Annotated in this window: 47 protein-coding genes (2 of these 47 running past the window's edge); 16 read left to right on the top strand and 31 right to left on the bottom strand. The window is 58.5% G+C overall.

Annotated elements, in window-relative coordinates; translation table 11 throughout:
• Positions 1-862, top strand: partial view of a DUF3549 family protein gene (locus L881_RS0102030; protein WP_025732057.1) — the 3' portion only. The gene continues 146 nt to the left of window position 1, outside the view; only the last 862 of its 1,008 coding nucleotides appear in the window; the start codon falls outside the window, past its left edge; the stop codon is at positions 860-862.
• An 85-nt stretch (positions 863-947) separates the two neighbouring features.
• On the opposite strand, the gene L881_RS0102035 is transcribed toward L881_RS0102030, so the two are convergent.
• The 9 genes from L881_RS0102035 to L881_RS0102075 form a co-directional block, all read right to left on the bottom strand.
• On the bottom strand, positions 948-1,634 hold the full coding sequence (locus L881_RS0102035) for a SanA/YdcF family protein (protein ID WP_025732058.1): 687 nt from the start codon (positions 1,632-1,634) through the stop codon (positions 948-950).
• 282 nt (positions 1,635-1,916) lie between these two features.
• Positions 1,917-2,483: a putative Fe-S cluster assembly protein SufT gene (gene sufT / locus L881_RS0102040; protein ID WP_025732059.1), complete on the bottom strand. Its 567-nt coding sequence runs from the start codon at positions 2,481-2,483 to the stop codon at positions 1,917-1,919.
• 1 nt (position 2,484) lies between these two features.
• Positions 2,485-3,750: an aminotransferase class V-fold PLP-dependent enzyme gene (locus tag L881_RS0102045; RefSeq protein WP_025732060.1), complete on the bottom strand. Its 1,266-nt coding sequence runs from the start codon at positions 3,748-3,750 to the stop codon at positions 2,485-2,487.
• Positions 3,751-3,866: 116 nt separating this feature from the next.
• Entirely contained in the window at positions 3,867-5,207 is a 1,341-nt protein-coding gene (gene sufD, locus L881_RS0102050; protein ID WP_025732061.1) for a Fe-S cluster assembly protein SufD, read from the bottom strand.
• On the bottom strand, positions 5,204-5,962 hold the full coding sequence (sufC, locus tag L881_RS0102055) for a Fe-S cluster assembly ATPase SufC (RefSeq protein ID WP_025732062.1): 759 nt from the start codon (positions 5,960-5,962) through the stop codon (positions 5,204-5,206). The genes sufD and sufC overlap by 4 nt, the downstream gene beginning before the upstream one ends.
• A 197-nt stretch (positions 5,963-6,159) precedes the next feature.
• Positions 6,160-7,605 carry a Fe-S cluster assembly protein SufB gene (gene sufB / locus L881_RS0102060; RefSeq protein ID WP_025732063.1) on the bottom strand — a complete coding sequence of 482 codons (1,446 nt, stop codon included), beginning with the start codon at positions 7,603-7,605 and terminating at the stop codon, positions 6,160-6,162.
• 102 nt (positions 7,606-7,707) lie between these two features.
• Positions 7,708-8,199: an SUF system Fe-S cluster assembly regulator gene (locus L881_RS0102065; RefSeq protein WP_025732064.1), complete on the bottom strand. Its 492-nt coding sequence runs from the start codon at positions 8,197-8,199 to the stop codon at positions 7,708-7,710.
• 445 nt (positions 8,200-8,644) lie between these two features.
• Positions 8,645-9,724 carry a YncE family protein gene (locus L881_RS0102070; RefSeq protein ID WP_025732065.1) on the bottom strand — a complete coding sequence of 360 codons (1,080 nt, stop codon included), beginning with the start codon at positions 9,722-9,724 and terminating at the stop codon, positions 8,645-8,647.
• A 159-nt stretch (positions 9,725-9,883) separates the two neighbouring features.
• Positions 9,884-12,124: a TonB-dependent receptor gene (locus tag L881_RS0102075; protein ID WP_156926473.1), complete on the bottom strand. Its 2,241-nt coding sequence runs from the start codon at positions 12,122-12,124 to the stop codon at positions 9,884-9,886.
• Between the two features lie 364 nt (positions 12,125-12,488).
• Between L881_RS0102075 and L881_RS0102080 the strand changes: the two genes are divergently transcribed.
• From L881_RS0102080 to L881_RS0102105, 6 genes are all read left to right on the top strand, one after another.
• The gene (locus L881_RS0102080; RefSeq protein ID WP_025732067.1) at positions 12,489-16,436 is read left to right on the top strand and encodes a non-ribosomal peptide synthetase; all 3,948 of its coding nucleotides are present in this window, start codon (positions 12,489-12,491) and stop codon (positions 16,434-16,436) included.
• Positions 16,420-17,193, top strand: a complete 774-nt coding sequence (locus L881_RS13325) for a TraB/GumN family protein (RefSeq protein ID WP_025732068.1) — start codon at positions 16,420-16,422, stop codon at positions 17,191-17,193. Before L881_RS0102080 ends, L881_RS13325 begins: the two co-directional genes overlap by 17 nt.
• A gap of 163 nt (positions 17,194-17,356) precedes the next feature.
• The gene (locus L881_RS0102090) at positions 17,357-18,589 is read left to right on the top strand and encodes an isochorismate synthase (protein ID WP_025732070.1); all 1,233 of its coding nucleotides are present in this window, start codon (positions 17,357-17,359) and stop codon (positions 18,587-18,589) included.
• Entirely contained in the window at positions 18,586-20,259 is a 1,674-nt protein-coding gene (locus L881_RS0102095; protein ID WP_034578183.1) for a (2,3-dihydroxybenzoyl)adenylate synthase, read from the top strand. The genes L881_RS0102090 and L881_RS0102095 overlap by 4 nt, the downstream gene beginning before the upstream one ends.
• An 89-nt stretch (positions 20,260-20,348) precedes the next feature.
• Complete coding sequence (locus tag L881_RS0102100; protein WP_025732072.1) at positions 20,349-21,236, top strand: isochorismatase family protein; 888 nt, start codon at positions 20,349-20,351, stop codon at positions 21,234-21,236.
• Positions 21,233-22,015 carry a 2,3-dihydro-2,3-dihydroxybenzoate dehydrogenase gene (locus L881_RS0102105; protein ID WP_025732073.1) on the top strand — a complete coding sequence of 261 codons (783 nt, stop codon included), beginning with the start codon at positions 21,233-21,235 and terminating at the stop codon, positions 22,013-22,015. The genes L881_RS0102100 and L881_RS0102105 overlap by 4 nt, the downstream gene beginning before the upstream one ends.
• Positions 22,016-22,712: 697 nt before the next feature.
• Here L881_RS0102105 and L881_RS0102110 read toward each other — a convergent pair.
• The 12 genes from L881_RS0102110 to L881_RS0102175 form a co-directional block, all read right to left on the bottom strand.
• The gene (locus L881_RS0102110; RefSeq protein ID WP_025732074.1) at positions 22,713-23,072 is read right to left on the bottom strand and encodes a hypothetical protein; all 360 of its coding nucleotides are present in this window, start codon (positions 23,070-23,072) and stop codon (positions 22,713-22,715) included.
• Positions 23,073-23,452: 380 nt separating this feature from the next.
• A complete protein-coding gene (locus L881_RS0102120) occupies positions 23,453-24,748 on the bottom strand; it encodes an adenylosuccinate synthase (protein WP_025732077.1) in 1,296 nt (431 codons plus the stop codon).
• 176 nt (positions 24,749-24,924) lie between these two features.
• Complete coding sequence (locus L881_RS0102125; protein ID WP_025732078.1) at positions 24,925-26,106, bottom strand: ATP phosphoribosyltransferase regulatory subunit; 1,182 nt, start codon at positions 26,104-26,106, stop codon at positions 24,925-24,927.
• A gap of 218 nt (positions 26,107-26,324) precedes the next feature.
• Entirely contained in the window at positions 26,325-27,209 is an 885-nt protein-coding gene (hflC, locus tag L881_RS0102130) for a protease modulator HflC (protein ID WP_025732079.1), read from the bottom strand.
• The gene (gene hflK / locus L881_RS0102135; protein WP_025732080.1) at positions 27,209-28,621 is read right to left on the bottom strand and encodes a protease modulator HflK; all 1,413 of its coding nucleotides are present in this window, start codon (positions 28,619-28,621) and stop codon (positions 27,209-27,211) included. Before hflK ends, hflC begins: the two co-directional genes overlap by 1 nt.
• A 263-nt stretch (positions 28,622-28,884) precedes the next feature.
• Complete coding sequence (gene hflX, locus L881_RS0102145; RefSeq protein WP_025732081.1) at positions 28,885-30,192, bottom strand: ribosome rescue GTPase HflX; 1,308 nt, start codon at positions 30,190-30,192, stop codon at positions 28,885-28,887.
• 15 nt (positions 30,193-30,207) lie between these two features.
• The gene (hfq, locus tag L881_RS0102150) at positions 30,208-30,453 is read right to left on the bottom strand and encodes an RNA chaperone Hfq (RefSeq protein ID WP_025732082.1); all 246 of its coding nucleotides are present in this window, start codon (positions 30,451-30,453) and stop codon (positions 30,208-30,210) included.
• 289 nt (positions 30,454-30,742) lie between these two features.
• Positions 30,743-31,696: a tRNA (adenosine(37)-N6)-dimethylallyltransferase MiaA gene (gene miaA / locus L881_RS0102155; protein ID WP_025732083.1), complete on the bottom strand. Its 954-nt coding sequence runs from the start codon at positions 31,694-31,696 to the stop codon at positions 30,743-30,745.
• Positions 31,697-31,780: 84 nt separating this feature from the next.
• On the bottom strand, positions 31,781-33,793 hold the full coding sequence (gene mutL / locus L881_RS0102160; RefSeq protein WP_025732084.1) for a DNA mismatch repair endonuclease MutL: 2,013 nt from the start codon (positions 33,791-33,793) through the stop codon (positions 31,781-31,783).
• Positions 33,793-35,295, bottom strand: coding sequence for an N-acetylmuramoyl-L-alanine amidase (locus L881_RS0102165; RefSeq protein ID WP_245587909.1), 1,503 nt, complete (start codon positions 35,293-35,295; stop codon positions 33,793-33,795). Before L881_RS0102165 ends, mutL begins: the two co-directional genes overlap by 1 nt.
• The gene (gene tsaE, locus L881_RS0102170) at positions 35,292-35,804 is read right to left on the bottom strand and encodes a tRNA (adenosine(37)-N6)-threonylcarbamoyltransferase complex ATPase subunit type 1 TsaE (protein ID WP_025732086.1); all 513 of its coding nucleotides are present in this window, start codon (positions 35,802-35,804) and stop codon (positions 35,292-35,294) included. Before tsaE ends, L881_RS0102165 begins: the two co-directional genes overlap by 4 nt.
• 8 nt (positions 35,805-35,812) lie before the next feature.
• A complete protein-coding gene (locus tag L881_RS0102175; RefSeq protein ID WP_025732087.1) occupies positions 35,813-37,351 on the bottom strand; it encodes a bifunctional ADP-dependent NAD(P)H-hydrate dehydratase/NAD(P)H-hydrate epimerase in 1,539 nt (512 codons plus the stop codon).
• A 306-nt stretch (positions 37,352-37,657) separates the two neighbouring features.
• On the opposite strand from L881_RS0102175, the gene queG reads away from it, so the two are divergent.
• Positions 37,658-38,785, top strand: a complete 1,128-nt coding sequence (gene queG, locus L881_RS0102180; RefSeq protein ID WP_025732088.1) for a tRNA epoxyqueuosine(34) reductase QueG — start codon at positions 37,658-37,660, stop codon at positions 38,783-38,785.
• Positions 38,786-38,830: 45 nt separating this feature from the next.
• Here queG and cobF read toward each other — a convergent pair whose 3' ends face one another.
• The 5 genes from cobF to L881_RS0102205 form a co-directional block, all read right to left on the bottom strand.
• The gene (gene cobF / locus L881_RS0102185; RefSeq protein ID WP_211238873.1) at positions 38,831-39,595 is read right to left on the bottom strand and encodes a precorrin-6A synthase (deacetylating); all 765 of its coding nucleotides are present in this window, start codon (positions 39,593-39,595) and stop codon (positions 38,831-38,833) included.
• A gap of 252 nt (positions 39,596-39,847) precedes the next feature.
• Positions 39,848-40,888 carry an ABC transporter substrate-binding protein gene (locus tag L881_RS0102190; protein ID WP_025732091.1) on the bottom strand — a complete coding sequence of 347 codons (1,041 nt, stop codon included), beginning with the start codon at positions 40,886-40,888 and terminating at the stop codon, positions 39,848-39,850.
• Between the two features lie 286 nt (positions 40,889-41,174).
• Positions 41,175-42,086, bottom strand: a complete 912-nt coding sequence (locus L881_RS0102195; protein ID WP_025732092.1) for a choline kinase family protein — start codon at positions 42,084-42,086, stop codon at positions 41,175-41,177.
• Positions 42,086-43,033, bottom strand: a complete 948-nt coding sequence (locus L881_RS13330) for a phosphotransferase (RefSeq protein ID WP_025732093.1) — start codon at positions 43,031-43,033, stop codon at positions 42,086-42,088. Before L881_RS13330 ends, L881_RS0102195 begins: the two co-directional genes overlap by 1 nt.
• The gene (locus L881_RS0102205) at positions 43,023-44,441 is read right to left on the bottom strand and encodes an amidase family protein (RefSeq protein ID WP_025732094.1); all 1,419 of its coding nucleotides are present in this window, start codon (positions 44,439-44,441) and stop codon (positions 43,023-43,025) included. The genes L881_RS13330 and L881_RS0102205 overlap by 11 nt, the downstream gene beginning before the upstream one ends.
• Before the next feature lie 309 nt (positions 44,442-44,750).
• Here L881_RS0102205 and L881_RS0102210 point away from each other — a divergent pair, with 309 nt between their 5' ends.
• Complete coding sequence (locus L881_RS0102210; protein ID WP_034578188.1) at positions 44,751-45,767, top strand: NAD(P)H-quinone oxidoreductase; 1,017 nt, start codon at positions 44,751-44,753, stop codon at positions 45,765-45,767.
• A gap of 84 nt (positions 45,768-45,851) precedes the next feature.
• Here L881_RS0102210 and L881_RS0102215 read toward each other — a convergent pair whose 3' ends face one another.
• Both L881_RS0102215 and ppk1 read right to left on the bottom strand, forming a co-directional pair.
• The gene (locus L881_RS0102215; protein ID WP_025732096.1) at positions 45,852-47,384 is read right to left on the bottom strand and encodes a Ppx/GppA phosphatase family protein; all 1,533 of its coding nucleotides are present in this window, start codon (positions 47,382-47,384) and stop codon (positions 45,852-45,854) included.
• Complete coding sequence (ppk1, locus tag L881_RS0102220) at positions 47,381-49,429, bottom strand: polyphosphate kinase 1 (protein ID WP_025732097.1); 2,049 nt, start codon at positions 49,427-49,429, stop codon at positions 47,381-47,383. The genes L881_RS0102215 and ppk1 overlap by 4 nt, the downstream gene beginning before the upstream one ends.
• A gap of 209 nt (positions 49,430-49,638) precedes the next feature.
• On the opposite strand from ppk1, the gene L881_RS0102225 reads away from it, so the two are divergent.
• Positions 49,639-50,466 carry an inositol monophosphatase family protein gene (locus L881_RS0102225; protein WP_025732098.1) on the top strand — a complete coding sequence of 276 codons (828 nt, stop codon included), beginning with the start codon at positions 49,639-49,641 and terminating at the stop codon, positions 50,464-50,466.
• Positions 50,463-50,816, top strand: coding sequence for a hypothetical protein (locus L881_RS0102230; RefSeq protein WP_025732099.1), 354 nt, complete (start codon positions 50,463-50,465; stop codon positions 50,814-50,816). Before L881_RS0102225 ends, L881_RS0102230 begins: the two co-directional genes overlap by 4 nt.
• 142 nt (positions 50,817-50,958) lie before the next feature.
• Here the strand turns inward: L881_RS0102230 and orn are convergent, their stop codons facing one another.
• Complete coding sequence (gene orn / locus L881_RS0102235) at positions 50,959-51,525, bottom strand: oligoribonuclease (RefSeq protein ID WP_025732100.1); 567 nt, start codon at positions 51,523-51,525, stop codon at positions 50,959-50,961.
• 90 nt (positions 51,526-51,615) lie between these two features.
• Here orn and rsgA point away from each other — a divergent pair, with 90 nt between their 5' ends.
• Positions 51,616-52,623 carry a small ribosomal subunit biogenesis GTPase RsgA gene (rsgA, locus tag L881_RS0102240; protein WP_025732101.1) on the top strand — a complete coding sequence of 336 codons (1,008 nt, stop codon included), beginning with the start codon at positions 51,616-51,618 and terminating at the stop codon, positions 52,621-52,623.
• Between the two features lie 34 nt (positions 52,624-52,657).
• Here the strand turns inward: rsgA and L881_RS0102245 are convergent, their stop codons facing one another.
• Complete coding sequence (locus L881_RS0102245) at positions 52,658-53,215, bottom strand: histidine phosphatase family protein (RefSeq protein WP_025732102.1); 558 nt, start codon at positions 53,213-53,215, stop codon at positions 52,658-52,660.
• 275 nt (positions 53,216-53,490) lie between these two features.
• Between L881_RS0102245 and L881_RS13515 the strand changes: the two genes are divergently transcribed.
• The 4 genes from L881_RS13515 (at position 53,491) to L881_RS0102265 (ending at position 56,145) form a co-directional block, all read left to right on the top strand.
• Entirely contained in the window at positions 53,491-53,703 is a 213-nt protein-coding gene (locus L881_RS13515; protein WP_084055366.1) for a CbtB domain-containing protein, read from the top strand.
• A 9-nt stretch (positions 53,704-53,712) separates the two neighbouring features.
• Positions 53,713-54,447 carry a CbtA family protein gene (locus L881_RS0102255; RefSeq protein WP_025732103.1) on the top strand — a complete coding sequence of 245 codons (735 nt, stop codon included), beginning with the start codon at positions 53,713-53,715 and terminating at the stop codon, positions 54,445-54,447.
• 115 nt (positions 54,448-54,562) lie between these two features.
• Positions 54,563-54,757 carry a tautomerase family protein gene (locus L881_RS0102260; RefSeq protein ID WP_025732104.1) on the top strand — a complete coding sequence of 65 codons (195 nt, stop codon included), beginning with the start codon at positions 54,563-54,565 and terminating at the stop codon, positions 54,755-54,757.
• Between the two features lie 335 nt (positions 54,758-55,092).
• The gene (locus L881_RS0102265; protein ID WP_025732105.1) at positions 55,093-56,145 is read left to right on the top strand and encodes a 2,3-butanediol dehydrogenase; all 1,053 of its coding nucleotides are present in this window, start codon (positions 55,093-55,095) and stop codon (positions 56,143-56,145) included.
• A 216-nt stretch (positions 56,146-56,361) separates the two neighbouring features.
• Here the strand turns inward: L881_RS0102265 and L881_RS0102270 are convergent, their stop codons facing one another.
• Positions 56,362-57,671, bottom strand: partial view of a glycoside hydrolase family 13 protein gene (locus L881_RS0102270; protein ID WP_025732106.1) — the 3' portion only. The gene runs 388 nt beyond the window's last position; 1,310 of the gene's 1,698 nt are visible here — the last part of the coding sequence; its start codon lies beyond the right edge, outside the window; it ends in the stop codon at positions 56,362-56,364.

Genomic DNA, 57,671 nt, shown 5'->3' on the forward strand with positions numbered 1-57,671 from the left:
TGGCGGCCATGCGCGCTTCGCGGTAGTGCTCAAGGCACCGGAACAGTCACCGCGTGACGCTGCCGTGTGGTGTCTGGCGCTGCCGCTGGATGAACTCGGCAAGCTCGATCCCCAGGCGCGTGATGGGCTGCTCAGGCGGCTGGCCGAACAAGTGGGCGAGCGCCCTTCTGGTGAGGCACTCCAGGACCCGCTCAAGGATAATCCTCTGGCCTTCAAGCCGGATGATTTCGCCCGCGCGGCACTGCACGCCTACGCTGCACGCGCCTTGCAGCTTGAAGAGAAGACAAAAGCCGATGCCGCCCGCCGCTACTACACCCAGCCCACAGCAGGGGACGACTGGCAGCAGCTCGACTACCAAAGCGTCGCGGATATGTGCGCTACCAAGGATGCGCTGCTTGAGCAGAGACTGGCAGCGCAGCTAGCGCTACTGCCCGCCGCACCAGCCACCGCACTGTGCCGGATGCTGGAGCACTTTCCGGTAACCCAGGAAGCGTTACTCAAGGCGCTTGAACAGCGTGCCACCGATGATCCTGAACGTGCCGGTGACTGCTGGCGTGCGATAGTCTCAAGCCACCACCCGGCGGCCGCTGCCATGGTGGAACAGCTATTGAGCAATTCTCCCACGGTAGAGCAGTTGGCCATCATCAGTGCGCGCGGCTGGCACTGGCTGGAGCACGAGCAACGTCTCAACCTTTACCTGATGGCGCTGGCTCAGCAGCCTGACATTGATGTTGCTGCATGCGTGCGCGACATCGCTCAGCTACCGCGCCTGCGGCTGTTGGTGGTTATGGCATTGCGAAATGCGAGGGAAGAGTCACTGCTCAAACGTCGTCTGCGGGCCGACATGAAGGGCGAGAACTAGCAGATATATTCATTATCAGGAAAAAGGAAGGAAGACGGCGACAAGCGCACCACGCTGCCGCTTCGCGTTTCGTTAGTGCGGAGCGCTATTCCTGCCCTGTTAATTTCAGCGGTTCGGGTTCACCAAGGATGCGCGGCTTACGCCCTAGCACATATACATCCAGCACCGTCAGCGCACGCGCCGCCAGCTCGCGGTTGTTGACGTAGGTATCACTCCCCGACTGCTGCCCCCAGGCGGCACAACCATAGGCATTCAACCCTTTGGCACGGGCGATGAAGAGCGCTCGCGGCAAGTGCCAGTCCTGGGTAATCAGCACCACTTTTTGCAGACCGAAAATCCTGTTCGCTCTCACCACGGTATCGAAGGTGCTTAGCCCCGCATAATCGAGCGTCAGCGCACTGCGCGGCACATGGCGGCGCTGCAAATCACGCCACATCGCAATCGGTTCGTTATAGTGAATCGAGCGGTTATCCCCCGACAGCAGAAGATGCGATACCCGTCCGGAGCGGTAAAGCTCGGCAGCAGTATCGAGCCGTGCAGCGTAATAGGGGTTGGGGGAACCGTCACGCATACGGAAGGAAGTGCCAAAGACCACGCCAACATCGGAGACCGGGCACATCGCGCTATCGGTATAGATACGGTCTCTTGTGTCGTACCACACCCACAGGTTGGCAGCAGCGAAGCCAACGCCCGCCAGCAGCGTCAGCGTTAGCCCCGCCACGAGCGTCCATCCGGCTATTTTGGCTGCCATGCGCAGTGGCGCTGATTTCATGAATAGATCACCCGTGCAGCATACCCAGGATGCGAAATGCGAGCGCTAGCATGCACCAAGGGATGGGCCGCGTGCAACGCAGAGCCCTATGCCACACCATGAAGGTACTCAAAAAGTGCGAAGTCATGGAAAGAAAACGCCGCAGCGTCGATGTTAACGACGTGCGGCGAGAGCATTGCGCCAGCCTGTGCCAGCGCCAATGGATAGCTTTCCCTACGATCTTTCTGTCACCCTACAATCTTTCTGTCACCCTACAATCTTTCTGTCACGGTGCCATGACGGTCAGAACATGCCAAGTTCAAGCTTGGCTTCATCACTCATCATGTCGCGCGACCAGGGCGGGTTGAAAACAATCTCGACGTGCACCTTCGATACCTGCTCAGCCCCCAATATCTTGTGCTTGGCGTCGGCGGCAATCACCTCCCCCATACCGCAGCCCGGAGCCGTCAGCGTCATGCGCACGGTGATCATCTTTTCACCGCTGATCAGCGACTCGACGCGCACGCTGTAGACCAGCCCCAGCTCGACGATATTGACCGGAATTTCAGGATCGAAACAGGTGCGCAGACACTCCCAGGCGAACTGCTCCAGTTCAGCGTCACTGGCGCCTTCAGGCAAGGTGGCCGCCGCTATCGGCTCCAGGCCAATGGCATCGAGCTGGGCACCTTCAATCAGATAAAGTCGCCCTTCATAGCCCACGCTTACCGAGTTGCCACGCGCCTGCATCACCTGCACCTCGGCATCTTCCGGCAGCTCAACCACCTTGCCGAACGGCACCGAAATGACATTCACCGCTCGCTGAAGCGGCAGGTTCTGGCCTTTATAAAGACGCTCTTCGACGCTGCTCATATCACCCTCTTACCATTCCAACCACGCGTCTTAACGCATCGCCAAAGGCGACCACTTCCTTCAGGGTATTGTAAGGCGCAACCGACGCACGACAGCTTGCCTCAAGCCCGTAGGAAGCCAGCAGTGGCTGCGCGCAGTGATGGCCCGTGCGAATGGCGACGCCAAACTGGTCGATCAAAAGGCCGATGTCCTGTGAATGCACACCCTCTACCACGAAGGAGACCACCCCGGTCTTGCCCGGCGCAGTGCCTATGATGCGGGCGCCTTCAACGCTTTTGACCTCGGCTTCGAGCGCTGCCGTCAACTGCTGTTCCCACGCTTCCAGCGCCTCGAAGGGCAGTGCCGCAAACCACTCAAGCGCAGCACCAAAGGCGACTGCTTCAGCAATAGCAGGCGTACCCGCCTCAAACTTGTGGGGCGGTGCGGCAAAGGTAGTGGAGCCATCCAGTTTGACCAACTGAATCATCTCGCCCCCGCCCTGCCAGGGAGGCATCGCATCGAGCAACTCGAAGCGCGCGTAAAGCGCACCGATGCCAGTGGGGCCATACACCTTGTGTGCCGACATGGCGTAGAAATCGACACCGAGCGCCTGCACATCAACCTGCGCGTGGGGCAAGCCTTGAGCACCATCCACCAGCACCTTGGCACCGCAGGCGTGGGCCAGCCGTGTAATTTGCTGGATCGGGTTGATAGTGCCCAACACATTCGATACATGATTGACGCACACCAGCCGAGTACGCTCGCTGAGGAGTGCCTGATACGCGTCAAGGTCAAGTTCACCGCACTCGGTGACGGGAATCACCTTGATCACCACACCGCGTTCAGCTGCCAGCAGCTGCCACGGCACAATATTGGAGTGGTGCTCCATCATCGAAATGATGATTTCGTCGCCCTGCTCCAGAAATGCGCGGCCATAACTTTGCGCCACCAGATTGATCGCCTCGGTGGTGCCGCGGGTAAAGACAATCTCACGCTTGTCGCTGGCATTGATATGACGCTGAACGCGCTCACGCGCCTGCTCGAAGGCAGCGGTCGCCTCATCGGCCAGAGAGTGCAGACCACGATGAATGTTGGCGTTGTAGCAGTGATAGTAGTCATCCAGCACATCAATCACCGCCTGCGGCGTTTGGCTGGTCGCAGCATTATCGAGATAGATCAGCGGCCGATTGTCGTTGACCGTGCGCGCCAGAATAGGAAACTGCGCGCGCAGCGCGTCGACATCGAAGGTCGCCTGAGCAGGTTTCTGCTCCGTGGCTTCGCGTTGCATAGGGGCTCCTCACCGCACTTGTTACCAGGTTGCTGCACTTGTGCTCATCTGTAGCGGCGCAGCAACCGCAAAACGAAAAGAGCGACACCCTCATGGAGTGCCGCCCTCGCCCGCTATCACGCGGAGATATCGACCAACCCTTCCAGATCAAAACGATCGGGCAGCATTCCTGCTACACGCCGCTCAACCCGCTGGGCGACCGCTGCAATCGCGGTGGATTCAAGCACCTCACCGGCAAAGGCCAGCGTCAGCAGCGCACGGGCATGTTCATCGGCAATGCCACGCGCACGCAGTGCAAATACGGCATCTTCATCAAGCTGGCCGGTGGAAGCGCCGTGAGAGCAGAGCACGTCATCGGCATAGATTTCCAGTTCAGGCTTGGTATCGACCTCGGCGCGATCCGACAGCAACAGGTTGGCATTGTTCTGATAGCCACGTACCTGCTGGGCATCCTGCTTGATATAGACCCGGCCATTGAACACCCCACGGCCACGGTCGTTAAGGATGCCCTTGTAGTTCTCGTTGGAGAAGGTGCGCGCCACGTTGTGATTAACCACGGTGTGGTTATCCACATGGCTGCGCCCATTGACGAAGAACAGACCATGGTACTCGGTGTGTCCGCCCTCGCCATTCAGCTCGGTGTCGATATCGTTACGTACCAGACGGCCACCCAGCGTCAGGTTATGCTGCTTGAACAGCGAATCACCCTGCTGCTCTACCTTCAGATTGGCAACATGCAGATCCTGCTCACTGGCTTCATTGAGCTTGTAGTGATCGAGCCGCGCACCGTGCGCCAGCGTGCCTTCCGTCACCAGATTGGTGAAGTTGGCGGCACCCTGCTCAGCCACGAAATGCTCGACCAGCGTAGCGGAGGCATTATCGGCCAGCGAGATCAGCACCCGCGGATGACTCATCCACGGCTGATCGCCAGCGCTGGAGACAAACAGCACATAGACAGGCTTTTCAAGCTCTACGTTGCGCGCCACCTCAAGATAAACGCCCTCACCGGCAAACGCCTGGTTAAGCGCGGTAAAGGGGCCAGCGCTGGCCGCGAGCTGGCTGCCAAACTGCTGCGGCAGTTCGCTGCGCTGTGAGAGCGTGCCCAGCGACACACCTTCAGGCAGATCGTCAAACGACGAGCGCTCGGCATCGAATACGCCATCGACAAACACGAGCCGATACGCATCAAGATCGAGCTGAAGTTCATCAAGGTTGGCCGAGTGCAGCGATGTTGCCAGCGCAAAGTTCGTTTTACCGATAGCGCGCACATCGGTGTACTTCCACGCCTCTTCACGAATAGAGGGAAGTCCGTGAGCTGCGAATGCGTCGAAGCCCTGTTGGCGCAGCTCAGTCAACGCAGCGCCGGTCTGTGCCTTGAATGCTTCATCAAAGTGACCGAGCGCCGCCTTGGTCGCGACACCTTGCGGGGCATCGCGACGAATAGCGGTATCACTCATGCTTCAGCCTCCTCGGTCACCCAGTCGTAACCACGTTTTTCAAGTTCAAGCGCCAGATTGGCATCGCCGGAGTGGGCAATCCGACCATCGACCAGTACGTGAACGTGATCGGGGGTAATGTAATCCAGCAGGCGCTGATAGTGCGTGACGATCATGATCGAGCGCTCTTCGCTGCGCAGCGAGTTGACGCCCTTGGCCACGATCTTCATGGCATCGATATCAAGCCCTGAGTCGATTTCGTCAAGCAGCGCCAGCTTCGGCTCAAGCACCAGCATTTGCAGGATTTCGTTGCGCTTTTTCTCGCCGCCGGAAAAGCCTTCGTTGACTGCGCGCTGCAGGAAGGCGCTATCCATCTTCATGAAGGCGCTCTTTTCCTTGATCAGCTTCATGAATTCAGGCGCGGGAATTTCGCCCTTGCCTTCGGCTTCGCGCTTGGCATTCAGCGCGGCGCGCAGCAGATAGATATTCTTCACGCCAGGAATTTCGACCGGATACTGAAAGCCCATCAGAATGCCCGCCTGAGCGCGCTCCTCGACTTCCATCTCAAGCAGATCCTTTCCTTCATAGGTGATCGAACCGGAGGTCACTTCGTAACCATCCTTGCCTGCGATCACCGCTGACAGGGTCGACTTGCCCGCACCATTCGGCCCCATGATGGCGTGCACTTCGTCCTTCGGGATGGTCAGGTTCAGCCCCTTAAGGATGGGCTTGTCTTCATCTTCAATCGAAACGTGCAGATCCTTGATCTCGAGCATGGTGTGCAACCTTTGACTGCGAACTTCAGCACCTCACGGCGCTGTATAAATCATGAGATTACCCGGCACTAACCGAGCGTGAATATAAAACGGGCCGTTGCAGGTTATGCAACAGGTCGGCGGGAAATCACCTCGGGCCAGCACTGCTGCGCCCTGAAACCTGGTATTTCCCGCGACACGACCACTGTGACTGTTTTCTAGCCGACCGAACCTTCCAGAGTCACGTTCAGCAGCGCCTCTGCTTCCACCGCAAACTCCATCGGCAGCTCCTGGAAGACATCCTTGCAGAAACCATTCACGATCATGCTGACCGCATCTTCCTCGCTCATGCCGCGTGAACGGCAGTAAAAAAGCTGATCGTCGGCGATTTTCGAGGTAGTGGCTTCGTGCTCCACGGTCGCTTTGGAGTTGCCGATTTCCTGATAAGGGAAGGTGTGGGCGCCACAGCGATCGCCAATCAGCAGCGAATCACACTGGGTATAGTTACGCGCCCCCAGCGCACGCGGCGTAATCTTGACCAGTCCGCGGTACGACTGGTCGGACTTTCCTGCGGCAATGGTTTTGGCAATGATGGTCGAGCGTGTGTTCTTGCCCAGATGCAGCATCTTGGTGCCGGTATCGGCCTGCTGATGCCCAGTAGTCACCGCCACCGAATAGAACTCACCCTGGGAGTCATCACCGGTCAGGATGCAGGAAGGGTACTTCCAGGTAATGGCAGAGCCGGTTTCCACCTGCGTCCAGCTGATGCGCGAACGGTCGCCACGGCAGTCGCCGCGTTTGGTGACGAAGTTATAGATGCCACCCTTGCCGTTTTCATCACCGGGATACCAGTTCTGCACCGTAGAGTATTTGATGTAGGCGTCGTCCAGCGCTACCAGTTCAACCACGGCAGCGTGGAGCTGGTTTTCGTCACGCTGTGGTGCGGTGCAGCCTTCCAGATAGGAGACGGTCGCGCCCGATTCACAGACGATCAGAGTACGTTCGAACTGCCCGGTGTTGGCCGCGTTGATGCGGAAGTAGGTGGACAGCTCCATCGGGCAGGCGACATTTTCCGGCACGAAAACAAAGGAGCCATCGGTGAATACCGCGGCATTCAAGGCAGCAAAGTAGTTATCCCCCTTGGGGACGACCGTGCCCAGATAGCGCTGGATCAGCTCGGGATAGTCGCGAATCGCTTCACTGATCGAGCAGAAGATCACCCCTGCTTCGGCGAGCTGAGCCTTGAAGGTGGTCGCAACCGAGACCGAATCAAACACCGCATCGACGGCTACACCAGCCAGTGCAGCGCGTTCATGCAGCGGAATACCGAGCTTTTCGTAGGTTTCAAGCAGCTTGGGATCGACTTCATCCAAGCTTTGCGGGCCGTCGGTTTTCTTCTTCGGCGCGCTGTAATAGGAGATCGCCTGATAATCAATTTTGGGGTAGTGAACGTGCGCCCACTCAGGCTCTTTCATGGTTAGCCACTGATGATAGGCATCCAGGCGCCATTCGAGCATCCACTCAGGCTCGCCCTTCTTTTCCGAGATGAACTTGATCTTCTCTTCATCCAGCCCGGGTGCCAGCGTCTCGCTCTCGATTTCGGTAAAGAAGCCCTGCTTGTACTCGCGCTGCTCGACGAGCTTCTCCATCTCTTCAGTTGCCATTTCCATCTCCCCTGCGAGCACTCAACTGCGGCTCGATAATGCAAAATACGGTGATCACGGTCGTTTTACGTTACTCGCTGACAGTACGGCGTGCCGTGTGGGTCAGGAGTCAGCGTCGCTGACCAGCAGCGACTCTCTTGAGAATGTTGTTGCCGAAGGCGCCAGCGCACGGGCCGGCATAATCTGTAGCGGCTCGCGCTGGGCCAGGTGCGCCAGGGTAATGCTGTCGAGCATCTGGCGCATGGCCAGCGAAACGCGCTGCCAGTTATCCGCCACCCCGCACAGCGCCGCCAGTTCGCAGTCGTTGTCAGAATGGCTACAGGCGGTCATCGCCACCGGCCCTTCAATGGCAGCGATGATGTCACTCACGCGAATCTGCTCGGCACTGCGCGCCAGCAGATAACCGCCCTGCACACCGCGTCGTGACTCCACCAGCCCCGCTTTGTGCAACATCTTGAGCGTTTTGCTCACGGTCGGGCGCGGCAGGTGCACCTCTTCGGCCAGCTCGGGAGCGGCCTGAGGCCGCTGGGGCTGGCGTGCAATCTGCGCCAGCACCACGGCTGCGTAATCGCTGAGTTTCGACAGTTTCAGCATCGAATCCCCTTCACACTCCCGACAAAAAATGTTGCTGACCTTAATTGCGGACTATTTTAGTCCTGATTAACCTCGCTGTGAAGCTATCAGGGACATCAATCACGCTTATGATCAAATAGCGGCACGTTTGACGACAATCGACTACAAATGAGATTTACTTTTATTTGAAAATAATCGAATCAATCTCGCAATGTGTCGTGCATATAGACACTCGTGTTAAGGAGGTGTTCAAGGAAGGAGGCCGCATAACGGCATGTGTAGGGAAGGAGAAACTAAAGAATGAGCTTTCGGGGCCGAAGAAGACCACAGATAGTGTGGAAGGCGAACGCAGCTCGCCCGGCAAATACCAAGACACCAACACAAGCCCGGGGCGATACCAAGGGTGCGAGCGCAAACTCAAAAGCCCGACCACAGGGCCGGGCTTTTCCTTACAGCTACGCGCCGTTTACAGCGTAATACGCGCTATTTCGTCGGGCTTGGCAGGGGGCCGTTCACCTTCTGGGGTGGCCGGATATTTCATCTTCTGCTTGATGGTCACAAAGAGCGCGCCACTTTTATCGTCGATGACAAGGCTATTGGGGTTCGCGCCCAGCGTGAAGGTGTTGAGCACATCGCCTGAAGCTGGATCGAGTTCCGTCACACTGCCCGCTTCGCGGTTGGTCACCAGCAAGACCTTGCCCTGCTTGGCAAAGCTCAGCGCCAGCGCGCCCTTGCCGCTGTGCAGACGCTTGAGCTGCTCGCCTGATTGAGCATTCAGCACCACGACATCACCGCTTTCCTGATCGGTGACATATAGCTTGCCGGCAGCGTCCAGCGCGAGATTGGTCGGTTTTTCGGCGTGGGCGCTGAAGCTGTTCAGCTTGCGGAAGCTGGAAGTATCAATCACGTCGATACGGCCATCGAAGTTGGAGGTGTAGGCGCGCTGGTGCTCGGGGTCAATCGCCAGCCCCGCCGTCCATTTACCCAGATCGTTGATCGTTTTCAGCAGCGTCATGTTGCGCGTATCGACCACGTAAAGCTTGCCGGGTGCCGCAACAGCAGTCACGTAGAGCCGCTGATGGACGCTATCAAAGCGCAAGGTACGCGGGTGAACAGGGTAATATTTCTCGCCCTCTTTTTTGCTCGCCAACTGGCGAACGCCCTCGACCTTCCCGGTTTCAAGCGAGAATTTGCTGACCCGCGCATCCATGGTATTGCCGATAAAAAGCTCCCCGCGCTCATCATCAAGCGCCAGAGAAAACGCCTTGAACGGCACCTGATAGGCCGCCTTTTCAGCCAGGGTTTCGGGGTCCAGAGCGAAGATAATCCCCCCCTTCCCATCATCAAAGCGCTGGGCCGCCGCCACGTATAGCGTATTACGCTTGGCGCTGTAGACCGTTTCGTACAGCCCTTCTGTCAGCGCTTTCTTGTTAATGCTGGTGCTACTCGCCTGCTGCTGGGACTGCGCCTGCGGGGAGGTAGCGGTCTGCGCCAACACCTGGGTGGAAGCCATGCCCAGCATCAGGGCTGCACCAAGGGCGGCCATGCGTGAGCTTCCTTTCGAGAATATCCCGTTCATTGATGAGTACTCTATAAGGTAATAAAAGTGTCGACAGTATTCAGAACCGTCGGGTGATCGCTCTTTTAAGGAAATCAGGCGCGTGCCGGGCAGCCTATCGATACGCGGCGCGCGCAAAACAGCGCGTCAAAGGTCAAAGGAGGCTGACAGCCGCAGGGTGCGAGGCGTCCCCATGGTGACGTAGCCACTTTGGTTGGCTGACTCCCAATAGCCGTTATTGGTCAGGTTATCGACGTTGGCACGCAGCGTCATCGGCATGCCTGATAGAGACGCCTGATAGCGCAGGCCGACATCCAGCCGTGTCCAGGGGCGCAAGCGATAGCGGTTGCCATCATCGGCAAACTGCGAGCCTGAACGAATCACGTCGCTGGTCAGCTCCATACCATTAGTGCCCGGCAACTGCCAGCTATTGCTCAGCGTGGCGTAGTATTTGGGCACACCAATGGGGTCATTGCCATCATGATTGGTGGTGCCTTTCAGGTCAGCGTCCATATAGGTGACACCGCCCATGACATGCCAGCCGTCGATAGGCTCGCCAAAACCGCTCAGCTCAAGCCCCTTGACGTTCTTCTTGCCATTCAATCCGTAGCTGTTGCCATCGCCCGAAGCGTTGGGCTGTTCGATACGGAAGGCACTCAGCGCGCCGCCAAACTTTTCATAATCCAGCTTGATGCCGGTTTCATACTGTTTGGAACGCACGATGCCAAGGGTTTGCCCAGCATTGGGGTAAGGAACACCGCTGCTATTGCTCAGCGGCACCTGCGGCCCCGCCTGGAGCGACTGAATATAGTTGGCGTACAGAGAGACATGCTCGGTGGGCTGATAGACCACCCCGTACATGGGGGTGTAGCCGTTGTCATTGAAATCGGAGGTAGGCGTGCCGCTGAGGTTCCAGTTGCGCACCGTGAGCTGCTGATAGCGCACACCCGCTGTCAGCTTCAATTGATCGTCAAACAGTGAGGCGGTATCCGACAGCGAGATACCGTTGGCGCGGGTACGCGATGCCAGGCTCGGTGAACCGGTCGACGCGGGAGCGTTAAGCGTCACATCAGTGGGCGCATGAATATTGAAGTTCCCGTCGGTCTCGGTACTGCCGAAGGTGTAGGCGTTATAGCTGCGCGATACGGCACCGGAGAAGCCGAGATTCACCGCATGATTAACCGCACCGGTCTCAAAATGACCGCGCATGCCGGTTTGATAGGTGAAGTGTTTTTCATCGTGATGGGTATCCATGGGCATGCCGAAGGTGGCATCGCCATTGGATCTGACAACCGTGGGCGATCCCGCACGACTGAATTCGTGTGCCTTGCTAAAGCCGAAGCCAGCGTAGCCAGTCCAGTCATCGGTGAAGTCGTACTCCCCGCGCCACATGCCGTAGGTCGATTCGAGACGCGAATAGTTCCAGTCAGGGGTGTAATTGGTGCGTGCGGAAGGTGCCACCGGCATGGCATCGAGCTGCGAATTCAGGTAAATGCCCCCGCGATTGCCCTTCAGCGTATCGCGTTCATAACCGATATCCACGGAGCTGCGCAGCCGCTCACCTCGGTAATCAAGCCCCAGGGTATAGGCTTTATTGCGATTATCATCATCGCCATTGATCGGCGAATCACCGGTGCCATGCAGGGCGTTGAGCCGCACCCCCCACTCGTTGTCATCACCAAAGCGCCTGCCAGTGTCAATCGCTGCGTAGCGGTGATTATCAGTGTTATAGCCCAGGGTCGTTCTGAAAAGCGGCGTATCGCCGGCGCGTTTCGGTTCGATATTCACTGAACCACCCACAGCACTGCCCGTTGGCGAGACACCATTAAGAAACGCACTGGCGCCCTTGAACACCTCAATCCGCTCGGCACCAATCGGATTCATCAACTGGCGCGGCAACAAACCGTACAGGCCACCATAGGAGACATCATCACCCACAAGCTCGAAGCCTCGAATATGGAAGGTTTGCGCGTTATTGCCGAAGCCGTTGCCAATCTGTACGCCGGGATCACCGCGTAATGCAGCACCGAGCGTCTGCGCCTGCTTGTCCTCTACCCGCTTGGCGGTATATGACACGACGTTGAACGGTACATCGAAGGCATCCTGCTCCCCCAGCACCCCCAACCTGCCCCCGGTGGCGATCTGTCCATTGGACCCCGGATGCACCGGTACCGGCTGATCACTGCCGGCCACAAATGCCTTGGCGGTCACCACCACCGTATCCATGGCCGTGGCCGACCCTTGATCGGCCTCGTTTGCAGAGACGCTGCCCTGCTGAGCCATCACCAGCGGCGATCCTACCATCAGCGCGCACCCCGCTGACCACCCCCCAATGCTTCGCCAGGCCGCCGTTGCTCGCCGTGATCGTCGCTGAATTTCGTCCCGCATGATAACTCCCAATCAAAATCAATCGTACTTCTTCACGCAAGTGTTGAGCAGCCTCATCCGTGCCCGTGCAGGGCAGCATAGTGTTATCGGAACACGGCTCTGAGACGCGGTATGAGGAGGGCGGTAAAAGGCGCCGCTACCACCGGGGCGCAACATTTCATTACGTAAAGTGAATAAGAATTTATATCATTTATGTGAAAAACAGTGGCAGTATCCCACAAATGACAATGTGAATCGATATCAAAAAAAGCGTACACTGCGCCCCATTGACTGAATGAGATTCAGTGTCAGAAAACCGCTTTAATACAACGAGTTGGTGCAACGTTGCCCACTAACCATCCATCATCACAGGGAGCCTTCCAGCGTGCTGCACCCAGCCTCCGATGCCCTATCGCCACCCACCACCGCGCCGCAACCGCTTGATATCAGCAACAGTCAACGGGGCGTTTGGTACGGTTCACTGTGGAGCGGCAACGAACGTATCTACACCACGGGGCAAGCGCTGGAGATCCACGGCCCCATTGATGCGCCGCTGCTTCAGCAGGCCATTGAACTGACCCTTGCCGAAGTGGCAGTGCTGCGCGCGCGCTTTGACAGCGATGAACAGCAGCGGCCCTGTCAATTCCTTGATGCCTTCCCTCCGCTCGCACTCGAACGGATCGACTTACGTCAGCAGAAAACGCCGCGCGCTGCGGCCTGGCAGTGGATGCAGCAACGGCTTGCCAGAGAAGTGATAGCGGCAGAAACACCGCTCGCTGAAACAGCGCTGCTGCAACTCGGTGAGCAGCATTGGGTGTGGTACTTGAGCACCCATCATCTTCAGTTCGATGCGTATGCCTACACGCTAGTGCAGCAACGTTTGGCCGAGCACTATCAGGCGTTACAGCAGCACACCACTCCCCGCCCGTGCTGGTTTGGCAAGCCTGACGAAGTAATCGCCGACGAGCAACACTATGCCGACAGCAGCGCACGTCAGCGCGACCGTGAATACTGGCACCAGCGCCTCGCTGACCAGCCGGTAGCGACCTCACTGGCGGGGCGCTTCGCCCATGCCGCTTCATCCCCCTTGCGCCACCATCTCGCGCTTTCCGTGGATCAACAGGAGGCGTTGGATAACTGCGCAGAGCAGCTTGGTGTTGCCGTGCCCGAGCTACTGCTGGCGCTGGTGGTCAGCTATCTGATGCGTATGAGTGGTGAAGGTGCTCCTGCTGTGGCACTGCCGATGATGGGGCGTCTGAACAAGGCAGCGCTTTCAACACCGCTCTCGGTGGTCAATATGCTGCCGTTTAGTGTCGCGATGAGTAGCGAGGCAACCATTGGCGAGTGGGCCCAGCAGGTAAAACACGAACTCAAACAGCTTCGTCGGCATCAGCGTTATCGCCATGAATGGCTGGCCAGCGAGCTTAACCGGATGCCGGGCGAGAATCCGCTATTCGGCATGCAGGTCAATATTCTGCCGTTTGCCCATAGCCGTCTGTTTGCTGGCTGCAACACCAGCACCCATCACCTGGCCCCCGGCCCCGTGGATGATATGACGCTGAGCCTCTATCTCGGGGGAGACAGCGGCACGCTGGGGATCATGCTGGAAAGCAACCCTCGCCTCTACAGTGACAGCGAAACCCGCGCCCATCTGGAGCGGCTGCAACAGTGGTGCGATCAGGTGACTCGCCATAGCGATCTTCCCATCGCTGCACAGCCCTTGGCGCTGCCTGCCGAGCTTGAGCGCATCGCCCAGTGGAATGCCACCGAACATCCCGTTGAAGAGACCGATCTCGCCACTCTGTTTGAGCGTCAGGTGGCAGCAACCCCAGAGGCCATCGCGCTCATTGCTCAACAGCAGCAGCTCGATTACCGCACCCTGAATGCCCGCGCGCAACGACTGGCCGCCTTGATCAGCCAGCGCCTCGGTAACACGCCGGCACCCCGCGTAGTGGGTGTGGCACTACCGCGTTCACTGGAGCTGGAAATTGCGCTGCTGGCGATCCATAAAAGTGGTGCCGCCTATATGCCGCTGCCGCTCGATCAGCCCAGCGGCCGCTGGCTCACCATGGCACAGCGCGCCAAGGCCACCCTGCTAATCAGTGACAGCGAGCATATCGACCAGCTACCGGCCGATATCGACCAGCTTGATATCAGCGCGCTCGCCGATCAGCTCAATGAGCCTGGCCCACTGGATCACCAGCCGCTGCCGGCGCGCGCTCCACACGATGCTGCTTATGTGCTGTTTACCTCCGGCTCGACAGGGGAACCCAAAGGCGTGCTGGTGGAGCATCGTGCCATCGTTAACCGCATCAAGTGGATGCAGGCCGCCTACCCTATCGCCCCTGGCGACCGTGTGCTGCAAAAGACCCCGATTGGCTTCGATGTCTCGGTGTGGGAGCTGTTCTGGCCGGTCATCAGCGGCGCCACCCTCGTAATGGCGCGCCCGGATGGGCATCGCGATCCCCACTATCTGGCGACCCTGATTCGCGATCAGCGCATTTCGACGCTGCATTTCGTGCCCTCGATGCTCAATGCCTTCCTTGATGAATTGGAGCTGACTCCAACCGAGCTGCCTGCGCTACGCCAGATGTTTGCCAGCGGTGAAGCGCTCAAGGTCGATACGATTCGTCGTGCGCAGCGACTGCTGGGCAGCCAGGTGGAGCTGCACAATCTCTACGGCCCCACCGAGGCGGCGGTGGATGTAACAGCATGGCGCTGTGCCGAACTGGGCCAGCGCGCCAGCGCGCCGATTGGGCGTCCGATCTGGAACACTCAGATCGAGATTCTTGATCGTCAGCAGCAGCGCTTGCCCATCGGCTGTGTGGGAGAGCTTTATATTGGCGGGCGCAATCTGGCGCGTGGCTATGTGGGACGCGATGACCTGACGGCTGAACGCTTTATTACAGCGTTGGAAGGCCAGCGACTTTATCGCAGCGGTGATCTCGCCAAATGGAATGAACAGGGTGAGATCGAATATCTGGGCCGCATTGATCATCAGGTTAAACTGCGCGGCCAGCGTATCGAACTGGGCGAAATTGAAGCCGTCCTGGAGCAGCACACCGACGTAGGACAGGCCGTAGTGCTGGTAATAGATGACCGTCTGATCGCCTATCTGGTGGGTAGCGCCCCCTTCCGCGATGAGTGGCAGGCCAGGCTGCAAGCACACCTGCGTCATTGGCTGCCTGACTACATGGTGCCGCAGGTATGGATTGAACTTGATACGCTGCCTACCACCAGCAACGGCAAGCTGGACAAGCGCGCCCTTCCAGCACCGCCCACGACGGCCAGCACCACGCGCGCGGCGTCGAATGCTGCTGAGCGCACGCTATGCCAGCTCTTTGCCGAGGCGCTGGAGCGCGATGAATATGGCGTCGATGATGACTTCTTCGCCAGCGGCGGTCACTCGCTGGCAGCGGTTCAGCTAGCGCTGGCGATTCGCCGCACCACCGGCGAAGAGGCCAGCATCGCCACTGTTTTTGCTGCCCCTACTCCTGCGCGCATGGCGGTCGAGCTGGCGCGTACTCAGCGTGAAGGCGCACTGGATACGCTACTGCCATTGCGTCGTGCCCAGCATCCGGGCAGCGCCCCGCTATTCTGCTTCCACCCTGCCGGTGGGCTGGCCTGGTGCTACGCGGGGTTATCCCAGTCGCTTGCGGATGAGAGCGAGATTATTGGCGTGCAGGCGGATGGCCTGAGTGCCGGTAGCTCGCTGCCCGCTACCCTGGATGAGATGGCACAGCGTTATGTCGCGGCCATTCGCGCACGCCAGCCTCATGGCCCCTACCGGCTGCTGGGCTGGTCGCTGGGCGGCATGGTGGCGCATAGCGTGGCCGCCATTCTGCAAAGTGAAGGCGAACAGATCGCCCTGCTCGCCCTGATGGATACCTACCCCAGCGACGTGTGGCGCGACCTGATGCCGCCCGATGAGCAGCAGGCACTGGTCGCACTGATGCGCATTGCGGGCGTAACGCTGTCTGAAGATCAGCCGCTGACTCGCGCTACCGTGGTCGCTCTGCTTGAGAAGGAGCAGCACGCCATGGCGAGCCTTCCCTCTGAAACCCTCGACCGGCTGGTGGATGTCGTCATCAACTCATGTCGGCTCGTGCGCAGCGCCGAGCACCGCACCTTCAAAGGCGATCTGCTGTTCTTCAATGCCGCCGCGCCGCGCGATATGCCGGGTCTTGTCAGCACCCGCTGGCAGCCGTGGGTGAATGGCACCATTGAGCACGTCGATCTTCCTACCGATCATCCAGGCATGGTGTCACCCGCCATGTTGAAGAAGATCGGTGCCCATCTGAGCCGCTGGCGTCCCGATGACCATAGCGCTTGATACCATCGCCCAGCGCATCGCCGGTTGGTTCAATGAGAGCCAGCTGGTCGGGCTGGGTGAAGCACACCATACCCCCGTGGTGATGCGCACGCTGGGTAGTTTGATTACCGAGGGAGCGCTGGGAGCGCAGTGTCGCGATCTGGTGGTGGAGTTCGGTGCCCAGCGCCACCAGTCACTGGTCGATGACTACCTTGCCGGCGCACCACTGGGCGCGGCGCAACTCGCCCCCCTGTGGCGTCAATCCGCCCACGGCACCCTATGGGCGCATCCGGTTTACGCCGCACTGCTGCGCAGATTGCGGGCCTACAATCTGAGCAGGCCCGCGCATCAACGCTTTCGGGTCTGGCTGGCCGAACCTGATGGCTGTACCGGTGACAAGCCTGCCCCACTGGCCCGCAGCGCCGCCTTCGCTGAACTGATTCAGCGTCAGCTTCTCGATCAAGGGCGGCGTGCCCTGCTGCTGTTTGGCATGCGCCACCTGGCACTCTCCCCGATTAACCAACGCCCCTCGCTGGCGTGGCAGCTCCGCCAGGAAGGCGCAACACTGCGCACCCTGTGGCCCGAGCTACCACCACGCTGCGCCCCCTTTCACAGCAGCGCTACACGACTTCGGTTGATTGATTTCAGCGCCGCACGTTATGCGAGCGTGGCGCATACGCACGTTGCCCCCTGGGGCGGCACGGCTCAACCGCTCGGCCAGCTCTGTAGCGGGCTGTTGCGTATTCCCGGGGCACACCGCCCCCTTCGAACACACTGACAAAAATGATCACTGAATTGCTGGATGCTTGCGGCGCTTGAATGCGCCATGGCCGTGGCGTGACAAAAGCTAAGATGAGAATGATTAACGATGCTTTTTAAGATACCATTTCGTCCATTACACAGTAGGGCCTGCTCTCTTCCAGGCCCTGGGAATGCTCTCAATGACTGACCTTGCACTACAGCAGCCCATCGAAAGCGCCGCTGCCCATACTCTGCTGGAGCAGTACTCTTCCGGCGACTTCTTCTTCAATTCGCCCACCCGAGCGATGCTGGCTTCCGACTGGCGTATCAGTCGCAGCATTCAAGGCAGTGATGCGGAACAAACGCTCCAGGCGCTGTTTAAGGAAGGTGCCGACGGCGAGCTGGATGCCCCCATCGTTGTGGGTGTGCTGCCCTTTGCCGACGATCGCCCTGGCTGCCTGATGCTGCCGAACAAGGTGCGCAGCATGGCCCCCATTGGCGAGTGGGCCGCCCGCGAGCCTGAGCCGTCCCTTGACCTTCAGGCCATTGCAGCCACCCCGATACCTGACTATCAAGGCTACTGCACCAATGTAGCGACCGCTTTGGAGGAGTTTCGCAGCGGCCGACTAAGCAAACTGGTACTGGCGCGTACGCTCAAGGTCAAGACCCGTGACAGCGTGCCCATTGCACCGGTACTCCAACGCCTGATGAAGCGCAATCCTGACGCCTATGTTTTTGCCAGCCCGACGACTCCCGAAGGCGGCAGCGTCTTCCTGGGTGCCAGCCCCGAGCTGATCGTGCGCCGCACAGGCCGTCATATCAGCGTCAACCCGCTGGCCGGATCTACAGCGCGACGTGCCGATGCAAAAGAGGATCAGGCCGCCGCCGCCGAACTGCTGCGCTCACCAAAGGATCTCTACGAGCACTCTTTCGTGGTCGAGGATATCGTGCGTCTACTCACTCCGTTGTGCCGTGAGCTGCATGTACCCGAGGGGCCAGAGCTTTTGAGCACCAACAAGCTGTGGCACCTCTCCACCCGCATTGAGGGCGAGCTGGCTGACCCTGCCACCACCTCGCTGGCTGTTGCCCGTGCGCTGCACCCCACTCCCGCCGTGTGCGGCGTGCCCACACAGGATGCCTTCGCCGCCATTCGGCGCTGGGAAGGATTCGAGCGCGAGCTGTTCAGCGGCATGGTCGGCTGGTGCGATGCCAACGGCGATGGTGAATGGGCCTTGTCGCTGCGCTGCGCCCAGGCCAGTGCCAACGAACTGGTGCTGTACGCTGGCGCAGGTACGGTGGAAGGCTCGGACCCTGACGCTGAATTCGCTGAAACCGGCACCAAGCTCGGCACCATGCTGGCCGCCTTTGGCCTCGATGAGCGCCTGGGCCAGCTTCATCACTCTACTTCCCTGCCATCCGAGAAAGAATCATGAGCACTCTATCGCGCCCGCTGGCGCTGACACCCGACGACAGCGTTGATGCCCTCTGCCCTGACTGGCCCGCCGACTTCATTGAACGCTATCAGGCGCATGGCCTGTGGACGCACGATACCTTTTCCTCCCTGCTAGCGGATCAGGCGCAGCGCCATGGTGAACGCATCGCGGTGATTGATGGCGAGCGCCAGTACAGCTATCGCGAGCTTAACGATCTCGCCCTACGCGCGGCTCTTGGTCTGACTCAGCTAGGGATCAGGCGCGGTGATCGCGTGGTGCTGCAACTGCCCAACCGCGTCGAGTTCATCATCGCCGCCTTCGGGCTGTTTAGGATTGGCGCGCTGCCCATCTATACCCTGCCCGCCCACCGTCGCCAGGAGCTGGAACACTTCTGCCGTTTTGCAGGGGCACGCGCCATTATCACCGTCGATGAATTCGAGAAATTCAGCCATCGTGATCTGGCCCTGAGTGTGCAGAAGGCGGTGCCCAGCGTTGAGCAGCTGGTGATCTGCGGTAAAGCCGAGGGTCTCACCAGCTTCGATTCACTATTGAAGGCAGCGCCTCGCGACGACCAGCTACCGCCTCCGCCCAAGGCGCGTGATCTGGCGTTTTTCCAGCTCTCCGGCGGAACAACGGGCGTCTCGAAGCTGATCCCACGCCGTCACGACAGCTACATTTGCAGCCTGCGCGGCAGCAACGATATCTGCCAAATCAGTGAGCAGACACGCCTGCTGATTGCGCTGCCCATCGCCCATAACTTCCCGATGAGTTCGCCCGGCTTTCTCGGGGTGATGCTGGCCGGTGGCAGTATCGTGCTGGCTCCTTCCCCCTGCGCCGATGTGTGCTTCGAATTGATTGAGCGCCATCAGGTCACCATGGCCTCTGCGGTGCCGCCACTGGCATTGGCGTGGCTGCAGGCCGCCGAGCGGCTGGGCACCAGGCAGCTTGATTCACTGGCGCTCTTGCAGGTTGGCGGCGCCAAAATGGTCAGCTCTGCCGCCAAACGTGTTCGCCCCGTACTGGGCTGTCAGCTACAGCAGGTATTTGGCATGGCAGAAGGTCTGGTCAATTACACGCGCCTTGATGATAGCGAAGAGATCATCACTCACACTCAGGGCCGCCCGATGTACCCAGAGGCCGATGAGGTACTGATCGTTGACCAGCACATGGCACCGCTACCGGCGGGTCAGCCGGGCCAACTGATTACCCGCGGCCCCTATACCATTCGTGGCTATTTCAACGCCCCCGAGGTAAATGCCGAGAACTTCACCGAGGACGGCTTTTACTGTACCGGCGATATCGCAGTGCTCACCGATAATGGCGACATCGTGGTGGAAGGTCGCGAAAAGGACCAGATCAACCGCGGCGGTGAGAAGATCTCGATGGATGAGGTCGAGAATGCGCTACTGGGGCACCCCGGCATCTACGACGCTGCGGTGGTGGGTATTCCCGATGAATACCTCGGCGAACGAGCGATTGCCTTCGTGGTGCCCAAACAGGGGGAAATGCTGAAGAAGTTCGAGCTATCGAAATTCCTGCGTCAGCACATCGCTGCCTATAAGGTGCCTGACCGCTTCGAGCTGATCGACGCCTTCCCGCAAAGTGGCGTCGGCAAGGTGAGCCGCAAGGTACTGCGCGAAATGCTCAGAGACCAGCTCGACCACGCCTGATATCCACCTGCCCGGCTTCAATGGCGCATGTTTGCACCGCTGTCGGGCATTTTTGTAACGATTTTCCGAACATCAATTGAGAGAGCACCATGAGTATTCCTGCGATTACCCCCTACCCCATGCCCGGTCGCGACGAGCAGCCTGAAAACCGCGTCAACTGGCAGCTCGATCCTCAGCGCGCCGTGCTGCTGGTGCATGACATGCAAGAGTATTTCCTCAACAAATACTTTCAGGATCAGGCGCCCATTCCGGTGCTGAAAAATCATATTGGACAGCTTCTGGCAGTAGCGCGAGCGCAGGGCATTCCCATCTTCTATACCGCGCAGCCTACCGACCAGCCTGATGAAGATCGCGCGCTGCTCAACGATATGTGGGGGCCAGGCATTCCCGCGCACCCTGAGCAGTATCCGATCGTTGCCGAGCTGGCACCGCAACCGAACGAAACCGTACTGACCAAATGGCGCTACAGCGCCTTCCAGCGCTCCGACTTCCGCGAGCAGCTTCGTCAGCTTGGCCGCGATCAGTTGGTGATTACCGGCGTGTACGCGCATATCGGCTGCATGACCACCGCGCTGGATGCCTTCATGGAAGATGTGCAGCCATTTTTGGTTAACGATGCCGTGGCCGACTTCTCTCTTGAAGAGCACCTGATGGCGTCACGCTATGTAGCCAAGCGCTGCGGCGTTAGCCTGAGCACGGCGACCGCGATTGCCTCCCTCGATGGCCAATCGCAACAGGAAGGCACTGGCTTTAGCGTGGCCGACCTCGACAAGGAAGTGGAGCGTCTGCTGGAAGAGCCCATCGACGAACTGCCCGGCGATGAAAACGTAATGCTGCTGGGCATGGATTCGATTCGCTTGATGAGTCTGGCGGAGCGACTGCGCAGTGCAGGTATCAATGCCAGCTTCGCTGATCTTGCCGAACGCCCGACGCTGGATGAATGGCGTGCGCTGGTACGTGCCGGAGGTGTGCAGTGAGTGACGGTGAATTCGCCGGCAAGGTGGCCGTCGTCAGTGGTGCTGCCCAAGGCATCGGGGCAGCGGTGGTACGCCGGCTGATTGCCGCTGGTGCGCGCGTGGCGGCGCTTGATATCAAGCAGGAGCAGCTTGAACAGCTGGCTAACGAACTCAATGCAGGTGATCGGCTTACCCTGCATCGCGTCGATGTCGCCAACAGCACAGAGGTAGACCGCGCCATCGCTGACGCGACCGCACATCACGGCCCCATCGACTATCTCGCCAGCGTTGCCGGAGTGCTGCAAATGGGCCGCGTTGTTGATCTCACCGATGAGCAGTGGCAGCACGCCCTGTCGATCAATGCCGGCGGCCCCTTCCGCCTCGCTCGCGCGGTAGGCAAGCAGATGATCGAGCGCCGCGCAGGCAGCATCGTGGTGGTAAGCTCCAACGCCGCAGGCCCGGCACGCTATGAGATGGGCGCCTACGCCGCCTCCAAGGCAGCCGCCACTAAAATGACTCAGGTGCTAGGGCTTGAACTTGCAGAATACGGTATTCGCGTCAATATCGTCTCCCCCGGCTCCACCGACACCGATATGCAGCGCGGCATGTGGGCCGACGACAGCGGCCGCGATAACGTGATTCGCGGCTCCCTCGACACTTACAAGGCTGGTATTCCCCTGCGCAAGATCGCTACCCCCGATGATGTTGCCGAAGCGATTCTGTTTTTGCTTTCAGAGCGTGCGGGGCATATCACCATGCATGATTTAAGGGTGGATGGTGGGGCTACGTTTGATCAGTAGATAGATTGATGGCAGGAGGGTAATTCAGGAACCTGCGCAGGACTTCACTGTTAGCGTTTTTTCAAACGTTGGTGATGGATTTTGAAGGGGACCTTGCAGGCCCCCTTCCACCCCGCCTGCGTCAGGCGCGTCAGACCATCCACTTGCAAAAATGCGCTGCAAGCGGATGATTCCACGCCTTCCTTTAATGAAGGTTGCTGATATTGGTGGTACGGATTAAGGGGAATTCAGGAGGTTTGGGGAGGTTGCAAGGTCAGCGGCTTTATCGGTGGGTTAATTCAGGAGACTGCGCAGAACTTCACTGTTGGCATCTTTTCAAACGTTATTGACTGCTTTCGAAGGGGACCTTGCAGGCCCCCTTTACCCCGCCTGCGTCAGGCGCGTCAGACCATCCACTTGCAAAAATGCGCTGCAAGCGGATGATTCCGCGCCTTCCTTTATGAAGGTTGCCAGTATCGGTGGTGTTGATTAGGGGAAGTTTGGGAAGGTTATAAGGTGAGCGGCTTTATCTGTTGGATGATTTGGAAGACTACACAGGACTTCATTGCCGGCATATTTTCAAACATTGGTGATGGATTTCGAAGGGGACCTTGCAGGCCCCCTTTCCTCCCGCGCCTTCCTTTAATAAAGGTTGCTGATATCGCTGGGGGCAGCTCAGCAAAAAAACAAAGCTGAGACGAGTTACTTGTCTTTTGCCTTATTCCCCTATGGCCCAGGAGCCATCATCCTTTTTAACCAGTTTCATTGATTTAGTGGCATTGTTAGCTGGATTCAATACGTCACAGCGATAGCTATTATCACCATCTTCAGTACAGTTTTTTAGTTCAGCCTTGGAAACCTGTTCTTTGGCGGCTTCGAAATTTTTAAGCAGCTCATCTTTAATAGGCGCTGAGGCATCGTCTCCGCCTATCTGCGATATCTGCTGCTCTTGCTCATCAATAAGCCCCACCAGCGCCTTGTGCAGGTCGTCATCGGTTGGAGCGTTGTTCGACGAGCAGGCTGAGAGAACAAGGGGCAGAGAGGCGGCAGCGGCCAGTAACCAGGAAGCTGATTTCATACTGATATTATTCCTTTATGGACAAGGTGTTCTGTGTAAAACCAGTCTGCATCATACCTATTATTCATATATTCGCTATTGGTCTTATTTTCTTTTTTCAATCATGGGAAATTTGCCAATCCCCCCTCTCAGCATCACGCCCATTGTTTCCGTTATTGGAAGTTGCTGCCATTGATCGCTTATCGAAGGAAAACGCTGCCATTTACCAAGGGTACATTGGCTCATTGACTCCGTGCGCTATGCTTGCACGGCTTCATCACATTGGGGCGATGCTCGGAAGGGAGAGTACGAAGACAAAAGCCCTTCTCGCATTCACGGGAAGGGCTTGGGCAGAACATCGTCAACAGCGAAAGACTGCGCAGGCTCGGGTATGAGCGACCTTATTCTGCAAACAGATCCTCAAGCACGATGGTTTCCGAGCGGTCGGGGCCGGTGGAGACAATCGCGATGGGCACGCCAACTTCCTTCTCAAGGAAGTTGATATAGGCGCGGGCATTGGCGGGCAGAGCGTCGATACTCTTGGCACCGATGGTGGATTCGCGCCAGCCGGGAAGGTCGGTGTAAACCGGTTCGACGGCTTCGTAGCCTTCAGCATCAATGGGGCTGTCGAGCAGGTTACCGTCCTTGGAGCGATAGCCGACACATACGCGGATATTCTCAAGGCCGTCGAGTACGTCGAGCTTGGTCAGGCATAGTCCCGAAATCGAGTTGACCAGCACCGAGTGGCGCAGCGCAACTGCGTCGAACCAGCCGCAGCGGCGCGCACGTCCGGTGTTGGAGCCAAATTCATGGCCCTTTTCCGCCAGATGACGGCCAAAGTCGTCAAACAGCTCGGTGGGGAACGGCCCTGAGCCTACACGGGTGGTATAGGCCTTGGTGATACCCAGCACGTAATCGAGATAGAGCGGGCCAACGCCGGAGCCTGTGGCAACCCCACCTGCGGTGGTGTTGGAGCTGGTGACGTAAGGATAGGTGCCGTGGTCAATATCGAGCAGCGAGCCTTGCGCGCCCTCGAACAGGATGTTTTTACCTTCAGCGCGCAGCTGATGCACCGCGCTAACGGTATCGCACATCATCGGCTTGAGCTCTTCCGCCATCGCCATGGCTTCATCGAGCACTTTCTGGAAATCGACGGCTGGCTCGTTGTGATAGTGAGTCAGCACGAAGTTGTGATAGTCGAGCACTTCACCCAGCTTGCTGGCAAAACGTTCGCGATGCAGCATGTCGCCGAGACGCAGGCCACGTCGCGCCACCTTGTCTTCGTAGGCGGGGCCGATACCGCGGCCGGTGGTGCCAATCTTGGCGACGCCGCGCGCCTTCTCGCGCGCCTGATCCAGTGCAATATGATAAGGCAGGATCAGCGGGCACGACAGCGACAGACGCAGCCGCTCGCGCACGGGAACGCCGCTATCTTCAAGCTCTTTCATTTCACTGAGCAGCGCTTCAGGGGAGAGCACCACCCCGTTACCGATGATGCAGCTCACGTTGTCATGCAGGATACCTGACGGAATCAGACGCAGGATGGTTTTCTTGCCATCAATCACCAGCGTATGTCCGGCGTTGTGGCCGCCCTGATAACGCACCACGGCAGCAACGGAGTGAGTCAGCAGGTCAACTACCTTGCCTTTGCCTTCATCGCCCCATTGAGTGCCGAGCACCACGACATTCTTGCCCATTGAAATGTGCCTCTTGATAGCTTCGAAAAGGTAAATCGGGAAACTGCCCAGGCACCGCGTGACGGATATTCGAACGCATTCGATATCGGCCAGACCAGTGCGCGGCGCCTCCATTACGTTATTTCATGCGACAGCGCTGCGGTGGCAAGCAAGCCGGGCAGCGCGTCTTTCCTTGTTCAGGTCAGCTCTTTTACCTGCCATTCACCGTCTTCCTGCACCAGCTCGCGGTTACAGCGATGATCGACCGGCCCGGTAGACTGGTGTGGCAGCGCGTTCACCACCCGCTCACCCTGATGACGGAGCTGCTGCACGAGTGCCGCCAACTGGCTGTCGTTGACTGCGGGCGCCCAGATGCCGTCGTGTGCTGGCTGCTGCTCTTCAAGGCTGGCCAGCATTTTCAGCTCAAGGGAACAGCCCGTTGCAGGACGCGAACGGCCAAAAGCGCGCCCGGTATGGTCGTAGCGCCCGCCCTTGACCAGCGCCTGGCCGTAACCGGGCACATAGGCCGCAAACACCACGCCAGTGTGATATTCATAGCCGCGCAGCTCAGTCAGATCAAGATAGAGGGAGACGCCGGGATATTCGTTACTGATGCAATGCGCCAGCTGTTCAAGCTGCGCTAGCTGCTGTTCGACTTCCTCGGGAAGATCGGCAAGCGTGGCGCGCGCTTCATCAAGCACCTCGATACCGCCATGCAAACGTGGCAAGCGTTGCAGCACATCACGTAATGCAGAAGGCATCTCCACTGTCGCCAGCAGCGCGTCGATTTCGCTGTAGGACTTGCGCTCGATGGCTTCAAAAAGCTGCTGCTCGGCAATCTCGTCCAACTGCGCCTGTTCGATCAATACACGATAGATGCCGATATGACCAAACGCTAAATGAATATCGCGAGCGCCTGCATAAGAGAGCGATTCAAGCGCCAGCCGCACGATCTCAAGATCAGCCTCAATACCTGCATGACCGAATAGCTCGATCCCTACCTGCAACGGATTACGCCCGCCCTGATACTGATCAGCCGTCGCACGCAGCGCATTCACGCAGTAGCACAGCCTTGAAGGGCCGGGGCGCACCAGCGAGTGGGCATCCATGCGCGCTACCTGAGGGGTGGCATCCGCCGATAGCCCCATCATGCGGCCGCTAAGTTGATCGGTAAGCTTGAATGTTTGCAGTTCTAGATCGCTGCCAACGCCTGTCAGCAGAGAGTCGAGAAACTCGGCGGGAGGCGGCACGACCAGTTCATAGCCCCAGCGCTGATATAGATCAAGCAAGCCTCGACGGAGTGTTTCCATACGCAATGCTTGCGGAGGCAGCACCTCGTCAATGCCATCGGGAAGCAGCCAACGATCGGCTATCGTCATCTCTGAAAACCTTAAAAACCTAGCCCTGCCCCTCGTACAAGAGCAGGCAGTTCGCCAAATTGACCGTAGATTATGCTGCGCCGTACAGACAACAGCGCTGATCTACAGCCACAAAAAAAACCGGAGCAGCGCCCGGTTTTAAAGATTCTATCACGCTATAGCAGCAGTGCCATCCCACCTGCCCGACAAATCATCGTTATGCAGGTGGGAGATGGCATTTACTGGCTGGCTCCGCCGGACGGATGCTCAAGATAGCGGAAGAAGTCAGACTTCGGCCCTATGACAAGAATATCGTTGTTGCCTTCGAAGCTTTTGCGATATGCCTGCATCGAGCGATAGAAGCGTGCAAATTCCGGCTCTTGCTTATAAGCGTTGGCATAGATATTGGCAGCTTCGCCATCACCTTCACCACGCAGACGGTCAGCTTCCTTGCGCGCATTGGCAAGAGCGATTTCACGCTGGCGGTCGGCATGTGCACGAATACGCTCGCTCTGCTCCTGCCCCTGGGCACGGTATTGGCGTGCTTCGGCGTGGCGCTCGGTACTCATGCGCTGATAGACCGCTTGAGTAACCTGTTCCGGCAGTTCCACGCGCTTGAGCCTGATGTCCAGGATCTCGACACCGATCTCATTGCGCATCGCTTTATCCAGCGACTCCATCGAGTCGGCCAGCATATCGTCGCGATCTTCGGAGATGATCGTATTCACCTCGCGGCTACCAAAGGCGTTACGCAAACTCTGCTCGACACGCGGCGAAATCAGCGCTTCGGCGCGAGCAGTATTGCCGCGCGTGGCCTGATAAAAACGGTTGGGGTCCACAACGCGCCATTTGAGGAATGAATCCACAATCAGCGCATTACGGCCCGCCGTCAGAAAGCGACTTTGACCATTCTCAAGGGTTTGCACACGCGCATCGAAAGTGTGCACCGTGTTAATCAGCGGCCACTTGGCGTGCAGACCGGGCGCAATATCGGTGGCAACCACTTCACCGAAACGTAGCTTGATCGCGCGCTGGGTCTCGTTGACCACATAGAGACTGGTACTCGCCAGCCACGCCAGCACCGCCAGCACCGCAATAATGACCAGGGAACGATTGTTAACCATTAGCGGGCACTCCGTTCTGTCGAGCGTTGAGAGCGTGATGCCGAGCCGCTGCTGGAAGAAGCATTCGATTGAGTGTCGCGTGCATCGCCATTGCTGTTGCTGCTGTCATTGCCTGAGTGTTCATCGGCGCTGCTGGCCGAGTCTGCCTGATGCTGTTTACGCAATTGATCAATGGGCAGATAAATCAGTGACTGATTGCCGTGATCAACGTCAACAAAGGCTTTCGGATTGGACGAATAAATACCACTGAGCGTGTCGAGATAGATACGCGTGCGAGTCAGATCGGGCGCACTGCGGTAGCCATCCAGCATCGACAGGAAGCGCTGGGTTTCACCCTGGGCGTCGGCCACTACCGCATCGCGATAGCCATAGGCCTGCTCAATGGTACGCTGAGCCTCACCATCGGTACGCGGCTTGAGCGCATTCTCATAGGCATGTGCCTGGTTGATCTCACGCTGACGATCCTCGCGGGAGCGAATAACGTCATCAACCGCATCCTGGATTTCATCAGGGGCGGATGTGCTCTCAAGGTTCACCGCCTGAAGGCGCAGCCCTACTCCGTAGCGATCAAGGGTTTGCTGCAAACGCTCCGCTACAATACCGCCCAGCTGCTCGCGGCCGCTCAGCAGCGAATTTTCGACCGGCGGCGTCATGGAGATAATCGGTGCATCTTCAGCATTCTCGGAAGAACCGTTCGGTGAAGCCGAGGCTTCCGTCGCCTCCTGCACTTCCTTCACTTCAGCGGTACTGGTCAGCACGTTCTGCATACCACTGGCACCGACTACATGGCGCAGCGTGGAATCCAGCGCATCGCGCAGGCTCTCTTCGGGATCACGCACATTGAGCACGTAATCACGCGGATTATCGACCTGATACTGCACCGAGATATTGACCTTCACGATGTTGGTATCGGCAGTGAGCATCGAGGATTGCTGATCAAAGGAGCGCACCGCCGAGACGTTGACCTTGTTGAGCTTGTCAATCAACGGCGCATGCCAATGCAGGCCAGGCTCGACAGTGGTGTGATACTGGCCCAGCCGCAGCACGACAGCGCGCTCGGACTGATCGACCAGATAGAAGCCGGAACCGGCCCACACCAGCAGACCCACACCCACCAGCCCCGCAGGCAGCAGCAGCGGATTGCGCGGTGCGGAGCTGCCGCCCTTATTGGGGCCGCCGCTCTTGCCTTTATTGCCTTTTTTGAAAAATCCGGAAATGCCGTCCTGCAGCTTCTTCAGCGCTTCGTCGACATCTACCGATTGACCGCTCTTTTTCTTGCTGCGATCACCGTTGTCTCCCCAGGGCGATGGAGGACGCTGACTGTCTTTGTCTCGACCGTCTGATCCTTCCCCGCTTCCCCAGGGATTACGGCCTTTGTTATCGCCGCCATTACCTGGCTCGTTCCACGCCATACAAAGATTCTCCAGGACTTCATTGATCAGCGCTGAGGTGCGCCCTAATCAAGCTGCGGACGGTCAGGCACCATGCTGGTAGTGTAAGCCTTAAGGCATACCTCTGACAGTGCGCGCACAGGTTCGTCTGCGGCCTGCTTCAGCAGCAGAACCTCATTCATCAGCGGGATACAATAACAGAAAAAAAAGCATTAACGTCAGTTCAATCGCTACAACCTGAAAAGTCGTAATTGACGTTAATGCCTTGTTAAGGAAGGAAAAGCCTAGAATTCGCTTTCAAATGCTTCACTGGGAAGATAGTCGCGCGGATTCTCCTGGGCGCGTGCCAATAAGCGCAGGAAATCGTGCTGCGGCAGGCGTATGTCGAGGCGCGTGTTGCCCTTCTCGTCAAACGTCTCCTGACGCACCGCACCCAGCTCGTGCAGTTGGGCGCGCAGCCAGCCTTTCTGCGGCGCAAGTTCAAGCGATAGCTCGATGACATCCTCGCCGAGCAGCTCGCCAAGCGCCTGATCGAGCAGCTCGAAGCCATTTTGCTGCTGCGCCGACAGCCATACCACCAGCGGCTTGCCCTGACTGTCGCGCTCAAGACGCGGCTGCGAACCAAGCAGGTCGATCTTGTTCATGACCAGCAAGCGCGGCACTTCATCGGCACCGATTTCAGACAGCACCGAGTTGACCTGCTCGATATTCTGATCACGCTCAGGGTCTGCGGCATCAATCACATGCACCAGCAGGTCGGCTTCCGAGGCTTCTTCAAGAGTCGCCTTGAATGCCTGCACCAGCTTGTGCGGAAGGTGACGAATAAAGCCTACCGTATCGGCCATGACCACGGTGCCAACGTCAGAGACTTCAAGACGCCGCAAGGTCGGATCAAGGGTCGCGAATAGCTGGTCAGCGGCATAGACCTGCGCCTCGGTCAGCGCGTTGAAGAGCGTTGACTTGCCAGCGTTGGTGTAACCCACCAGCGAGATAGAGGCGATATCGGCGCGCGAACGGGCACGACGGTTTTGCTCACGCTGGGTACGCACCTTTTCGAGACGCTTATTGATCTGGCGAATGCGGGCGCGCAGCAGGCGACGGTCGGTTTCAAGCTGGGTTTCACCCGGGCCACGCAAACCGATACCGCCCTTCTGACGCTCAAGGTGCGTCCAGCCACGAACCAGGCGCGTGGACATGTACTCAAGCTGCGCCAGCTCAACCTGAAGCTTGCCTTCATGCGTGCGCGCACGCTGGGCGAAGATATCAAGGATCAGCCCGGTGCGATCAAGCACACGGCATTCAAGTTCACGCTCGATATTACGCTCTTGCGAGGGCTTGAGCGCATGGTTGAAGATCACCAGCTCAGCCTTGTGCTCTTTCAGTGCATGACGCACTTCATCAAGCTTGCCTTCACCGATAAATAGCCGCGCATCAGGGTAGCGGCGGCTCCCTTCAATCAGCGCAGCAGGATCAGCCCCTGCGGAACGCACGAGCTCAAGTAATTCTCTAGGGTCTTCGGCCTCACGACCATCCTGGAAATCAATGTGAACCAGGATGGCCGTTTCGCCGGAATTGGGGCGTTCAAAGAACAATCAGCGCTTCTCCAATCAGACTTCCTGGCCTGGAGCTGCTTCAGGAGCGGGAAGGCGAACATTACGCGACGGTACTACGGTAGAAATAGCGTGCTTGTACACCATTTGACTGACCGTATTGCGCAGCAGCACGACAAACTGATCGAAGGATTCAATCTGTCCCTGAAGCTTGATGCCGTTAACCAGGAAGATGGAAACAGGAATACGCTCCTTGCGGAGGATATTAAGGTAAGGATCTTGTAGTGACTGTCCTTTGGACATGAGCGCTCTCCAAAAATATAAATGCTGCAACGTTGGGGTCTTATAAGCCGACACTGAATCGGGATCGCTGGTCGGAAGCTGCGTGCGATGGGCAATGCCTGCCTGCACTTGCACACTGGATTGGCTACCGCAGCGGCCTTCGCTGCGCCCCATTTGGCCCGGAGTGAAATTCGACAGCGGCGGCACATAAAGGTTTCTTGCATATGCCTGCCGACACCGCGCAAATGCCGACCATGCGCGCTATCCACGCCGTTGATGAGAACTCACTAAACCGGTTCATCAGTGTACGCTAACTGGAGACGTTTCGTACAATTTTCAACAGTCGCTGCTCAAGCTCTGCGTCGGGCACCTGAATTCGTTCGACATTGGGCCAGCTACGCAGCCAGGTGAGCTGCCGTTTGGCTAATTGGCGGGTAGCGATGATGGCCTGCTCACGCATGGTCGCCCAATCGCACTCGCCCGCCAGATAGCGCCACGCCTGTCGGTAGCCCACGCTTTTGATCGAAGGCAACGAAGGCGAGAGATCACCGCGCTGGTAAAGCGCCTGCACTTCCTCAATGAAATTCGCCTTCAGCATCGCATCGAAGCGCTGCTCAATGCGGCGGTGCAGCTCACTGCGCTCGGTGGGTTCCAGGGCAATCTGCACGATTGAATAGGGCAGACTCTGACGCTGCTGTTCGCGCCAATGATCGGTAAGCGAGCGGCCCGTCTGACGGTACACCTCCAGGGCACGCAAAAGCCGCTGGGGATCGTTGGGATGAATGCGCTGCGCTGCTTTAGGATCAACCTGGGCGAGCTGGTGATGCAGCGCGGCCAGACCGTGCTGGGCAAGCTCCTGCTCCAGTTCGGCACGATACGCAGGATCGCTGGCTGGCAGGTTATCGTTGCCTTGCAGCAGCGTTTTGAAATACAGCATGGTACCGCCCACCAACAGCGGTATTTTTCCCCGTGCACTGATCTCCGCCATCGCCGCGAGTGCATCAACACGAAAATCGGCAGCGGAGTAAGGCTCTGCCGGATCACGCAGGTCGATCAGGCGGTGTGGCGCTCGCGCAAGCTCCTGGGCACTGGGTTTGGCGGTGCCGATATCCATGCCACGGTAGACCATGGCCGAATCCACACTGATCACTTCGCATCCCAGCGATTCGTGCAGTGCAATGGCGGCATCGGTTTTGCCCGAGGCGGTCGGCCCCATCAGGAAAAGCGCAGGAGGATGGGCGTTAGTGCTGTGTTGATTGGGCATTTAAATAGTTGGAACGTAGTGGAGTAACGGAGGAAGAGGGAACGGTCAATAAGCTGAATGGGCGCTACATCGCCACCAATAGCGCTATTGGCCGCGCAGAAACAGGCGATCGAGATCCTTCATGCCGAGTTCGGTCCAGGTCGGGCGGCCATGATTGCACTGCCCACTACGCTCGGTTATTTCCATGTCGCGCAGCAAGGCGTTCATCTCTTCGATGGTCATGCGTCGATTGGCACGAATGCTGCCATGGCACGCCATGGTAGAAAGAATCTCATCAATGCGCCCACGCAGCGCATCGCTGCGACCAAAACGCTGCAATTCATGCAGCATTTCACGCACCAGCGGCTCCACGTTCTCCTGCCCTTTGGGGCGCATCAGCACCACGGGGATCTGCCGCACCAGCAGCGTTTCCGGGCCAGCAATGCCTAGCTCGACCCCCAGCCGCGAAAAGCTCTCGCTCTCCTGTTCGGCCAGCTCTGCTTCGGCTTCCGATACAGCAATAGAGACCGGCACCAGCAGTGATTGTGCCTCGATTCGGCCATTATCAAACTGGCGCTTGAGGCGCTCGTAATTGATACGTTCATGGGCCGCGTGCATATCGACAATCACCATACCGGCGCTGGTCTGCGACAGAATATAAACGCCGTGTAGCTGAGCCACCGCATAACCCAATGGCGGCGCCTGGGTATCATCCTGCGCGAAGCTGTCAGCACGCTCGCTGCGCGTCGGCCCGGTAGCAGCGCTGTTGTTCGTGCTGCTGGCTGCATCGCGCTCGCCCAGCAGCGCCTCCTCGCGGTGCTGCGGATGTAACGCGCGATAGCCGTCGAGAAAGGCTCGCACACGATCCCCTGAAGGAGCACTGCCACCACTCCGCTCGCCCGATGGTGTCTCTGCGCTATAGCGTCCACGCTGCTCATTGAGCGACATCCGCTGCTGATGCCACGGCGCTTCGGGCGCTGACGCTGGCTGCTGAATATCATTCAGCACTTCACCCGTAGCAGGATCGACCGACTCGCCTGGTTCGCTCCCTTCTTCTTCATGCTGAGAGGAGCTACCTGCACGGGTATCAGAGAGCGCATGATGCAGGCTCGAAAAGAGAAAATCGTGCACCAGACGACCATCGCGGAATCTCACTTCGTGCTTGGTAGGATGCACATTGACATCGACTACATGGGGGTCAAGCTCAAGATAAAGCACGAAGATAGGCTGGCGACCGTGGAACAGCACATCGCGATACGCCTGACGCACGGCGTGCGCCACCAAACGGTCACGCACCACCCTGCCATTGACGAAGAAATATTGCTGATCGGCCTGGGCGCGCGTATGTGTCGGCAAGCCTACCCAGCCCCATAGCCGCAACCCTGTCGCATTCACATCGACTTCCAGCGACTTGTCGAGTAGCTGTGTCCCCAGCAGGGAACCTACCCGAGCGCGCCGCTCGGCCATGGAGTGAGCCGGTTTGAGATGGTGAAGGCTCTTCTGATTATGGCGCAACGACCAGCCAATTTCGTAACGTGACAGCGCAAGCCGCCGGAAGGCTTCTTCCAGATGGCCGAATTCAGTCTTCTCGGTACGCAGGAACTTGCGCCGCGCGGGCGTATTGAAAAACAGATCACGCACGGCGAGCGTAGTGCCCTGCGGGTGCGGCGCAGGCGAGACGCGGGAGGCCATGTCGCGCCCCTCGGCGACCACGCGCCAGCCCTGGGTCGGATCGTCACTGACATTTGAGAACAGCTCAAGGCGCGATACCGAACTGATGGATGCCAGCGCTTCGCCACGAAAGCCCAGGCTGGCAACACCTTCCAGCTCATCAAGCGACGTAATCTTGCTGGTCGCGTGACGCGACAGCGCCAGCGGCAAATCCTGCTGATCAATACCGCTCCCGTTATCGCGTACCTGAATCAGCCTGGCACCACCGTTTTCGATATCAATGTCGATACGGCTGGCACCGGCATCGACGGCGTTTTCTACCAACTCCTTGAGCACCGATGAGGGGCGCTCGACCACCTCACCCGCCGCAATCTGGTTAGCGAGGCGCGGCGCCAATACCTGAATGCGCCGCCGAGCGTGACCGCTTGCGCTCTCTTCCGTACTCATCAGTTGCCCTTGGGAATAGTCAACACCTGCCCCGCTTGCACCACATCCAGGGCAAGGTTATTGGCCTTTTTCAGCGCCTCGACCGTTACGCCCTGGCGCTGGGCAATCAGGGTCAGGGAATCACCGGGGCGCACGCGATACTGGTTGCTCCCTACCCTGGTGCCCTCCTGGTTCGCCAGATAGGTACCGGGCGGCGGATGCTGATGGAAGTAGGAGGTAATTCCCGTGAAAATCGCCTGGGCAATTTGCTGCTGATGAGAAGGTGACTTCAGCATCCGTTCCTCGGAAGGATTCGACAGGTAACCTGTTTCAACCAGCAGTGAGGGAATATCCGGCGATTTGAGCACCACAAAGCCTGCCTGATCCACGCGGCCGGTATGCAGACGATTGAAGCGCCCCAGATGGTCGATCAATTGACGGCCCGCGCTCAACGAGGCGTTGATGGTCGCCGTCATGCTCAGATCAAGCAGCACGCCGCGCAGCATCTCATCCTTGTCGCTCAGATCAAGGTCGCCTTCGACGCCACCGATCAGGTCGGAATTATTCTCTTTTTGCGCCAGCCAGCGCGCTGTTTCAGAGGTAGCGCCGTGCTGCGACAGTGCATAGACCGAAGAGCCACGCGCCGAGCGGGAGGCCGCTGCATCGGCGTGTACCGACACGAAGAAGTCAGCATGATCCTTGCGCGCAATCTCGGTACGTCCGCGCAGCGGTACAAAGGTGTCGTCATCGCGGGTCATGCGCGCCACGAAGCCACGCGAATTATCAAACAGCGACTTCACACGCTTGCCGATTTGCAGCACGACGGTTTTCTCAAGCGTACCGCCGGGGCCATGGGTACCGGGGTCCTTGCCGCCATGCCCCGGGTCGATAATGACCACGATATCGCGACCATGGCCCTGGTTCGCCTTCGGGCTGACCGCTACAGCAACATTGGGAGATACGGGCGGCGTCTGCGACTGGCGTTCGGCATTGGCCTGCTGCTGCTTGATGATATCGGCAATCGGATCGCCCGCTGCGCCCTGTTGTGCCATCTGCTTCGGCTGCGTTTCAGGATCACCGTTTTCACCACTGTCACCGGCCTGCATGTCTACCACGACACGGCTGCCCTGCTTGCCTGGCGCTGCCCCTAGAGGAAACTGGCCATAGGCCACGGGGTGCGCCAGATCAATCACGACGCGCAAATCATGCCCATTGCGCGTTGCCCAACGGATGTTCTTGAACAGCGCTTCCTGCCTGGCACTGTCAGCGATATTCGGCTGCGTGCTGGTATTTTTGAAATCAACCACCAGTCGCGCCGGGTCTTTCAGCGTGAATACCTGGTAATCAACGTCGCCATCAACGTCGAATACCGCTCGCGTGGTGCCATCGTGGCTCCAGGTACGAATTCCGGTTAACTGCATTGCCTGAGCGGTACTGAACGCTTGCAGCAACAGACAGCCCATCATCAGCAGGCAGGCAAGCCACCAGCGCGACTTTGACATAAATACCAGGGGTAAACTCACTCTGCCTCCGATAAGGTTCGATCAAGCGCCGCCACTGCGCGCGCTCCCGCGTCGCTGTAAGCGGTAATACACGCTTTACGGCCGCTCTCAAGCACATCTATATGAATACGCAGATCAGGGGCAGGCAGGCCACCTTCTCCGCGTGAGGGCCATTCGACCAGATAAAGCCCCTTCTCCTTGAAGAGATCGCGAGCGCCGATAAATTCAAGCTCCTCGGGATCTGCAAGGCGATAAAGGTCGAAATGATAGATGCGCCGCTCGGCGATGTTATAGGGTTCCAGCAAGGTATAGGTAGGGCTTTTGACCGCCCCGTTAAATCCCGCGCCCCTGAGAACACCTCGCGTGAGCGTGGTTTTGCCCGCGCCCAGTTCACCTTCAAGAAACACACAGCCGTTGAAATCGAGGGCGTGTCCAAGCGCGCGACCCAGCGCAATCTGCGCGTTTTCATCACGCAGCGTGCACTCAAGCGACGCGACGCCACTGCTGAGCGAAGAAGAACCTGATGACATGCGAACGGTTAGCCTTGGTGCGAGGGGTTGACAATACGATGCGCAAAGGATGCCAGATCTGACGCCATGAGGCCACGTTCACCGTACTTTTCGGCAGCACTATCGGCAGCCATGGCATGCACCAGCACACCGGTACGGGCGGCATCACTCGGCGACAAGCCCTGCACCAGCAGTCCTGCAATGATACCGGTCAGCACATCGCCCATACCGCCACTGGCCATACCGGGGTTACCGAAAGGGCACAGCGCGGTGTGAGCATCATCATCGCCATCGACAATCAAGGTACCATTGCCTTTCAGCACGATAACTCCGCCGCGCAGCTGCCACAGCCGCTGCGCGGCTGTCTTGCGATCCGCCTGAACCTCGGCGGCGCTGATCCCCAGCATAGCGGCTGCTTCGCCTGGGTGCGGGGTGAGAATCCAGTTATCACGCTTAAGATCGGCATAACAGGATTCAAGCAGATGCAGCGCATCGGCATCCACCACGACCGGACGCTCGCTCTTCAGCACCGTAGCCAGCAGCGACTGCCCCCATTCGCCCTGCCCCAGCCCCGGGCCAACCGCGACGGCACGCGCGCCTTCAAGCAGGTCATCAAGCTGCGCGCCCTTCTCTACAGCACGCACCATCAATACCGGACAACGCGCCAGAGCAGGCGCAAGATGCAACGCATCGGTCGCCAGACTCACAAGCCCTGCCCCGGCCCGAGCCGCTGCCTCACTCACCATAATGCAGGAGCCGCCAAAGCCCGGCTGACCGCCCACCACCAAAAGGTGCCCAGTGTGGCCCTTATGGCTACTCGGTAGCCGTGGCGGCAGCATGGCGGGCAGCAGGTCATGATCCAGCAATACCGCCTGTGGCGCTACCCGCTCGAATATCTCGGCATCAATGCCAAGGTCATCAAAGACCCGCTCACCGCACACATCGGCGGCATTCCCGGTGTAGAGGCCCAGCTTACGACCAATAAAGCTGAGCGTTACCGATGCCTCCATGGCCTGCCCAACGTGACCGGTATCGGCATCGACGCCGCTGGGTAGATCAAGCGCCAGCACGGGAGCGGGATGTTCATTGACCCACTCGATCACTTCCTTGTAACGCCCGCGTGGAGCACCTCGGGTGCCCGTACCGAGCAAGCCGTCAACGATAAGATCAATATCGCCGCTATCGCTCAGCGTCGTATCAGCCCAGTAGATCGGCACGCCCTCCTCCAGCGCCATGCGATACGCCTGAGCCGCGTGCTCGGTCAGCGCTTCCGGGTCCTTGAGCGCCAGTACTTCCGACGCCAGCCCGCTGCGTCGCGCCAGCGCCGCCACGATATAGCCATCACCGGCATTGTTGCCAGCACCGCACAACACCAGAATACGGTGGGCGCTCGGCCAGCGCTTGCGCAGTAGCGTGAAGGCGGACTCACCGGCACGGCGCATCAGTTCGAAACCGGACAGCCCGCCTTCCATCGCGAGACGATCAAGCTGGCGGGTCTGGGCGGCGCTGTAGAGCTGCGCCAGCAGTGGCACTGGCTCCGCACGGCGCGTATGACGAGGTTGGCTCATGAAAACTCCCGATAGCGACAAAGAGCAACGCGATCGGCCTGGCCGCGTGCTCACCAATGCGAATAGTGTGCCAGCCGCCCCGTGTGACGCAACTGCCGACTTTCGCGCTCAGCTACACCTTCAGGCATAATAGCCACGCCCACACCCTGTACGGTAGCTCTCTGGCCTGGGAGCCTGTTCAATGTCTCGCGAGCTAACGCCATGCAAGGCAAGAACGCGGCGAACAGACGCTTATACCCAGAAGTGACCTGCTGCCGGCCACCCTGCACGCGACTACCGTCTTTCAGCCATTCTTGTATTCACGCTATGTCCTCACCTTCCTCTACATTGCCGAATGACGCCCCGCAACCGCTGGATCAGCGGCAACTGCAAGCACTCAAGGAGAAGATCCAGGTGTGGGGCCGCGAGCTGGGGTTCCAGCAGCTCGGCGTGGCTGATATTGATCTAGGCGAGCATCAGCACCATTTGCAGCGCTGGATCGAGCAGAAGATGCACGGCGAAATGGGCTATATGGCGGAGCATGGCGCCAAGCGCTGGCACCCCGAGCAACTGGTGCCGGGCACCCAGCGTATTATTACCGCGCGCATGGATTACCTTCCCCCTGAAGTGGAAACTACCCGTGTACTCGGTCAGCCCGAACGCGCCTATATTTCGCGCTATGCGCTGGGGCGCGACTATCACAAGGTCATTCGCAAAAGGCTCACCACCCTTGCCAAATGGATCGAAGCCGAGGTAGGCAGCATTGGCTATCGTGCCTTTGTCGATTCCGCCCCCGTACTTGAGCGCGCTCTGGCGCAGCGCAGCGGGCTGGGCTGGTTCGGCAAGAGTTCGATGCTGTTGAATCCCAAGGCAGGCTCGCTCTTCTTTCTGGGCGAGCTGTTTACCGATCTTCCGCTGCCGGTGGACGCGCCCTTCGAGCGCGAACACTGTGGCAGTTGCGATCGCTGTCAGGTGGCCTGCCCCACCGGCGCTATCGTCGATGACAAGGTAGTCGATGCGCGGCGCTGTATCTCTTACCTGACCATTGAGTTAAAGGGGCCGATTCCTCTCGAATTTCGTCGTGCCATCGGTAACCGTGTCTATGGCTGCGACGATTGTCAGCTGGTCTGCCCCTTCACGCGCTTTACCCGCGTCAGTTCACTTGAGGATTTCAGCCCTCGCCATGAGCTGGATCGCGCACGGCTGATTGATCTGTTTCGCTGGAGTGAAGAGCAGTTTCTGACCAACACCGAAGGCAGTGCCATCCGCCGCATTGGTCATGAGCGCTGGCTGCGCAATCTCGCGGTGGGGCTGGGGAATCACCCTCCTTCCGCGGAAGTAGTCGCTGCACTGCATGAGCGGCGTGAGCATCCAAGCGAGCTGGTACGCGAACATGTCGAATGGGCACTGGCTGAGCAGCAGGCCAAGGCCGACGCCGTTATTGCCAGAGATTAACGCCCTGTACAGGGGCGGCGTTGCGCTTCGCTCTCAACGGCTTCATTACGACTGCGCTTTTTGACGCAGCAGATAAATATCCATCACCCACCCCTTACGCTCGCGCAGCTTGTCACGTACTTCGCGAATACGCTCGCCCACTTCAGCAACGCGGCCATGAATCAACTGCTCATCGGCACTGCCTAGACAAGCTCCCCAGAAAATCTCGCTATCAGGCGTGGCAAGCTGCAAAAAACTGCATTGACCGTCCAGCATCACCACCGCTTCATCCACCCCTTCGGGCAGCCCCTCATCACGCAAGCGCCGTCCGGTAGTGATATGAATGGTGCCATTGAGCTGATTGAGCGCGATTTGATGCCCTGCGGCGAGCAGTTGAATACTGGAAATGCCCGGTATCACCTTAACCTCAAGAGGCACGACACCACGCTGCTGAATCGTCTGAGCAATTCTGATGGTGCTGTCGTAGAAGGCAGGGTCGCCCCAGACCAGAATGCCCGCCGTTTGCTGCGGGCTGAGCTGTTCGCGCAGCACTTCTTCCCAGCGTTCAGCGCGCTGCTCATGCCAGGCCGCCACCCGCGCCAGATACTCCCCGCTTGCAGCACGCGGAGGATCGGGTAATCGCACCACGCGCAACGAACTGCGCCCAAAGCGCCTCAACAGCTCCTCGCGCAATAAGCGCAGCTCGCTGCTATCACTGCCTTTATCAAGCACCAGCGCAATATCAAGCTCACCAATGGCATCAATGGCCTGCTGGGTGAGCTGACGTGGATCGCCGGAGCCGATGCCGATAAGTGAAAGCGTTACCATCATTAAATTCCAATTCTGGTGGAAGCGTGCCTGGAGGCGAGGTTAAACATAGGCGGCCAATGGTACAGCCGTCGTGCTGAGCAGGCATCACCTGAGTCTTCCTGGAGAGCAGGCCGCTATTAATGTCTTCACCACGCGACTGCACATACGGGCTTCTCTCCAGGGAAGCCGCACTCAGAAGGCAACCCGTTTATCACGGCATGGCGTTCAGACTGCTGCCCCCTTGCGCCTCAACGGTTATAACGTCTTCTGATATCAGGGGGTTGGCTCTGCCCGGGTCTGGAAGGCGATGGATTCCAGCCCATCAACAACACGCAGGGTGGGATTGAGGGATTGCGCATCGACAATCACGATGTTGTTGTTACGCACCGCCTTGAGCCGGCTGGCAACAGGGTCCGTGTATAGAAATTCGAGCTTCGCCAGCACATCGTCCCCCTGATAGCGAAGTCGCTCCATGGAGGTAATGACCAGAATGTCAGGGTCGAGCTGCGCAATCCTCTTCCAGCTCACGGTCGGCCACTCTTCGCCAATATCAATCAGGTTATCCAGGTTAAGCTGGCGCGCCAGATAGGCAGGTACGCCATTGTTGCCCGCCACCCACGCATCGCCATGCAGGGTGGCACTGGTGAACCAGAACACCACGCTTTGCCGGGGGCGCGTACTCTGTACGCGCTGGCTTACCGCCGCTATTCGCTGGCGCAGCGATGATGAAAGCGCTTCTCCCTGCTCGGGCACATCAAACATGCGCGCTACTTCATTGACTTCTTCCAGCACCTGACTGAAATCGAAGGGAACCCTGCGTGCGCCAGCAGCGCTGGAGCCGGCAGTTACCGCTTTATCCTCGCAATCGGACGGCGACACATAGGGAGTCACGCCCAGCCCTAAAAAGTGGTCGGCACTCGCGACCGCCCCGCGCGGGCCAATATCGTAGACATATTGCGCCATCACCAGATCAGGGCGGGCCGACAGTACCCTTTCGAGAGTGGGCGCGTTATCTGCCAGACGCGGCAAGCGTGGAGTGAGATCGGCATATTTTTCAGGCAGCGGGCCAAACCACAGGCTGGTGCCCACAATGCGATCCTTGAGGCCCAGCGCCAGCAGCAGCTCGGTAGCTCCCTGACCAATGGTGACCACACGCTGGGGCGGTGCAGTAAAGGTCAGGGTGTGCCCACAGTTGTCGATCTGATAAGGGAATGGCGCGGCGGCAGCCGACTCGGCCAGCAGTGACAGTACAAGGGCCAGCCACGCCATGGCGACGGGCAGAAACACGGATGAATGAATAGTGCGACGGCGCATGGCTGATAGCCATCTCCCCAATGCGTAAAGGTGCTGACCAGACGCAGGTATCGCTAGCGCTGTCAGGGCAATAGAGCCGTCATATTAGGGTGGCATTTTCCATGGTGCAAACGATTGAAACTTAACTGAAACATTCTACAGTGCGGCCCAACAGCGTCGTGGCGGCAAGGCCACCCGCTCGCAGCCGAGAGCCTGTCTGGGCTTGCTCGATAGCACCTCGGCAAATACCGACACAAAAACAAGGGATAAATATTCAGAATGGCCGCTGCAAAACGGTAGACCGTGACTAAATGCGAGCCATCCAGCGCTCCCAGTGAGGGCTTAGCATCAGTTGGCGGGCGCGCGCATACTTCCAGAATCCGTACTTCTGATAATCGAAATCCCAGTCAGAGCGGCAGCGCTGCTGCACGGCCCAGGCGCCCCACTTCACATCCGCTACGGCTCGCATTATCCACACTCGTGCTTCGATCTGTGCCGTTACTGCGCCGAAATACGCCTCGATCAGCTCATGACAATGTTCAGCGTCAACAAACATCTCCCCCAGGAAGACACCCAGCTCATAGGCGCGCTCGTTATTCGAGGCAAACTCGAAATCCACCAGTTTGAACAAGTCAGGAGCACCCGTCGTGTCTGTGCGGAAGAGAAAGTTGCCCGGCATGGGGTCGTTATGACACGGCACCAGATCAAGCCCCGACGCCATAAAGACCTCACGGGCACGCTGGTACTGCGCAATCAGCCAGGCGAACCACGACGGCTGCTGCGTACCGAGCGAACGCCCCTGCGCGATATGTTCGTCAGTCATGGTAAATACATCCTTGCTGGTCGCCAGCAGCGGTGCCTGATGCAGGGCTCGGTAAGTGGCAACCGCCGCGTGCAAATAGCGCTCGCCGCTGAAATCCGCCGACCGTGCAGAGTGATAACCACAGAGAAACTCGCTGATCTCTATTCCGTGTTCGGCATCGAAATACACCACCGCTGGCGCTATTCCCAACTGGAAAGCCTGCTGCTGAGCCGCGATTGACTGGTGACGATCAATAAAGGCGTCCGTACCGGCACCAAAGCGTTTGACGAAATAGTGCTGATCGCCGCGTGACAACCGATAGTTGTCGTTGACCAGCCCTCCCGTAATGGGCACAAGCTGCCAGTCAGGGGCACGCGCCCATGGGGGAAGCAGCTCACGAAGGGCGGCATGATTCATTATGAAGCCCCTAGCGTGCGTAGCCGTGCGTCGCTGTTCTGCTCAAGCCAGGTTTCGAAGCGCCACAAGCGCCAACTGGCGTATTTGCCAAACTCCTGATGGCGACGCGGCGAGAGGTCCGACAAACGCTGGGCGATCAGCCCCCAGCGCAGGTCATCCAGCATCGCGTAGACCATCGCGCGCTGAAACTCGCGCTCATTAAAATAACCACGCCACTGCTCGAAGCCTTCTCGTGCCACAGCTTCGCTGTCGTAATACTCCATCAGGCAGCAGCCTAGCTGTTGAAAAGGATCGGCCAGCCCCGCCATATCGAAATCCACCAAGCGTACCCTTCCATCGCTATGCAGCAGCAGGTTGGAGAGGTTGGCATCACCGTGAATCAGCACCAGATCAACGCCAGTGGCCTTGATGGTGGCTGTCGCACGGGCAACGAAATCACTCCAGCGCGCCAGGCGTGCGGCGGCAAAATCGCTATTGGCAGCAGCCCACGACAGCAACTCACTCAACTGTTGCTCAACCGCAGCGCTGGCCCATGATCCAGCCGCTGTCAAGTGCTCAAGCGCCTTGAACGTCGTAAACACCGCTTCGCGTGTGGCAGGGGCGTACATATCCTCAAGCCTCGCCACGCGCCACTCGGCACCCAGCGCTTCCATCACCAGCGCGGGATAGTCGGCAACGTACTCATACACCGCAGGCGCTAACTGCTGCTCAGCGGCCACACGCGCAACGCGGCTGGCATGTTCGGTATCAATATAAAAATGGGTGTCAGGAAACCAGGACTTGATCATTACTGCCCGTTCACCGCGTTCGGCCTTGAGAAGTTCGGCATCGACACCGCGCCAGCTAGGTGACGCAAGCGACGTAAAAGGCGTTGCCATGCGGTGTGGTTCACCGCCCAGCCAGCGGCTCGCTAGTGCGCTGAGCCGCTGCTGATGATTAGCTGGCATCGGCGTGTGCATCATGGCGAGAAGGTAACAACGGCCATGCTCTCGCCCCACTCGTGCGCCGCAGCTCGGCTTCCAGGCGCACTGCCAACCGCAGCAAGCGAATATCATCACAGCGGCGTGCCACGAGCTGCACACCTACCGGCTGGCGATCAGGCCCCATGGTTGCGGCGATCACTACGGCGGGATGCCCCGACTGATTGAAAGGAGCGGTGAAAGTGCAGTGCCGCAGCGGCATCTCGGGATCAGGCCCCAACTGTTCGGCGCTGAAGCCGATCACCGGCGTTACCGGCGTCAGCAGGAAGTCCGCCTGATCGAACAGGGCGTTGGTCGCGGCAACGCCCTGCTGCACCCGCGCATCAATGGCGGCCATCTCCTCCAGCGTCCAGCGGCTGGCCGGCGTGCACCACGTCACCAGCTCCGGCGGTACGGCCTGCCTGAGCGGTGCGGGGCAACCGGCATACTCCCGCCAGGCGCGCAGCTTGAACGTATCATCAATGGCGGCGTACACATCTTCTTCATAAGGCGTGCGATGTTGCGAAGCGTCTACCCCCAGCTCAGTCAACGCCTCTGCCGCCATTTCCACAGCATACAATGCGGCGGGATCAGGCGTTGGGCCGAAGCCAAAACTGGGATAGACAGCAACGCGGGCATCATGCAACCCATTGGCAGGCTCGGTGAGCGGCAGCGAAAAGCGATCTTTGGGATGGACCCCCGCCACGGCGCGCAGCAGTGGTTCAAGATCAGCCGCATGGCGACAGAGTAGCCCCGCCGACCGTACATCGGAGGCAGGAGTATGAGCGATCAGCCCCTGGGTCGGCTTGAGCGCCGCAAGACCGCATTGAGCTGCCGGTAAGCGCACTGATCCCGCTATATCGGAGCCAATCGACGCCATTCCGATGCCCGCGGCCAGAGACGCGGCGCCCCCTGAGCTGGAGCCGCCAGGACTCGCCGCCGTATTCCAGGGGTTACGGGTAATGCCATGACGCGAGCTTACCCCGGACGCGCTCATGCCAAAATCGGGCATGGTGCACTTCGCCAGCACGAGGGCATGAGCCTGCTTCAAGCGCTCCACCGGCGGCGCATCCTCACTGGCTAAACGGCCATTACCGTGAGCGCTGGAGCCGTGATACCAATACATGCCGCGAGCATTCACCGAATCCTTCAGCGTTACCGGTACACCTTCCAGCGCTCCTACAGCTTCGCCACTGCGCCAACGCATCCGCGAAATTTCAGCAGCGGCCAGCGCCTGTTCGCTCTGTATCTCGTAAAGCGCATTGATGGTGGGATTCACGCGCTGCGCGTGCGCTATAAAGCTCTCTGCCACCGCCACAGGATCAAGTTCGCCGCTGCGGTAACTCGCCAGCAATTCAGGCAGGGAGATCGCGGCCAGTTGCTCAATGGGTATCACTGTTGCCCTCGTATTCACAGATGCCCGATACAGGCGTTACCCACTAGGGTAATGGATCGCCCCGCGCCGCTCTACAGCGCTTCACTCTGGCGGCGCGCTCCTCCCGTTAGTCAACGCACTGGGCGGGCTTGCCTACCATGCCAGTGGTATATCCCGACGAATATCACCACGCTAACGCCAGCACCGTATTACCGATAAGCATGCTATCGGTAGACAAAACCAGGGTGCTATCGTGTAGCTAATGTGCTCAGCGAGCGCACTTACGCTATGCCAAGCATCCATATGCCGCTTTCACGATGAGGAGATGTCATGAGCCATTCCCTGCCTGAGCAGATGCAAGTGATTGAATTCAACGGCGCGGGAGGCCCGGAGGTAATTGCCGTCGCCCAGCGCCCAGTGCCACAGCCCGCTGAAGGAGAGGTGCTGGTGCGGGTGGTCGGCGCGGGCATCAATCGCCCTGATGTGATGCAGCGCCAAGGCCACTATCCGCCGCCGGAAGGTGCATCCGATATTCCCGGGCTGGAAATTGCCGGAGAAGTGGTCGTCCTTGGCAGCGGTGTCGAGCGCTTCTCCGTGGGCGATCGGGTGTGCGGGCTGGTAGCTGGCGGTGGCTACGCCGAATACTGCTGTGTGAACGAGCACAATGCACTGCCCGCCCCCGCCCACCTCGATCTGGTACACGCAGCCGCCCTGCCCGAAACCTTTATGACGGTGTGGACCAACCTGTTTCAGGATGGAAAGCTCAGCGCCGCGGATCGCGTGCTGATTCACGGAGGCAGTTCAGGCATTGGTACGACCGCGATTCAACTGGCACGGGCTTTCAAGGCGCAGCAGATTATCGTGACCGTTGGTAGCAAGGAAAAGGCAGATGCCTGTCTTGAGCTGGGCGCCACGGACGCCATCAACTACCGCGAGCAGAACTTCGCCAAGGAAGTGAAGCGGTTAACCGATGGGCATGGCGTTGATCTGATTCTCGATATGGTGGGCGGCGATTACGTGACCCAAAACTACCGCGCCGCCGCTCAGTATGGCCGTATCGTGCAAATCGCCACGCAGCAGGGTAACTCCGACAATGTTGAAGTATTCCGCCTGATGTTGAAGCGCCTTACCCACACCGGCTCTACCCTGCGCTCGCGTACCGTTGAAGAGAAGGCGGTCATCGCCCGTGAATTGCATGAAAAAGTGTGGCCGCTGATTGATGAAGGCGAAGTTGGCCCGGTCATTGATACCATTTTTGACTTCAGCGACGCGCGCAAGGCTCACGAGCGCATGGATTCGAGCCAGCATATCGGCAAGATCGTGCTACGTGTCAGCCACGAGCCATAGCCTTCATGCACCCATAAACTACCTCCACAGAAAAGGGGCCAGACAAGGCCCCTTTTCGTTCTTCACGCCTGCGCTTTTACCGTGCTAAGCGTTGTTATGCAGCTTGAGTGTGATACCCAGCTTCGCGTACTGCTTCACTTCCCCATTGAGCTGATCGAGCAGCACCGGGTCCATGCGCCCCACATCGGTCAAGGTGACATCGAGCTGGTCGCCGCTATCGGCGCTGATGTGGAAGCTCGGCGCTGAATCCTGCCGGTCAATGTTATCGAGCACTGCCAGGCGCAGCACCACAATCAGGCGCTGCACATCCTTTTGCGAATAGAGCGAAAACGCCGGGAGCAGATCGGGCTTTATCTTTTTGCGACAGCAGCGCACCAGCGTCGCCAGAAGCAGTTGCTCTTCCTTGCCAAAGCCAGGCATATCGGCATTGGCAAGAATGTAGGCCGAATGGTGGTGCATGCTGCTTGAGTTGATCTGTAGCCCCACCTCGTGCAACCGAGCGGCCCACAGCAAGCGCCGGCACCAGTGCTTCGACAGCTTCCAGGGAGCTACCACCTTGTCAAACTGCTGCTGTGCTGCCCGCTCGACACGCCGCGCCTGATCAGGATCGACACTGTACCGCGCAGCCAGCCCATCGACGGTGCGCTGTCGCACATCCTGATGATCAATAACGCTGCCTGCCAGCTCGTATAGCACCCCTTCACGGAGCGCCGCATCGTGGGTATTTAGCGCATCAAGCCCCAGCGCCTCCATGATGCTCAGCATAATGGCGGTGCCAGCGGTAATGATCGCTTCACGCTCGGGGTCCATGCCGCTGATCGCAATCTTGTCGACCTTGCCCAGCGCCAGCAGCTCATCACGGCACCGATATAGCTGCTTCAAGGTGATGCGATCAGCAGGCTGATCGTCGCGCTGGCTGGCCCAGAGTGCCAGCGCCTTGGCGGTACCCGATGTTGCGTACACCGCATCGAAGCTGAATTTCTTCAGGTCGGCGATCACCGGCTTCAATTCGCTGCGCGCAGCGACACAGGCTTTTTCAAACGCCTTGGCCGTGATCTCGCCATTACTGAAAAAGCGTTCGGTGAAAGAGACGCTGCCCATACTGCGCGAGGTGAGAAAATCGGTAACGAACTGATGCCCGGAGATCATCTCGGTGCTGCCGCCGCCAATGTCGATCACCAGCCGCTGCTCGTTGGTGGGCGTGGTTTGCGCCACCCCTTGATAGATCAGGCGCGCTTCTTCACGCCCCGAAATCGTTTCAATGGCGAAAGGCAGAAATTCGGCTGCACGCGCAAGAAACGTGGCGCGATTGCTCGCTTCTCGCAGAGTATGAGTAGCCACCACCCTGACCTGTTCAGGCTGAAAGCCCGCCAGCCGCTGAGCGCACAAACGCAGCGCATCAAGCCCGCGCTGCATCGCTTCATCGCTAAGCTCATTTTCTTCGTTAAGCCCGCTGGCCAGATGCACCCGCTGCTTGAAGCGCAGCAGCGGTTGCAGGTGCTGGTCAATCACCCGCGCAGTAATCAGGTGAAAGCTGTTCGAGCCGAGATCGAGGGCGGCAAACGGCGCCTGAGCAGACTCGGGCTGAGGCGGTTCAGGGAGTACATCTTCACTCATGGAGTACCGCCGGCTTGTTTCAAGTAATCGTAAATCAACATCTGTGAGCGCACTTTTTTACGGTTGCCGCGAGGCTGGTAAAGATTCGACTGATGAGCGTCGATAATGCGCGCTTTGGTGTTATCTCGCCACTGTATTTCAAGAATATCCTTCACCTGCGCGGCAATTGCAGGCGCCTTGAGGGGCGCACTGACTTCAACGCGCTGGTCAAGGTTGCGCCCGTACCAGTCGGCCGACGAGATATAGGAGCGCGGCTGACCGCCATTATGGAAGCAGAACACCCGAGCGTGCTCAAGGAAGCGATCCACGATACTACGCACCTGAATGTTATCGCTGACGCCCTTGATGCCGGGGCGCAGACAGCACATGCCGCGCACAATGGCCCGCACCTTAACCCCCGCCTGCGATGCGCGTTCCAGAGCGTGGATCAGTTCCTCATCGACCAGATTGTTGATCTTGAGGAAAATTTCTGCCTTTTTACCCCGTTCAGCCGCTTCGATTTCCCCCTCGATCAGCGCCATCAAGCGTGGTCGGGTGGTGACCGGCGAGACCAGCAGATGCGTGAACTCGGGCACCCTATAGGGCTTCTCAAGATAAAGGAACACGCGCTCAACGTCGGCAGTAATCTCGTCATCGGCGGTAAACAGACTGAAATCGGTATAGATACGCGCGGTTTTTTCATTGAAGTTGCCGGTGCCAATATGGCAGTAGCGCTTGATGCCTTCTTCTTCCTTGCGGGTAATCAAGATCAGCTTGGCGTGTACCTTCAGCCCTTGAATACCGAAGATGACCCGTACCCCTTCCTGGGTAAGGAACTTGGCCCACTCGATATTGGCCTCTTCATCAAAGCGCGCCTGTAGCTCCACCATCACGGTCACTTTTTTACCGTTACGCGCCGCATCCACCAGCGACTCGATGATCTGCGAATCACTGGCAACGCGATAGAGACAAATATTGATCGAACGCACCGCAGGATCGTAAGCCGCCTGTCGCACCAGTTCGGTTAGCTGCTCGAAACGGTGATAGGGGTAATAAAGCAGAATATCTTCGGAAGCAATGGCCGTGAAAACATTGCGATGCGCCTTGAATACCGGATGGTTCAAGGGCGCTACGGTAGGATGCTGATAGGATTTACGCCCCAGATTGGGAAAGCTGACAAGATCACGGGTATTCCGATAACGTCCGCCCGCCACCAGCGAATCGTTGGGCGACATCTGGGTATTCTCCACCAGAAAATCGAGCATTTCCTGCGGCATATCACCGTCGTAGACCAGACGTACGGCTTCGGCCTGCTCACGCTGACGAATACCCTCTTCCATCAGTTCGAGCACGCTATGTTCAATATCGTGGGACAGGCGGTATTCGGCATCACGAGTCAGTTTGAATTCATAAGCACGCACCGAATCAAACGGAATAATGCCTTCGAACAGCTCTTCAAGGCAGAGCGTGATCACACTGTCGAGCAGCACAATACGCTTGTTGCGCTTCTCATATTTGAACGGCAGCTTGATAAAGCGCGGCAGACGATCACGGGGCAGCTCTACCGCGGCATAACTGGCGCGTCCGTCATGCTTGATTTCAACGAAGAAATAGGTGGAATCCTCATTGACGAGATCGGTAATCGAGGTGGATTTACCAATCAGCAGCGGCACCAGATAGCGCTTGATATCGGAATGGAAGAAGCGCTTCAGCCACTCTTTCTCCTTGTTGGTCAGCTGCTCCTCTTCAACCAGCATCATGTGCTTGCTGGCAAGCTCCCGACACACGTCAACACTAATCGTATCGAAGAGTTTCTGTAGATCCGCCACCTTCTGCTGAATATCAGCAAACAGCGCCTCGGCAGCGCGCCGCTCATCCTTATTGCGCGCAGCAGCCACCTGACGCCGCACTTCCGCCACGCGAACACTGAAAAATTCATCGGCGTTATTGGAAAAAATACCTAAAAAATGCATTCGCTCGATGATCGGCACCCGACTGTCTGCCGCCTCTTGCAGAACTCGCTCGTTAAACGCAAGCCAACTCAATTCCTTCGGGTATAACGACATTTCCACCGCCCTGTATTAACCATTTTCTTTTTTTAATTTAGAACACTAATGTGACAGTCAGGTAAATGACCCTGACAGGATATATTAGATAGTTTCCAGCGCCCGGCAATTGGACTGTTGAAGCAGCTATACGGTACTCGCTCGCGTGATAAGCTGGAACCATCTTTAGCCACTCTCCCTTTCAACCACTCTCCACGAACGAGGATTCCATGGCGTTCAGTAAAGCGCAGTTAGACGAAGTTGCTGTCATTCTTGAGCAGGCGGGGCGGGCCATCGTGATGCCCTCCTTCGGCAAGCTGTCAGCGGCGGAGATTCGCGCCAAAACCAGCGCTATCGACCTGGTCACCGATGCCGATGAAGCAGCCGAGCGTTTTATCAGTGATGCGCTGCTCACTACCTTCGATAACGCTATTGTGATTGGCGAAGAGGCGGTAGCGCAGGGGCAGACATCTCTCGATACGCTGATGCACGCGGAGCTGGCATTTGTGATCGACCCCATTGATGGCACGCGCAACTACGCCTCCGCGACGCCGCTCTTTGGCATCATGGTGGCGGTGGTCGAGCGCGGAGAAGTGGCAGCGGGCATTATCTACGACCCGGTAACCGAGCGGCGCTATTGTGCAGTGAAAGGCCAGGGGGCCTGGGCGCAGTGGTCTGATGGCAGCAGTCATTCTTTACAGGTCGCCCAGCCGGTGGCGCTGGAGAAAATGGAGATGCTGATCTCGACCGGGCATCTCGATGAGCCGCTCAAGAGTCAGGTGAATGCACGTTTGGGCTGTTTTAGTGCGGTTTCGATGCTGCTGTGTGCGGCCCATGAGTACCGGCTATTGGCTGAAGGCTACCGTCACGGCTCTTTCTATCGCAAGCTCATGCCGTGGGATCACGCCGCTGGTTGGCTGATTCATCAGGAAGCAGGCGGCTACTCGGCCCATTTCGACGGCACACCGTACCGGCTCGATAACCTTGCAGGCGGATTAATCTGCGCTCCCGACAAGGCCAGTTGGGAAGCACTGCACAGGGCATTGATAACGCCGTGATCACACGCTGCCTGTCGCTGGTGGGGCTACTGACACTGCCGCTTGTCGGCATGGCAGAGCCTATTGATCTGAGCGTGCCGGGGCCTGACTTCGAGGCCGAGGCACACAAATATGGCAGTCGCTCGGAAACCACTCCCCCGCTTAGCGACACTAATCCCTATCTGATCTCGCAGCCGCCGAAACAGCGCGGTGTCGATGTTCATGGCGGCCTTGAGGCGGGCTACATGACCGGCAGTCACGGCGCTTCCGGCCACTATACTGCGGGCCATGTTCATCTTGACCGCGGCAACACGCGCGTCACCCTTGGGTTCAGCGAATCGAAGCTGAATGGCGGTAATTGGGGAAGGTAGGGAATTAAACGTGGCGGCAGCGGAGCACGCAGCAGCCATGGGGGAGCAGCAAGCGCCTGCTTGTGGAAGGAAAATCCGCGGTAGCGCACGACAGACACCTTCGCCGAGCGCTACTGCTTCAGAAGGAAGAACGGCTGGCGGCCTAGAGCGCCAGAAAATGCTCGCGGTAGTAACGCAGCTCTTCGATGGATTCACGAATATCATCAAGCGCCTGATGCGTCGTGCGCTTCTCAAAGCCCTTGAGAATGGAAGGCTTCCAGCGCTTCGCCAGCTCTTTCAGCGTTGATACATCAAGGTTGCGATAGTGAAAGAAGTCGGCCAGTTGAGGCATTTCACTCTGCATGAAACGGCGATCCTGATGCACGCTATTGCCGCATAGCGGTGAGGTTCCCGGCGCCATGTGCTGACGCAGAAACTCAATGGTCAGACGCTCGGCTTCAGCGGTATCGACACTGCTGCTGCGCACCCGCTCAATCAGCCCCGACTCCCCATGGGTACGGGTATTCCACTCATCCATCGCATCCAGCAAATGATCATCCTGATGCACCGCGATAACCGGTCCTTCTGCAATCAGGTTCAGATTGCCATCGGTGACAATGGTCGCCACTTCGATAATGCGATTCACGCTGGGATCGAGACCGGTCATTTCCAAATCAATCCAGCCTAGACGGTCATCAGCCGGGTTGATTCCCTCTGCTGCTTGCGACATTGACACTTCTCCACCAAATCAGGATAACCGCACAAGAGTAAACCTGTAGAATGACAGGTCAAGCAAGCCATCATATTAGCCAGGGGACGCATGAGCGGACGCAAACTTACCCGCCAGCAGCAGCGACGCATTGATCGTATTCAGGCCGAACGCAATCGGCGCGCCGCCAGTCAGGAAGCGCGCGAACAGCAGAAGCTGGAGTCAGGGGAATTTGGCCCTGAGCAGCGTGGCCGTGTCATTGCGCACTTCGGAAAAAGTCTCGACGTAGAGAGCGAGCGCGGCAGCGTGCATCGCTGCCATTTACGTGCCAACCTCGAATCACTGGTCAGCGGGGATAACGTGAGCTGGCGTGAAGGCGATGACGGCAGCGGTGTGGTGGTGGCTCGCCTGCCGCGTACCTCAACGCTGGAGCGCCCAACCTTTCAGGGGGTGCTCAAGCCAGTAGCCGCCAACCTTGATCGAATCATGATCGTCTTCGCGGTGGAGCCTGCTCCCCACGCCAATCTGATTGATCGCTATCTGGTGGCCGCTGAAGAGACCGGCATTCAGCCAGCGCTGGTGCTTAATAAGGTCGATCTGCTGAATGATCAGCGCGCGCCAACGCTGGCGCTGCTGGAGCGCTATCAAGGGCTTGGCTATGACGTGATTGAAGCGTCTATTTCAGCCCCTGGGGGGCTTGCCGCGCTGCGCGACTTCCTCAAGGGCCATATCGCTGTTTTTGTCGGGCAATCGGGGGTGGGCAAATCATCACTGATTCAGGCGCTGCTGCCCAACGAGGCGCTGCGCGTCGGTGAGCTTTCCAGCGAGACCCGCAAAGGGATGCACACCACCACCACCGCCCGCCTCTACCACTTCCCCGATGGCGGCGATCTGATCGACTCCCCCGGCATTCGCGAATTCGGGCTGGGGCATCTTGATGAAGAGGCCATCGCCGACGGTTTTATCGAGTTCCGCCCCTTCCTTGGCCGCTGCCGCTTTCGCAACTGCCGCCACGTTAACGAACCCGGCTGCGCACTGCTGGCCGCCGTCGATAGTAATGAGATCAGCACGGAACGCTTCGCCAGCTTCCGCCGTATTGTCGCCGACCCGGAGCGCTAGCAATCACAGCGCTCTTTAATCCGACCAGAAGCTTCTATCCCCTCGCCGTGGTCAGGCGGTAGCGCCACCGTCCGCGCCAGTAAAGCGTGACCACGGCAAGCGGCTCAATGTCGATGCGCCCCACAGCCGCTGTCTCAATGTCCAATGCGTGCGCAATCGCTGCACGCATCACGCTGGCGTGCGTAACCGCGGTTATTTTTCGCGCGTCATCACGCATCGCCTCCAACCACCGCCCTACCCGCAGCCGCTGCTGCTGCAACGACTCACCGCCGTGAGGGGCGGCTTCCGGTGCAGCCAACCACTCCGCCAACGCTTGCTGCGGCAGTTGCTTGAGCGCCATGCCGCGCCACTGCCCCATGTGGCACTCTGCCAGCGCTGGCTCACTGCACCAGACTCCTTGCGGCCACAGCGTTCGGGCCGCGTCACTGGCGCGCAGCTCCGGTGCCACCAACAGCTTCTCGTCAGCGTCCATAATGATAGGCGCAAGCGCTGGCTCGCCGTTTTCCGCAGGTGCATCAGGCAGCGCAAACAGCCCTTGCCGATCAGCCTTGATGGAGGGGCGGCATATCAGTCGTATTCGACACTCGTTCAATGTTCTGCCTTCTTCTCTGGCTATCCACCCTGCCAAGGACAGGAAAACGTGCTTCAATCTCGGCAAGCGTCGGGTTAACCCGTTATGATAGAGCCTTCAATCAGCATGAAGGCTGACTGAAAACGACGCTGTTCGTATGCAGAAACCGGCGCAATTCCGGTGCGGTCGCGCCACTGTAACCCCACGCGAATGCGATATCGCCGCTCGCCCAGGGAAGCCAGACCTCTACGAACACCGCCCCCACTTAACCGGAACGCGTTATTCCAGGACATCTCATGACAGCTCTACACACTTCTTCCAGTGACACACTAGCAGCCCCCATTCCCTTGAGCGAACTTATTCCCTGGGCCATTTTTGGCGGTTTGCTGCTGTTGCTTGCCATCTATTTTGTCGGCGCAGAACAGGGCGCTACCGCTCTCTTCAAAGGCGTGTACATTCATGAATTCGTACACGATGGACGCCATTTGCTTGGCTTCCCTTGCCATTGAGGAGCTGTAATGACCGCACAATTACTGCTTCGCGGCATGCTGATCGGGCTGCTGGCGAGCATACTCGCCTTCGCCTTCGCCTGGTGGGCAGGCGAGCCCAACGTCAGCGCAGCAATTGCCCTCGAAGAAGCCTCCAGCCATGGGCACCAGCACGGTCCTTCAGTGGAGCCTGACGAAGAGCCCGTCAGTCGAGAGGTGCAAAGCACGATAGGGCTCTTTACCGGTATCGCCGTCTACTCTACCGCGCTGGGGGGAATTTTCGCGCTGGCATACGCCTTTGCCCAGGGCCGTACCGGGCGGCTGCAAGGACGCACTCTCGCACTGATAGTGGCGCTGTGCGGCTTTGTTGCGCTGGTATTGGTGCCCTGGCTGAAATATCCGGCCAATCCGCCCGCGGTCGGCAGCCCTGACACCATCGGGCAGCGCACGGCGCTTTACTTTGGCATGCTGCTCATATCGGTGGTGGCGATGATTGCCGCCTGTCTGTTGACGCATCAGCGTCGCCAGCACCACGATGTCTGGTCGAGTGCCTTGAGCGGTGCTGCCCTGTACGCCGTTATCGTGGTACTGGCCTGGATACTCCTGCCAGGGGTAGACGAGGTGCCGCAAGGTTTCCCCGCCGATATTCTGTTTAATTTCCGCCTGACCAGCCTGGGGATTAACGCCATTGTATGGGCCTGTCTGGGGCTGGGCTTCGGGTACTGGATCGAGCAGCAGCGGCGCAGTTCGCAAACACTGGCGTGAACGTATAACGCCAGGGCAACCATTCTCCCGCAGCGATGTGGGAGAATGGAGCCTGCCGAGTGATACCCTGCGCAGCAGGCCCACCCCCTTTCCCTCTTCCCATAACGAGATCACTATGCCGATTATTACCATTCAACAGTTTCCGCGCAGCACTGAACAGAAGCGCGAACTGGCGCAGCGCATCACTGATGCCCTGGTCGAGACCTATCAGGTAGCGCCGGAGTCAGTGCAGGTGTTCTTTCAGGAGAGCAGCAGCGATAACTGGGCCAAGGGCGGTGTGCTGGGCGTTGATCGGCAGCCCAAAGGCTAACTCTTGCTGAAACTGAAGCTGCAACTGAAGGGAGCACGGTTGGAGCCCGGAAGGCTGCGCTACTATGCTGCACTCAGCCTTTCTTCTCTTATTGGCGAGTGGCATGGCGGCAAGGGTGCGGCCACTGACGCAACGCGACATAAGGGGAGTTGAGTCACCCCCTGTTAAGGCAGACAATACCAGCGGCTGTACGTCCTACAGCAAACGAACAACTGTGACGTTGGGCAGACAATTCACTACTCCATCAGATAACCGAATTCTCGCTAGCGGCTGGGCCGTAATGCGACCCGTGAGGGGCATGTTAGTACCTAAACCTGTTCTGGAAGGGCATCTCAATGCAAGCACTCAGATGGTATGACACGAAAGACATTCGATTGGATGAGGTTGAAACACCCAGCGTTGCGCCAGGCCGCGTCAAGATCAAAATCAAATGGTGCGGTATTTGCGGCACCGATCTGCACGAATATCTGGCTGGCCCCATTTTTATTCCGGTAGGTACTCCCCACCCGCTCACCGGCGATAAAGCGCCTGTAATTCTCGGCCACGAATTCTCCGGTGAAATCGTTGAAGTAGGCGATGGTGTCAGCGATTACGCGGTGGGTGATCGTGTTACCGTCGAGCCGATCATCAATGATCCCAACTCCAAAGCGAGCCGCCAGGGGCTATACAACCTGTGCGACAAAATGGGCTTTTACGGTCTGGCAGGAATGGGCGGCGGCTTTTCCGAGTATGCCTCCGTGCCCGCTTCCATGCTGCACCGACTCCCTGACAGCGTTAGCTACCAGCAGGGTGCACTGACTGAACCTGCATCGGTCGCGGTACATGCAGTGCGCCAGAGCCGCTTCAAGGTGGGCGATAAAGCGGCGGTGTTCGGCGCAGGCCCGATCGGGCTGCTGGTCATAGAAGCGCTCAAGGCAGCCGGTGCGAAAGATATCTATGCGGTAGAACTGTCGCCACAGCGCCGCGAGCGCGCTGCTGCGCTGGGGGCACAGGCGATTGACCCCGCGCAGGTCGATGCCGTTGAAGAGATTATCGCCCGCACCGACGGCGGCGTGGATGTCGCCTATGAAGTGACTGGTGTGCCCAAGGTACTTGAGCAGAGCATTGACTGCGTGCGTATTCAGGGCGAAACCATGATCGTCAGCGTATGGGAAGGCGACGCGCCGATATTGCCCAACAAGGTGCTGATGAAAGAGAGCCATATCACCGGCATTATTGGCTACCGCAACGTCTTCCCCGCCACCCTCGCTCTGATGGAGCAGGGTTACTTCAAGGTCGAGGATTTCGTCACCAAGCACATCTCGCTCTCCGATGTGATCGACGAAGGCTTCCAAACGCTGCTGAAAGAGAAGGATCAGGTAAAAATTCTGGTCTCTCCCGAGCAATAACCGCTCCCGACGCTCCTTGCCTATCATCACCGGTGAGGAGTGTCGCATGGCGCGCCCTTTCGCTTCACAGGGCGATGCTTGTCCCCCTACGCAAACAGGCGCGGCCAATAGCCTGCGCCTGTTTCGCTTCCCACTTTCAGCAAAAGCAAAGCGATGCGTCTCCTACTGCTGATAGCGCCCGCTTGCCCTGTTACCGCTTGATGGTTCGCTTGATAGCTACGCGCTGATTGTCACCACCACCGCTTGCCACGGCTGAAGCTGGATGACTTGAGCGTCCTGCTGCGGCGACTGTTCATCAGGATAATTGCTGAGCGATACGCTCACCACTGACGCACCAGACGGCAGCGCGGCTTCCTGCTCTTCTTCCGTAAAGTTGATCGCGACCATATAGCGCTGATCCCCCAGAGCGCGCGTATAGCTGTAAACGTTAGGGTCCTGGGGCGCGAGGTCATGATAATCACCATATATCAACGCAGGCGTTGCACGACGCAGCGCTATCAACTGGCGATAGAAGTGATAGACAGAGTGAGGGTTGTCCTGCTGATGTTCGGCGTTGATGTCGCGATAGTTGGGATTGACCGCAAACCAGGGTGTATCCGCCGTGGTAAAGCCCGCCTGAGGTTCAGCGCTCCACTGCATGGGCGTGCGCGCATTGTCGCGTGAGGTTTGCGCGTAGCTCTCCAGAAACTCTTCAGCACTGACCTGCCCCGACACGACTTCTTCCTGCCAGGCACGCTTCACTTCGATATCCTGATAGTCGTCGATGCGCTCAAGCGGGAAGTTGGTCATGCCCAGCTCATCGCCCTGATAGACATAGGGGGTGCCTTTCAGCGTGAACATCATGGTCGCCAGCGCCTTGGCCGATAGCTCGCGCCATTCAGCGCTGTCATTGCCGAAATGGGAGACCGCACGCGGATTATCGTGGTTGGTCAAGAAGGTGGTGCCCCAGCCCCCTTCACCGTAATCGGCCTCGTAGATATTCCGATTGATCTCTTTAAGCTCAGGCAGTGTCCACTCGGTTTTACGCCAGCCATCACGGTCAAGACGCACCAGATCGAAATGGAAGATCATGTTCAGTTCGTTGCGATCTCGCCCTACCAGCGCCGGTGTCTCCGCATAGGTAATGCCAAAGGCTTCGCCCACTGTCATCACATCGTACTTCGACAGCACTTCACGGTTCATTTCCTGCAAGTAGTCGTGCAGATGCGGCCCGTTCGCGTAGGCATATTCAGGAGCGTGAAGCTGCTCAGGCGTCAGCTCAGGCATGTCCGGCTGCTTGGAAATCAGCGGGATAACATCCATGCGGAAACCGGCCACGCCCTTGTCGAGCCAGAACTTCATCAGGCTATAGACCTCCTCGCGCACGCTGGGGTTTTCCCAGTTGAGGTCGGGCTGCTTGGCGGCGAAGTAGTGCAGATAATATTGGCCGGTACGGTCGTCCTTGCTCCAGGCACTGCCGCTGAAAAACGAGGCGTAGTTATTGGGCGGGCCACCGTCGCTATTGCCATCGCGCCAGATGTAAAAAT

Origin of the sequence: Carnimonas nigrificans ATCC BAA-78 (assembly GCF_000526695.1) — a bacterium.
Lineage (GTDB): Bacteria > Pseudomonadota > Gammaproteobacteria > Pseudomonadales > Halomonadaceae > Carnimonas > Carnimonas nigrificans.

Coding starts and splice junctions, on each gene's coding strand:
- sufT (WP_025732059.1), bottom strand. CDS start 2,483: ATGAGCAGCGTCGAAGAGCGTCTTTATAAAGGCCAGAACCTGCCGCTT.
- cobF (WP_211238873.1), bottom strand. CDS start 39,595: ATGATGGTAACGCTTTCACTTATCGGCATCGGCTCCGGCGATCCACGT.
- L881_RS0102195 (WP_025732092.1), bottom strand. CDS start 42,086: ATGAATCATGCCGCCCTTCGTGAGCTGCTTCCCCCATGGGCGCGTGCC.
- L881_RS0102225 (WP_025732098.1), top strand. CDS start 49,639: ATGGCGTTCAGTAAAGCGCAGTTAGACGAAGTTGCTGTCATTCTTGAG.
- L881_RS13330 (WP_025732093.1), bottom strand. CDS start 43,033: ATGCCAGCTAATCATCAGCAGCGGCTCAGCGCACTAGCGAGCCGCTGG.
- hflC (WP_025732079.1), bottom strand. CDS start 27,209: ATGGTTAACAATCGTTCCCTGGTCATTATTGCGGTGCTGGCGGTGCTG.
- rsgA (WP_025732101.1), top strand. CDS start 51,616: ATGAGCGGACGCAAACTTACCCGCCAGCAGCAGCGACGCATTGATCGT.
- L881_RS0102125 (WP_025732078.1), bottom strand. CDS start 26,106: ATGACGATAGCCGATCGTTGGCTGCTTCCCGATGGCATTGACGAGGTG.
- L881_RS0102265 (WP_025732105.1), top strand. CDS start 55,093: ATGCAAGCACTCAGATGGTATGACACGAAAGACATTCGATTGGATGAG.
- L881_RS0102110 (WP_025732074.1), bottom strand. CDS start 23,072: ATGAAATCAGCTTCCTGGTTACTGGCCGCTGCCGCCTCTCTGCCCCTT.
- L881_RS13325 (WP_025732068.1), top strand. CDS start 16,420: ATGACCATAGCGCTTGATACCATCGCCCAGCGCATCGCCGGTTGGTTC.
- orn (WP_025732100.1), bottom strand. CDS start 51,525: ATGTCGCAAGCAGCAGAGGGAATCAACCCGGCTGATGACCGTCTAGGC.
- L881_RS0102090 (WP_025732070.1), top strand. CDS start 17,357: ATGACTGACCTTGCACTACAGCAGCCCATCGAAAGCGCCGCTGCCCAT.
- L881_RS0102035 (WP_025732058.1), bottom strand. CDS start 1,634: ATGAAATCAGCGCCACTGCGCATGGCAGCCAAAATAGCCGGATGGACG.
- L881_RS0102045 (WP_025732060.1), bottom strand. CDS start 3,750: ATGCAACGCGAAGCCACGGAGCAGAAACCTGCTCAGGCGACCTTCGAT.
- sufB (WP_025732063.1), bottom strand. CDS start 7,605: ATGGCAACTGAAGAGATGGAGAAGCTCGTCGAGCAGCGCGAGTACAAG.
- miaA (WP_025732083.1), bottom strand. CDS start 31,696: ATGCCCAATCAACACAGCACTAACGCCCATCCTCCTGCGCTTTTCCTG.
- L881_RS0102215 (WP_025732096.1), bottom strand. CDS start 47,384: ATGAGTGAAGATGTACTCCCTGAACCGCCTCAGCCCGAGTCTGCTCAG.
- sufD (WP_025732061.1), bottom strand. CDS start 5,207: ATGAGTGATACCGCTATTCGTCGCGATGCCCCGCAAGGTGTCGCGACC.
- L881_RS0102070 (WP_025732065.1), bottom strand. CDS start 9,724: ATGGCCGCCCTTGGTGCAGCCCTGATGCTGGGCATGGCTTCCACCCAG.
- L881_RS0102075 (WP_156926473.1), bottom strand. CDS start 12,124: ATGCGGGACGAAATTCAGCGACGATCACGGCGAGCAACGGCGGCCTGG.
- hflK (WP_025732080.1), bottom strand. CDS start 28,621: ATGGCGTGGAACGAGCCAGGTAATGGCGGCGATAACAAAGGCCGTAAT.
- mutL (WP_025732084.1), bottom strand. CDS start 33,793: ATGAGTACGGAAGAGAGCGCAAGCGGTCACGCTCGGCGGCGCATTCAG.
- tsaE (WP_025732086.1), bottom strand. CDS start 35,804: ATGTCATCAGGTTCTTCTTCGCTCAGCAGTGGCGTCGCGTCGCTTGAG.
- L881_RS0102065 (WP_025732064.1), bottom strand. CDS start 8,199: ATGCTGAAACTGTCGAAACTCAGCGATTACGCAGCCGTGGTGCTGGCG.
- L881_RS0102190 (WP_025732091.1), bottom strand. CDS start 40,888: ATGCGCCGTCGCACTATTCATTCATCCGTGTTTCTGCCCGTCGCCATG.
- L881_RS0102255 (WP_025732103.1), top strand. CDS start 53,713: ATGACCGCACAATTACTGCTTCGCGGCATGCTGATCGGGCTGCTGGCG.
- L881_RS13515 (WP_084055366.1), top strand. CDS start 53,491: ATGACAGCTCTACACACTTCTTCCAGTGACACACTAGCAGCCCCCATT.
- L881_RS0102100 (WP_025732072.1), top strand. CDS start 20,349: ATGAGTATTCCTGCGATTACCCCCTACCCCATGCCCGGTCGCGACGAG.
- queG (WP_025732088.1), top strand. CDS start 37,658: ATGTCCTCACCTTCCTCTACATTGCCGAATGACGCCCCGCAACCGCTG.
- hfq (WP_025732082.1), bottom strand. CDS start 30,453: ATGTCCAAAGGACAGTCACTACAAGATCCTTACCTTAATATCCTCCGC.
- L881_RS0102120 (WP_025732077.1), bottom strand. CDS start 24,748: ATGGGCAAGAATGTCGTGGTGCTCGGCACTCAATGGGGCGATGAAGGC.
- L881_RS0102260 (WP_025732104.1), top strand. CDS start 54,563: ATGCCGATTATTACCATTCAACAGTTTCCGCGCAGCACTGAACAGAAG.
- L881_RS0102210 (WP_034578188.1), top strand. CDS start 44,751: ATGAGCCATTCCCTGCCTGAGCAGATGCAAGTGATTGAATTCAACGGC.
- ppk1 (WP_025732097.1), bottom strand. CDS start 49,429: ATGTCGTTATACCCGAAGGAATTGAGTTGGCTTGCGTTTAACGAGCGA.
- L881_RS0102095 (WP_034578183.1), top strand. CDS start 18,586: ATGAGCACTCTATCGCGCCCGCTGGCGCTGACACCCGACGACAGCGTT.
- L881_RS0102175 (WP_025732087.1), bottom strand. CDS start 37,351: ATGAGCCAACCTCGTCATACGCGCCGTGCGGAGCCAGTGCCACTGCTG.
- sufC (WP_025732062.1), bottom strand. CDS start 5,962: ATGCTCGAGATCAAGGATCTGCACGTTTCGATTGAAGATGAAGACAAG.